Source organism: Streptosporangium sp. NPDC023825 (genome assembly GCF_040639575.1).
Lineage (GTDB): Bacteria > Actinomycetota > Actinomycetes > Streptosporangiales > Streptosporangiaceae > Streptosporangium.
Window position 1 is genome coordinate 1 of record NZ_JBFAAE010000061.1, and the last position, 55,851, is coordinate 55,851.

Below are 55,851 nucleotides of genomic sequence, written 5' to 3' on the forward strand. Positions count from 1 at the left end.
GCCCCTAACCACCCCCCCCCCGCCGGCCGGGTGTCCCCCGTCCCCGGCGCGCGACGGGGGGGGGTCACGCCGGGCCGCGGGCGGTTCGCCGCTCCCTGAGCTGTCCTCCACGGAGCCGTTCCCGGGGCCGTCCACGTTCCCGGAGCCGTCCGCGGAGCCGTTCCCTGAGCCGTCCGCGTTCCCGGAGCTGTCCGCGGAGCCGTTCCCTGAGCTGTCCGCGGCGCCGGTGGATCGTCCTTTCCGAGCCTCCCGACAAGCCCGCCCGGCACGCGGAGCCCCTCCCGAGGTGCCGGTCGTCGTTCGTGGAGCTGCGCACCCCCCTCGCGTCCGCGGCCCGGCCACGGGCCTGCTCGGCGCCGGGTTGCGAGGTTGCGGCCCCTTCCCGTTCAGGAGACGGGCGGCGTTACACCCGCTGGGTAGATCCTTTGTCCGTTCTCTGACTCCTCCGTTACGCTCCGCGCTAGCCTCGGCACGTTCCGTATCCGTCGGGTAAGGATTCGTGCCTGTGTCTGATAGTCCGTCACCTGCTCGGGTGGTATTCCTGGGCGGCCTCGGCCGCAGCGGGACCACGCTGCTCGAGCGCCTGCTGGGGGAGGTCCCCGGCATCGCGCCGCTCGGCGAGGTCGTTCACCTCTGGGCCAGGAGCGCGCTCGCGGACGAGTCCTGCGGATGCGGCGAGCCCTTCGGGTCGTGCCCCTTCTGGGAGAAGGTCGGCGAGCGCGCGTTCGGCGGCTGGTCCGAGGGCCTGGCGCACCGGATGATCGCGCTCAGGTCCCGCGTCGACCGCACCCGGCGCATCCCGACCCTGGCCAGGCTGCTGGCCGAGGAGCAGGCGGGCACCGGCAGGTGGCCGACGCCCGGCACCGCCGAGCTGGACGAGTACGCCGCGGTCCACCGTGACCTGTACAACGCGGCGGGCGAGGTCGCCGACTGCCCGGTCGTGATCGACTCCAGCAAGCACGCCTCGCTGGCCTTCTGCCTCGCGGCGGCCGGGGTCGACGTCCAGGTCGTCCACGTGGTCCGCGACCCCCGCGCGGTCGCGCACTCCTGGCGCAGGAGGGTCGCGCGTCCCGAGGACGGGCGCCCGATGACCCACTGGTCGCCCTCCCGCACCTCGCTGCACTGGCTGAGCGAGAATCTCAGCCTCGAACTCCTCGCCCGCAGGGGCGTCCCGGTCACCCGGATCCGCTACGAGGACCTGCTCGACGCCCCCGCCGACACGCTCAGGCGCGTGGTGGCCAGGATCGGCCTCCCGTGCCGCCTCGACTTCCTCTCGGGCCGCTGGGCGGAGCTCTCGACGGCGCACACGGCCTCGGGCAACCCCGTGCGCTTCACGGTCGGCCGCACGGAGCTGACCAGGGACGACAGCTGGCGTGCCGTCGCGTCGCCCCGGCAGTCGCGCCTGGTCACCGCGCTGACCTGGCCCCTCATGATCAAGTATGGCTATCACAGGAGATTCGCTTGAACACATCGGTGGGTGTCGTCATCCCCACCCGGGGACACCGGCCTGACCAGCTGCGCGCGGCCACGCTCGCCGTGCTCGGACAGGACCACCCCGGCCCCGTCGAGGTCGTCGTCGTCGTGGACGGCGGTGATCCGGCCTCGGTCGCCGACCAGGTGGCCGACCTCCTGGCCAGCCGGGCACTGGCGCCCGGCCGGCGCGAGGCGCCCCCGCGCGGCGTGCGGGTGATGGCCAACCGGCTCACCCCGGGCCTGCCCGGTGCCCGCAACACCGGCATCGCGGCGCTCGGCACCGACATGGTCGCCTTCTGCGACGACGACGACCAGTGGCTGCCCGGGAAGATCGAGGCCCAGGTCGCCGCCCTGGAGGCGGAGCCGGACGCGCGCTTCTGCAGCTGCGCCATCGAGGTCGAGTACGGATCGCGCCGCATCCCCCGGCTGGCCGGGACCAGCCGCGTCACCTACCGCCACCTGGTGCGCTCGCGGATGGTGATGGTGCACTCCTCGACCTTCCTGTTCCGGCGCGGCGGGCTCTGGGTGGACGAGAGCGCCCCCAAGGGCCAGAACGAGGACTGGGACCTGGCGCTGCGCGCCGCCGCCCAACACCCCATCGTGCACGTCGACCGGCCCCTGGTCCGGGTGCGCTGGGGTGGCTCCTCGTACGTGGCCCGTTGGGCCGACCGGATCGCCGGGCTGCAGTGGATGCTCGCCCGGCACCCTGATCTGGCCGTGGATCCGCGCGGCGCGGCGCGGGTCTACGGTCAGCTCGCCTTCCACCACGCGGCCCTCGGCCAGCGGCGGGAGGCGGGCCGCTGGGCCTGGCGGGCGTTCACCGCCCGCCACGGCGAGCCCCGCGCGCCCATCGCGCTCGCGGTGGCGGCGGGCCTGGTCCCCGCGAGGACCATGCTCAGTGTCCTGAACCACCGAGGGCACGGCATCTGATGGCACCCATCACCGAGCAGCCGCGGATGACCCTCCGACACGGTGCCTGGATGGTGTCGTCCACGACGGACCAGGCCGTCGAGCGCCCGCCGGTGCCCGTGCGCCACGGCCCGCCGGTCGCCTCGCTCCTGGCGGGACAGGCCGTCGAGCGCCCGACGGTGTTCCCCCGCCACGGTCCGATGCTCGCTCACGGCCTGGTGCTCGTTCCGTCCGCGGCGGGGCAGGCCGTCGAGCACCCGCGCGCGACCGGCCGCTACGGTCTGCCGGTCCTTCCTCCCGCGCCGGGCCGAGCCGTCGAGCCTCCGCCGGCGGTCACGCGCCACGACTCGCCGGTCATGTCGTCCGTGGTGAGGCGGGCCGCGGTCCCGGTCACCCGTGACGCCGTGACGCCGATCCCACCCCTCACCGACCACCGGTCCGCGACCACCGGTCGCGATCCGGTGCCCGGCCTGCCCGCCGTCGCAGGGCGGGCCGGAACGCCGGTTGCCAGGCGGGGGGCGGTCCCGGGCGTCCCCCGCCGGAGACCCCGGCCCGACAAGGCCACCCGCAGGCGTCTGCGCAGGCGCGTGCACGTGGCGGGGGTCGCGATCGACCCGATGACCGAGAGCGAGGTCGTCGACCACGTGGTCGACGCCCTGAAACGCGGTGAGGGCGGCCACCTCGTCACCCCGAACGTCGACATCAGCCGGACCGTCGCCCGAGACCCCCGGGCCCGCCGGTTCGTCGAGCGTGCCGACCTGGCGGTGGCCGACGGCATGCCGCTGGTGTGGGCGGCGCGACTGCTCGGCACCCCTGTCCCCGGCAGGGTCACCGGCGCAGACCTGATCTGGTCCCTGTCGGAGGCCGCCGCCTTCTACCGCCATCCCGTGTACCTGCTGGGCGGTCCCCGGGGCACGGCCGCGCAGGCGGCCCGCGAGCTGGTGAACCGCCATCCGAAGCTGATGATCGCCGGGGTCGACGCCCCGCCGTACGGATTCGAGGACGATCCCGAGAGTTACGCCCGGGTGCGCGACGCCGTGATCGCCGCAGCACCCCGGCTGGTCTTCGTCGGGCTCGGCTTCCCCCGGCAGGAGCGGCTCATCGCCTCGCTCCGCCGGGACCTGCCGGGCACCTGGTTCGTCGGCTGCGGTTCGGCGATCGCCTTCGCCGCGGGCACCGTCCGGCGGGCGCCGGCATGGATGCGCCGTGGCGGCCTGGAGTGGATCTTCCGGCTGACGCGGGAGCCGGGCAGGCTCGCCCGCCGCTACCTGGTCGACGACCTGCCGTACGCGCTCCGGCTCCTCACGGTCTCCCTCGTGCGAGGGCTCTTCTCCTGAGATCGTGAGCCGTGAGGTTTTGAAGCGCCGGCGCCGGGGCCTTCGCCGGGCTTCCCGATCGCCATCGCCCTGATCGGCCGTCAGCGTTTCGCGGAGGCCAGCTCCCTGACCCGGAGGGCCTCCTCGGGGCTCAGCCGGGCACCGGCCTCGGCGAGGGCGCGGCGCGAGTCCATCGGCCGGTAGGCCGTGCGGGACAGGCCGCTCCAGGCGAAGCCGCCGGAGCCCGTGCCCGAGGTGGCCGCGCCCGCCCTGGCCGTGCACGCGCGGCGGACGCGCTCCTCGGCGCGGGCCGACCAGGTCAGGCCCGCCCACTCGTACAGGCGGCGAAAGCCCGTCAGGGGGTCACGGGCCAGGTCCTCGTAGCGGGCAAGCATGATTCCCGGGTGCCGGTCGGCCAGGTCGGCGGCGGTGATCCCTGCCGCCCGCCACAGGGCCACGGCCTTGGCGACGCGGTCCTGGGAGCCGATCAGCGGTCGCAGCGCCTCCAGGTGCGGCTGGTCGCGCACCAGCAACGGCTGTTCGAGCAGCTCGTGGAAGTAGACCGTCCAGCCGAGCCGCTGCCAGCTGCCGACGAACGCCACCGGGTCGCGCAACAGGACGATCACCCGGCAGCCCAGCCGGTCGGCGAACCATCCGGCGGAGAACAGCGCGAACGGGTCGTCCAGCAGCGCCCGGCGCCCGCCCAGCCGCCCCAGCGTGAACGCCGTGCCGTACCGGACCATCCGCGCCAGGTCGTACGGTGACCGGTTGCGGCGCAGCTCCGCCCGGAATCCGTAGCGCAGTGCGACCGTACGGGCGAAGGCGGGCAGCCAGGCCCGCTCGTTGTCCGGGCAGATGTACTGGAAGCGGTGGCCGACCACGGCGTCGAGGACGCCGGGGGAGCGGCCCGGCGGGTGTTCGGGGTTGAGCGGCTCGTTGACGTAGACCAGCTCCCCGCTCGCCGCGAGCATCCTGCCCGTCCAGCTCGTCCCGCTCCTGGGCAGGCCGGTGACCAGCACCGGCGTCACGGCCCCCACCTCCCGTCCAGGTCCTGGAAACGGCCGGGGCGCCTGCGGGCACGGAGTCCGGGGCGGCCGGGTGGCGCGGTCACGGTGTGCGCCTGAGGTTCAGAGCGGCCGGGTGGCGCGGTCACGGTGTGCGCCCGAGGTTCAGGGCGGTCCGGCTGTGCGTGCCGAAGGGGCGCAGGCCGTACAGGCGGTGGATGCGCCACAGCGGCAGCAGGTTCTTGACCACCGTGCCCCCCGCCCAGCCGAGGGCGGCCCCGAGCGAGCCCATCGAGGGGATCAGCAGCAGGTCCAGCGTGACCGCCGTCGCGACCGCGGCGACCAGATTGGCCAGGCTGGACCCGGTGTGCCCGGCTGAGGTCAGTACCACGTCGGCCATCCCGCACGCCGTGGCGAGCATCATCGTGGCGGCCAGCACGAACGCGACCGGCGCGCCACCGGTGTAGCCGTCCCCGAAGACGGCGCCGAGCAGCCAGGGCGCGAGCGCGGCGTACCCCAGCCAGACCGGCCAGGTCAGCAGGACCAGCCAGAGGGTGGCCGACTGGTACAGCTCGCGGGCACGCGGCAGGTCGCCCCCGGCCAGGGCGCGCACCAGCCTCGGCTGCGTGGCCTGCGCCAGTCCCTGGCCGACCAGCTGACCCACGATCTTGAAACGGGTGGCGGCGGTGTAGACGGCAGCCTCGGCCGGCCCGGCCAGCAGCGCCACGATCACGACGTCCAGCCGCTGGAACACCGCCTGGATCCCGGCCGCCAGCGACCGGGGCCAGGTGTGGCGCCACAGGTCGCGCGCGGCACCCGGCGGGCAGGGGGCCCGGGGCGACCGCCGGCGCAACCAGATCGAGGCCAGCAGCAGCACCGGCAGGTACGGCAGCGCCCACGCCGCGGCGAGCAGCGGCACGGAGTCGCGGCCCGCGAGCACCACCGCCCCGACCAGGAGCAGCTGGGCCACCGGCTGCAGCACCCCGTCCAGCAGCACGGTCGGCCGCATCGAGCCGAACCCGCGGGTCGCGCCCACCACGACGCCCGAGCACGCCACCGCGGGCAGGGCCACCGCCAGCACCCGCAGCACCGGGTCGGAGGTGGTGAGGATGACCGTCGCGCCGGCCGCCAGCGAGAGCGAGGCGACCGGGACGAGCGCGGCGCGGACGTAGCCGGAGGCGCAGCGGTGACCGGAGGACCTGGACCTGGCGATGAAGTAGACGAGCCCGTTCCCGGCGTCCAGCCGCAGGACCGCGGCGACCATCAGGCACAGGGCGGTTCCGGAGAAGAAGAGACCGGCCGTCTCCTGCCCCACCTCCCTGGTGACCAGCACGACCGTCAGGAACTGCGCGGCCGCCCCCGCCCCCGCTCCCGCCAGCCCCGCCGCCCCGCCCCGCGCGACCCCCCTCAAACCCGCCAGGCGGGTGGGGGTCAGCGGCGCCACGACGGCTCCGCGCCCAGCCACGGGATCAGCAGGGTGTCCTGCTCCGCGAAGTGGGCCGTCAGCTCGCGGCGGAGTTTGCGGGACATGGGACCGGGCCTGGTCCGGGTGTTGTGCCGCTCGAACACCGGGTCGCCGAGATGCGGCAGCCCGAGGAACGCCAGCACGCGGTCGTAGACGAGGTCGGGTTCGGCGAAGAACCGGCCGCTGTCGAGGACGAGCAGACGGTCGCGGCCGACCAGCGGTTCCAGCCGGGCGAGCTGCTCGGCGTAACGGCCCCTGGCGAGGTAGGCGTGGTGGCGGTGGGCCAGGTTCGTCGAGTGCGGCGAGGCGATCAGGGCCTCCTCCGCCCCGGCCAGCCGTTCCTCCTCCAGCCGTACGGCCCTGGCGAAGGACCGCTCCGTCTCGAAGCCCCTGGCCAGCTCGTGGGCGTGCGCGGAGAAGGCCCGTTCGACGGGGTCGCGGACCAGCACGATCAGTTTCGCGCCCGGCAGGTCGCGGGCGATCCTGGGACCGGCCAGCGGGTGGAACAGGTAGTAGGGCGACGACTCGAACGCCTGGGGCCGGCAGCCGTACCTGTGGGCCAGCCGGGAGGCCGACGCCCGCAGCGGAAAGTGCGCCCGGTACCAGGACAGGCCCCGGTCGTACGCCGTGTCGAAGTAGTGCACGCCCTTGCGCAGGACGGGTTTCAGGACGAGCGGGTGCTGGGACAGGACGCGGTACAGGGAGGTGGTGCCGCAGCGCTGCGCCCCGATGATGAGGAAGGAGGGCAGCACCCGGCTTCCCGAGGTGAGGCGACCTATGGCCCCCGACGCCGCGTGGATCGAACGCTTCAACGCGGGCTTCACAGCAGGGTCTCCTGGGAGTCGGCGAGGGGGGTGAGCCAGAGCTCCGGCGGTCCCAGGGGCGCGTGGCCGTCGGCCGCGTGGCGGTCGGCGAGGGCGATCAGGTAGCGGAGCGCGGTCAGCCGGGACTCGGCGGCCGACAGCCCGAACGGTGCCAGGATCCGCAGGGCCCGCGCCACGCAGGCCCTGGCCGCTGTGGCCGGGTCGTCGCGGCGCAGCGCCCGCTGGAAGAAGTGGTGGACGGCGTCGAAGCCCAGCGGAACCCCGGTGCCGAACCGCTCCCAGTCCCAGACCAGCAGCCGCCCGTCGGGCCCTCGCGAGATGTTCCACGGCGTCAGGTCACCGTGCCAGGCGAACAACCGCTCTCCGGACGGCTCTTCGGGACCCCGGTCCGTGAGGGCGTCTCCGGGAGACGAGCCCGCTGGAGCCGGGTTTCCGGGGGCCTGCCCGGGGCCGGCGGCGTTTCCGAGGGCCTGGCCGGCACGGGCGCCTCCGGGAAGCGGGTCTCCCGGGGCCGGGTTCTCCCGTCCCGGGAGACCTCGTCCCGGGAGACCTCGTCCCGGGAGACCTCGTCCCGGGAGACCTCGTCCCGGGAGACCTCGGCCCGGGTTTCCTTCGGCAGGGCCGCCGAGGGGAGCGCGCTCCGGGACATGACCCCCGGGAATGCGGGCGATCTCGGCGATCGCGTCGGTGAGGACGTCGCCGGGTATCCGCCCCCGCCGTACCGGAAGCGGCGTCAGCGCCAGCACGGACAGGCCGCGCCAGGATCCGTGGTGCAGCACGGCGGGCGGGACGACGGTCTTCAGCGGCACCCCGGCGAGCAGGCCGAGCGTCCGCGCCTCGTGGGCGACGAGCTCCCGGGTCAGGTCGGTGTCGCCGATCTTCACGAAGGCGATCGGCCCGTCGGCGGTGCGCGCCTCCAGGATCGGCTTGCGGTTGGCCCGCCGGGCCGGCCGCACGCGCAGCGTGACGCGGACGGGAGTGCCGAACACCTCGCTCAGGTGGCTCTCGATGCCGTCCCGCCCCGACGGCACGGTGACCCTCCCGCCCGGGTGCCACCACGCGCGGGGGACCAGCCTGCGCGGGAGCAGGCGGTGCGGGAGCAGGGTGTACGGGATCGGGTCGCCGGGGCCGGGGAACAGCAGGTCGAGGGTCTGGTCCAGGTAGCGCAGACGGGCGCGGGCGTCGTTCATGCGGCCGTGCTCGCCATCGAGTTCCTCCAGAGCAGCGCGAACGAGACGAGGTACAGGCTGAGCGGGGTGACCAGCCCGTCGTAGACGAACATGTAGAGGAGGGTGAGGATCATCACGAGGACCCCCGCCAGGCCGATCGGGCTCCGGTCGCGCCAGTGGCGGCGGACGGCCCCCGCGAAGAACGCCACGTAGAGCGCGGCCCCCGTGAAACCCTGCGTGATCATCAGGTGCCAGAGCTGGCCGTCCCCGCCCAGCGGCGGGTGGCCGCAGGTGGGGCACCACCCGCTCTTGCCGGTGGTGATCGTCCGGTGGTTGCCCGTGGCGTTGCGGGTGTTGCCGTACCCGACGAGCGGCGCGGTGCCCGCGGCGGCGAGGGTCGCCGAGACGGTGAAGGCGCGGATGTCGTTGCTGTGCGGGCTGTCGAGCCGACGGGTCACCATCGCCTGCAGCGGGCTGAGGGCGAATACCAGCGCCCCGGCGGTCAGGGCCGCGCAGGTCGCGACGCGGGCCCGCGTGCCCAGGCGCAGCAGGACGTACGCGGCGGCGACTCCGAGCCCGATCCACAGGCCGCGGTTGAGCGAGTAGACGACGGGGATCGCGGCCAGCGCGACCAGGGGCACCACGGCCAGGCGCCTGCGCGGCCCGCCGTACACCCACCAGCCGACCACGAACCAGACGAGCAGCACCGAGAGGTTGCCACCCCAGGCGTTGGCCCACTCGAACGGCGCCTCGGGGCGCGGCGAGGCGTGGCCGAGGACCCGCTGCATCTGGGCGGCAGTGGGATGGATCAAGTTGTGGACGAAGGGGTTGCCGCTGATCCAGCCCGGGAGGACCATCTCCACCGGCGAGGTGAACTCGGCGCGCGGGGCGAGCACGCCCAGCAGGCCGCCCGCGACGGTCGTGAGGAACAGCGCGCCGAGCATCCGCACCAGGGTGAGCTGCGGCAGCTCCTCCTCCGTCAGGTTCCCCAGATAGAGCACCATGATCAACAGCGCGACGTAGAGGCACAGGCGCATCAGGTAGCCGATCAGCCGTCCGGCACCGAACTCGCCGTAGGTGCCGGGCGGCATCTCGCCGAGCATGAGCGCGCTGATCAGGTAACCCGCCAGGAGCAACAGCCAGAGGCCGAAGCCGCGCGGCGCCCTGATCGGCCGTCTCCGCCACAGGACCAGCGCCATCGCCGGGGCCACCACGATCACCGACAGGCCCCCGAAGCCGAGCGCCCACCATACCGGGTATCCCACCAGGAGCGCGGCGATCGGCCAGGCGGCCGGACGCGGTCCTCTCACGACCTGCGCCCCCTCCGCCCGCCCGCCGCCTGCCGGGTGGGTGGAACGTTCCCGTACGCCCGGGACGCGAGCAGCGCCTCCGACGCCTCGGCTGATCCGTGCGCCCCGTGCGCCCCGTGCGCTCCGTCGCCGCTCGCGCCGCTCGTCCCGGTCCCCCCGGTCCCGCCGATCCCGTGCGCTCCCGGTCGGGCGGGTGCCTCCGGCTTCTCGCCGGGCGGCTCGGGGGTGGCCACGCCGTCCGCCACGCCGTCCGCCACGCCGCTCGCCAGGCCGGCGAGAGGTCGCCCCGCTCTCCTCGGGAGGCTCTCGCGCTCTCGCGTCCCGCCGGACCGCGGCGGGGGCGAGACGTGCGGGGCCTGCGAGACGAGCGGATCTTGTGAGACATGCGGGGCCTGTGAGACCTGCGAGGCTTGTGAGACATGCGGGGCCTGTGAGACCTGCGAGGCCTGCGGTATGCGCGGGGCCTGCGAGCCGAGCGGGATCTGTGAGCCGGTCGGGGACTGCCGAAGGTGGGAAGCCCGCGGCGCCTGCGAGACGCCCGGAACCCGCGCGGAGGGAGACGCGGGGAACGGCGGGGCCTCGTCGCCGATGACGAACGCGCCGACCACGGGGACCCCGCGTTCGTTCAGGGCCCGTACGGCGTCCCTCACCTCGCGCGAGGAGGTGCCGGGTACGGCGACCACGAGCACCGCGCCCGCCAGGTCGTGCGTCTCCCCGCTGTTGACGGCGCCGAGGCCGGTCAGGCGCCTGACGTCGGCGGCGGTTCGCAGGGCGGTGTCGAGGCGGTCGCGGAGCCAGGCGACCCCGACCCCGCACAGCAGTCCCGCCATGAGGCCGCTGCCCAGGTAGAGGGGCGGTCGGGGAGCGGTGGGCCCGGCCGGTGCCACCGCCTGGCTGATCACGGAGCCGGGGGTGACGGCGACGGTCTTGAGGGCGTCGTACCTGGCGGTGAGGCTGTGAGCCTGGCGGGCGAGGACGTTCTGCCGCTGGAGGGCCAGGGCCCGCTCGGTGGTCCCCCTGCCGAGGCCGGGAAGCTCGGTGGCGACCTTGGTGAGACCCGCGTTGGTCTGCCGCAGCTTGAGCAGCACGGCCTTGAACTGAGCTGCGAGCATCTGGGCGGAGGACTCGCGGCGCTGGGCCAGATAGGCGAGGGCGTAGGCGTTCGCGCCCGAGGCCGCGGCCTTCGGATCGGCGGCGCTGCAGGAGATCTCCAGAACCGAGGTGTTGGGCGGCACCGAGACCTCCGCGGCACAGGGAAGGCCGCCGAACAGCCGGCGGGCCTTCGCCGCGACCACCGCTGATCGGGCCACCTGGGCCTCGGTGTCGAGGTTGAGGGGTTCGCGCTGGCGGGCGGTGACCTGGTTGGTCTGCTCCTGCGAGCCGGTCGCGGTCACCAGGACCTGCCCGGAGGCGGTGTAGGAGGCCGGGGTGAGCCACAGCAGGGCGAGACCGCAACCGGCTCCGGCCAGGAACAGGGAGAGGACGATCGGCCACCGGCGGCGGAGAAGCGACGCGTAGTCCGCCAGGTCCTCGCCTCCGCGGCGGACGGGAGCGTCCGGTGACGGGCTCATATGTCGCTGGTGCCTCTCCGGCGAACAGACGCTGGGAACCCTAGGAACTATAGGTCTGGTTTCCATTTCCCCGAACCGATACACAAGATTTTCTTCGCGTTGCTCCCGCTAATCACAGGGAGATAACAACCGTTTATCCGATATTTCCTGTCGTCCGCCCGGGGGCTACGGCACGGACCGGCAAAGTCAGGGACGAGGCACGTCCGGGCGATGGGAAGGTGTTCCCCCGTGATGGTCGAGGACCGTCCATGAATGCGTACGCGCGACATCTGTGAGGAACCGGTGCATCAGACAAATGCCGCTATAGAGGTAATTCCGCGAGTAGTAAGAATCGCCGGTTCCGGCCTCGTCCTGGCGCTGGGGCTGGGTACCCTCGCGCTGGGGATCGCCGGGCTGAGCGGGGGCGGCCGGGCCTCGAACGCCGCGGGCGCGGGGAGGGCCCCGGACGCGCCGGGAGCCGCAGGCGCGCCGGACCCGTCCGCCGGGCCGTCCCGGGCGGCCTGCGAGGTCAGCGGCAAGCTCGTCCCCTCCTGTGGCGCCTGGTGGGGCATCGCGCCGGAGATCTTCACGGGGAGGCCTCCCGGACGGGCCCTGGACAGGGCGGAGAGGCGTATGGGCCGGCCGGCCGACATCATGCACGTCTACCACCGGGGCGACGAGCTCTTCCCGACCCCCGCGGAGCGCGCGATCGCCCGCGACCCGGACGGCCGCAGGCTCCTGCTGGTCAACTGGAAGCCGTCCCTCGACCACACCTGGGAGCAGATCGCCCACGGGGCGCTGGACGCGCGGATCGACCGGCTGGCCGCCCACATCGTGAGGACCTTCCCGGAGAAGTTCTTCCTCACCGTCCACCACGAGCCGGAGGACGACGTGCGGGAGGCCCGCGGCAAGGGGATGACGGCGGCCGACTACGCCGCGATGTTCCGGCACGTGGTGACGCGCCTGCGGCACGGGGGCGTGACCAACGCGGTCACGGTGATGACCTACATGGGCGCGCCCAACTGGGCGTCCGAACCCTGGTTCGAGAAGCTCTACCCCGGTGACGACGTGGTCGACTGGGTGGCGATGGACCCCTACGTCGACCACCGGGTCCACAGCTTCGACGGGCTGGTCAACAAGACCCGTCCGGAGTTCCCCCGGTGGCACGGGTTCTACCGGTGGATGCGGGAACGCTTCCCCGACAAGCCCGTCATGCTCGCCGAATGGGGCGTCTTCGAGCGTCACGACAGGCCCGGGTTCAAGGAGTCGTTCTTCGCCTCGGTACGCCGGGAGATCGGCGACTATCCGCAGATCAAGGCCCTGATCTACTTCGACTCGCCGCGCGCCCCCCGGGGTGACACCCGGTTCGACACCACGCCCGGCGGCCGGAGGGCCTTCGGTGAGCTCGCCCGCGACGCGCGCCTCAACGCCGCCGTCCCCGCCGGCTGACCCCCGCCGGGCCCGGACCACCGGGCCCGGATCGCCGGATCCTGGCCGTCGGGCTCAGGTCACCGGATCCAGCCGCCCTGGATCAGCGGGTCGAGCACCTGGTGCACCGCCCGGTCCACGCTGATGCCGGTGGTGTCGATCTCCAGGTCGGCGTCGTCCGGCTCCTCGTACGGGTCGGAGATGCCGGTGAACCCGGGGATGAGCCCCGCGCGGGCCTTGGCGTAGAGCCCCTTGCGGTCGCGGCGCTCGCACTCCTCCAGGGGGGTGGACACGTGGACCAGCAGGAAGTCGGCGCCGACGGCCTCGACCATCTCCCGCACCTCCTCGCGGACGGCCGCGTAGGGCGCGATGGGCGCGCAGATCGCCAGCCCGCCGTGCCTGGCGGCCTCGGCGGCGACGAAGCCGATGCGGCGTATGTTGAGGTCGCGGTCCTCCTTGGAGAAGGTCAGCCCCGCCGACAGCAGGTGGCGGACCACGTCGCCGTCGAGGTAGGTCACCGTGCGGCTGCCGCGCTCCAGCAGCGCGTCGCGCAGCCCCCGGGCGACGGTCGACTTGCCGGAGCCGGACAGGCCGGTGAAGAAGACCACCAGCCCGCGGCGGTGCGGGGGGCCGGGGAGCGTCACGGGCTCGGGGCCCGCCAGGTGCTCGGTCGCGCCGTAGGCCTCGGCCACGCGCTCGCGCAGCTCCAGGTCGATGGCGGGCTCCCTGGGTGCCAGCGGCACCACCGCCACGAGCGTGTCCTCGGGCAGCCCGTCGCGGGCCTTGAGCGCGGCGCGGACCACCGCGGGCCCGCCCTCGCCGTACGCCAGGGGGAGCAACAGGATCGACGCCTCCAGCTCCTGCGCGGTCGCGATGATCTCACCGAGGTCGCCCAGCGGCCCGCGCATGGTGACGGCCAGGACCGACTTCCGCCCGCCCAGCTCCTCGCGGACCCGCGCCGGGGTACGGCGCAGCCGGGCGAACGGCCCGTGCTCGGGGGCGTCCAGGGGCTCGACGGGACCGGCGACGAAGCCGTTCTCGCGCCCGGTGACGGTCAGCACGGCGAGCGCCGCGCCCTCGGGGTCGCGCAGGGTGATCCGGTCGCCGGGGGAGGCCGGGTGGTCGTCCGGCAGGGTGAGGGTGACCGGCGCGGGCCACGGGGTGCCGTCGGCGAGCGTGCCGCGCTCGTCCACGGCGTGCGCGTCCGCCGAGCTCAGGAAGCCCGCCAGCGGTCTGAAGGCGCCGGAGAGCAGCAGCTCGAGGTCGGCCAGCTCGCGGGCGTCGGGGGTCCACTCGAAAGGCGCCGTCATCTGCTCCACCATCGTGATCGTCGGACTTTCCTGCCTCGCCCGCTCACGATGGGTCCCTGTCCGGCGAGCCTGGGATCCACCGGTCCGGTGAATCCCGGGTGCCTCGGTCCGGCGGATCTCAGATCAACCGGGCGAAATGGCTCTGGGGTTTGCGGATCACCATGGTTATCTCGTCGTGAGACGCGGGCCGGCTTCCCCTGGAGAGGGCCTCCACCACCGAGCAGGCGGCGCGGGCAAGCTTACCGAGAGGCCCGCGGAGCGCGGACCCGCTGCTGGCGGAGATGTCCTCGGTCACCATCAGCCCGCGCACCAGGCAGAAGGAATGCATCCCCTCGCGCGAGGCGATCTGTTCGTAGACGGCGGGCAACGGGCCCACGGTCCCCGCGGGGGCGAACCTGCGCCACACCGCCCGCCGCAGCCTCGCCGGCGCCAGCCGGTCGCACGCCCCGTACGCCGAAGCCCGGTCGCGCATCCTGACCAGCAGCAGCCCGCCGGGGCGCAGACCGGTCAGCAACCGGTCGAGCACCAGCTCGGAGTGCTCGATCCGCTCCAGCAGGAACGAGACGTAGACGATGTCGAACGCCCGCGGGGGCACCGGCACCGAGCGCAGGTCGCCCAGCGCCCAGGAGTCCAGATCCTTGCGGGCGGACGTGCTCCTGCGCAACGCGGGCAGGTCCTCGTCGATCCCGATGACCCTGGACTCCGTCTGCGCCAGATCGAGCGGTTCCGGCCATCCGCACCCGGCGATCAGGATGTCGAGCCGCCGGCCGAGCTGGCTGCTCCACTGCTCCCTGATCCGCTGACTCAACAAGTCGTCGCGAGCGACGACCGACCTCACCTCTGACATGTAACTGAGAGTAGTCAACTCAGCACGATTCGTCGCGCATTTACCACTCTTTGCGAGAGCGGGTGCCCGGGCAAGTAGCCTTGAGCAGGTACCCCCCGTGTCTTCCCGGCCCGGGGTTGTCGTGTTGCCGTCGTGGGGCTGTGGGCGAATCTGATGAGTCTTTCCGGACTTCTGGACCTTGTCGCCGGGGAGCCTGAGCTGGCTTCCCTTCTTCAGGACGTGCGCGGGGGCGACTCGTCCGACGTGTCGCTGGTCGCGCCGCCGGCGCTGCGCCCCTTCGCGGTGGCCGCGCTGGCCAGGGAGGGGGCCAAGGGGGCGGCCAGGACCGTTCTCGCGGTGACCGCCACCGGGCGCGAGGCCGAGGATCTCGCCTCGGCCCTCACCAGCCTCCTGGACGAGAGCACCGTCGCGGTCTTCCCCGCCTGGGAGACGCTCCCGCACGAGCGCCTGTCGCCGCGCAGCGACACCGTGGGGCAGCGGCTGGCGGTGCTGCGCAGGCTGGCGCACCCGGTCGAGGGCGACCACTCGGCGGGGCCGCTGCACGTGGTCGTCGCGCCGGTCAGGGCGCTGCTCCAGCCGATCGTCCAGGGGCTGGGCGACCTGCGGCCGGTGCGGCTGCGCGCCGGGGACGACGCCGATCTCGACACCGTCGTCCACAGCCTCGTGGAGAACGGCTACCACCGGGTCGACATGGTGGAGAAGCGCGGCGAGGTCGCGGTCAGGGGCGGCCTGCTGGACGTCTTCCCGCCCACGGAGGAGCACCCGCTGCGGCTGGAGTTCTGGGGCGACACCGTCGAGGAGATCCGCTGGTTCAAGGTCGCCGACCAGCGTTCGCTGGAGGTGGCCGAGGACGGGCTGTTCGCCGCCCCCTGCCGGGAGCTGCTGCTGACCGCCGACGTCAGGGAGCGGGCGAGGGAGCTCGCCGAGGCGCACCCCTCACTGGCCGAGATCCTGGAGCAACTGGCCGAGGGCGTGCCGATGGAGGGCATGGAGGCGTTCGCGCCGGTGCTCGCCGGGGAGATGGACCTGCTCATCGACCACCTGCCGGGACAGGCGGCGATCTTCGTGTGCGACCCGGAGCGCATCCGGGGGCGCGCCGACGAGCTGGTTCGGACCAGCCAGGAGTTCCTGGAGGCGTCCTGGATCAACGCGGCGTCCGGCGGCGAGGCGCCGATCGACCTGGGCGCGGCGGCGTTCCGCGACCTGGAGGAGGTCCGCGACCACGCGCGGGGACTCGGCCAGCCCTGGTGGTCGCTCGCACCGTTCGGCGCCGGCACCGACAACGCCGAGCCGGGCGGCGGGCAGGCGCTGGGAGCGCGCGAGGTGGAGTCCTACCGGGGCGACACCCAGCGGGCGCTGGCCGACATCAAGGGCTGGCTCGACTCCGACCGGGTCGTCGTCCTGCTGAGCGAGGGCCACGGCCCCGCCGAGCGCATGGTCGAGCTGCTCAAGGGCGTCGACCTGCCCGCGCGCCTGGAGCCGGGCCTCGACACCGTGCCCGACAGGAAGGTCGTCCACGTCACCACGGGCCTGGTCGAGCACGGGTTCGTGACCCCGGCGCTGGCCGTGCTGACCCACCTCGACCTGGTCGGCCAGAAGGCGTCGACCAAGGACATGCGGCGGCTGCCCTCCCGGCGCCGCAACATGGTCGACCCGCTGCAGCTCAAGGTCGGCGACCACGTCGTGCACGAGCAGCACGGCGTGGGCCGCTACGTCGAGATGGTGCAGCGGACCGTGCAGGGCGCCACCCGCGAGTACCTGGTGATCGAGTACGCCAAGGGCGACCGGCTCTACGTGCCGACCGACCAGCTCGACGAGGTCACCCGCTACGTCGGCGGCGAGTCGCCCACCCTCAACCGGATGGGCGGCGCCGACTGGGCCAAGGCCAAGACCAAGGCCAAGAAGGCGGTCAAGGAGATCGCCGGGGAGCTGATCCGCCTGTACTCCGCCCGGATGGCCTCGCCGGGACACGCCTTCGCGCCCGACAGCCCCTGGCAGCGGGAGATGGAGGACGCCTTCCCGTACGCCGAGACGGGCGACCAGCTCGAGGCCATCGACGAGGTCAAGCGCGACATGGAGCGCCCGATCCCGATGGACCGGCTGATCTGCGGCGACGTGGGCTACGGCAAGACGGAGATCGCGGTGCGGGCGGCGTTCAAGGCGGTGCAGGACGGCAAGCAGGTGGCCGTCCTGGTGCCGACCACGCTGCTGGTGCAGCAGCACATGTCGACCTTCGCCGAGCGGTTCTCCGGGTTCCCGCTGAACGTCAGGCCGCTGTCGCGGTTCCAGAGCGACGGCGAGGTCAAGGCGACCATGGAGGGCCTGCGCGAGGGCTCGGTCGACATCGTGATCGGCACGCACCGGCTGTTCTCGCCCGAGGTCAGGTTCAAGCAGCTCGGCCTGATCATCATCGACGAGGAGCAGCGGTTCGGCGTCGAGCACAAGGAGGCGATGAAGCACCTGCGCACCCAGGTCGACGTGCTGGCCATGTCGGCCACCCCGATCCCGCGCACGCTGGAGATGGGCCTCACCGGCATCAGGGAGATGTCCACGATCCTCACCCCGCCGGAGGAGCGGCACCCGATCCTCACCTTCGTCGGCCCGTACGACGAGAAGCAGATCGGCGCCGCGATCCGGCGCGAGCTGATGCGCGACGGCCAGGTCTTCTTCGTCCACAACCGGGTGGCCAGCATCAACAAGGTCTCCGCCATGCTGCGCGAGCTCGTGCCCGAGGCCAGGATCGCCGTCGCGCACGGCCAGATGCAGGAGCACCAGCTGGAGAAGATCATGGTGGGCTTCTGGGAGCGCGACTTCGACGTGCTCGTCTGCACCACGATCGTCGAGTCCGGCCTGGACGTGCCCAACGCCAACACCCTGATCGTCGACCGGGCCGACAACTACGGCCTGTCGCAGCTCCACCAGTTGCGCGGCCGGGTCGGCCGGGGCCGCGAGCGCGGCTACGCCTACTTCCTGTACCCGCCGGAGAAGCCGCTCACCGAGACCGCCCACGAGCGCCTGGCCACCATCTCCCAGCACACCGAGATGGGCGCGGGCATGTACGTCGCGATGAAGGACCTGGAGATCCGCGGCGCGGGCAACATCCTGGGCGCCGAGCAGTCGGGCTTCATCGCGGGCGTCGGCTTCGACCTGTACGTCCGGATGATGGCCGAGGCCGTGCAGGAGCAGAAGGCCAAGCTGGCGGGCACCTACCGGGAGGACGAGCGGCCCGACGTCAAGGTCGAGCTGCCGATCAACGCCCACATCCCGCACGACTACGTCACCTCCGAGCGATTGCGCCTGGAGGCGTACAAGCGGATCGCCGCGATCGGCTCCGACTCCGACATCGGCGCGGTGCGCGACGAGCTCGTCGACCGGTACGGACGGCCGCCCCAGCAGGTGGAGAACCTGCTGGAGGTCGCCCGCTTCCGCATCCGCGCCCGCCGCGCCGGGCTCACCGACGTCACCCTGCAGGGGCAGAACATCAAGTTCGCCCCCGTGGACCTGAAGGACTCCCAGCAGGTCAGGCTGCAAAGGCTCTACCCGAAGGCGCTGCTGAAGCAGGCGGCCGGTACGTTGCTGGTGCCGGTGCCCAAGACCAGGCCCCTCGGCGGCCAGCCGCTGCGCGATCTGGACCTGCTCAAGTGGTGCGGCGATCTCGTCGAGGCGATGTTCCTCGAAACGGTGCGGGTAGAGTAAGCGGCGTTTGTCGTGAAGGGAACGCATGTGAAGTCGACTCGAATTCGCGTCATCCTGGCGGTCGCCGCCGCCGGTGTCGCGCTGACCGCCTGCTCTCCGAACCAGGCCGGCGCCGCCGCCGTCGTGGGCGGGGAGCGCATCAGCTCCGGTGAGCTGGACAGGAACGTGCGCGAGTACGAGGCGGCACTGGCCAAGGCCAAGGTCACCCCGGCGGACCTCAAGTTCCAGGACAGCGTCCCGCAGCTCGTGCTCTTCCAGCTGGCCAACGCCAAGCAGTTCGCGAAGGTCGCGGAGAGCAAGGGCATGACGATCACCGAGGGCGAGATCGACCAGCTGATCGCCGGCCAGGGCGGCATGCAGAAGCTGGAGCAGCAGCTGCTCCAGAACGCGGTGGCCCCCTCGCAGATGCGTTCCTTCGTCCGGGCGCAGCTGCTGTTCAGCAAGCTCATCGCCAAGTACGGCGGCGGTACGGACGAGGCCGCCCTGCAGCGCGGCCAGGAGCAGGCGATCAAGGACCTGCAGGCCGTGCCGATCACCTGGAACCCCCGGTACGGCACGCCGAACAAGCAGCGGAGCGAGCAGCAGCCGAGCGTCTTCGTCGACGCCGGCCGTTTCGGCGCCCCCGCCGCTCCCGGCCCCGCCGACGCGCCGCCCGCGCCGCCTCAGCAGTAGCCTCCGGGCATGCCGCTGATCGTCGTCACCACCTCGCCCCGGGTCGCCCCGGGGCTGCTCAGCCGCCGCGCGTGGCGGGTCCTCGAGGAGGGCCCGGTGCGCACCGGGTCCGCCGACCACCCGCACCTGCCCTACCTGGCGGAGGCCGGGGTCGACGTCGAGGTGGTCGTCCCCGACCCGGCCGCGCTGGTCCGCGAGGCCGGGGCGGCGACCGTCGTGTGGCTGGAGGCCGACGAGGCGCTGATGCGCTCCATCGGCTACGCCGCCGTGGCGCTCGACGACCCGCCGGTGATCGAGGTCGTGCCGGGCTCGTACGACCTGCCGGGCGCCCGGCTGCTCGACCTGGTCTCGGTGATGGACCGCCTGCGGGTCGAGTGCCCGTGGGACGCCCGCCAGACCCACGAGTCCCTCGCCCCGTACCTCATCGAGGAGGCCTACGAGGTGCTGGAGACCATCGAGGAGGGCGACCACGCCGCGCTGCGCGAGGAGCTGGGCGACCTGCTGCTGCAGGTGGCCTTCCACGCGCGGGTCGCGAGCGACCGGCCCGACGGGTTCGACGTCGACGACGTGGCCGAGGGGATCGTCGCCAAGCTCGTCCGCCGCCACCCGCACGTCTTCGCCGACACCCGGGTGGAGGGCGCGGGCGAGGTCAGCGCCAACTGGGAGACCATCAAGGCCGCCGAGCGGGCGGCCAAGAACGGCGGCGACCCGGGCTCGGCCGTCGACGGCGTCCCGATGGGCCAGCCCGCTCTCTCCCTCGCCGCGCAGCTCCTGCGCCGCGCCGAGCGCGCCGGAGCCCCTGCGGCCCTCCCCGAGGGGGTGCCCGCCGACGGCCTGGGCGCCAGGCTCTTCGAGCTCGTACGGCAGGCGGGGGAGGCCGGGCTCGATCCGGAGGCCGAGCTGCGCGCGGTGGCCCGCGCCTACCGCGACCAGGTCCGCGCCCAGCCGCTCTGAGGCAGCTCCAGGGCCGCTCTGAAGCCGCCTTGAGGCGCTTTCCGAGGCAGCTCCAGGGTCGCTCTGAGGCTCTTTCCGAGGCCGCTCCGGGGGATCGCCGGGCCCCGGCGGACCCCGGGCGAGGCCGGGCGCTCCGCCGATCCTGAGCGGTGCGCGGCCGGGTCGTCTCCCCGCCCCGGCCGGGCGAACCCTGCCGGACTCTTTACGATCACCATTCGGAAACGTCCCGGCCGCCGTACCGGTAAGTAGGTCTCGGTAGGCTTCTGAGGCAAACTGTCCTGCGACTTTAGGAGCGCTTCGTGGCTTCCATCGAGGGCGTCACCGCCCGAGAGATCCTTGACTCCCGGGGCAACCCGACGGTCGAGGTCGACATCCTCCTGGACGACGGCAGCCAGGGGCGTGCCGCGGTTCCCAGCGGCGCGTCCACCGGCCAGTTCGAGGCCGTCGAGCTGCGCGACGGCGACGAGCGCTACGGCGGCAAGGGCGTCGAGAAGGCCGTTCTCGGCGTGACCGACGAGATCGCCGACGAGATCCTCGGGTTCGACGCCGCCGAGCAGCGCAGCATCGACCAGGTCATGATCGACCTGGACGGCACCCCCAACAAGGCCCGCCTGGGCGCCAACGCGATCCTGGGCGTCTCGCTCGCCGTGGCCAAGGCCGCCGCGGAGAGCGCGGAGCTGCCGCTCTTCCGCTACCTCGGCGGGCCGAACGCGCACGTGCTGCCGGTGCCGATGATGAACATCCTGAACGGCGGCGCGCACGCCGACAGCAACGTCGACATCCAGGAGTTCATGATCGCCCCGATCGGGGCGGAGACGTTCCGCGAGGCCGTGCGGATGGGCACCGAGGTCTACCACGCCCTCAAGTCCGTGCTGAAGGAGAAGGGCTACGCCACCGGCCTCGGCGACGAGGGCGGCTTCGCGCCCAGCCTGCCCTCCAACCGCGACGCGCTCGACCTGATCCTGGTCGCCATCGAGAAGGCCGGGTACGTCGCGGGCGAGGACATCGGGCTCGCCCTCGACGTGGCCGCCTCCGAGTTCCACTCCGACGGCGTCTACACCATCGACGGCAAGGGCCTGTCCGCCGCCGAGCTGATCGCCTTCTACGAGGACCTGGTCGCGAACTACCCGCTGGTCTCCATCGAGGACCCGCTGGACGAGAGCGACTGGGAGGGCTGGAACGCCATCACCCGTGCCCTGGGCGACAAGGTCCAGCTGGTCGGCGACGACCTGTTCGTGACGAACCCGGAGCGCCTGGGCCGCGGCATCGCCGAGGGCACCGCCAACGCGCTGCTGGTCAAGGTCAACCAGATCGGCACCCTGACCGAGACCCTCGACGCCGTGGACCTGGCCCACCGCAGCGGGTACCGCTGCATGATGAGCCACCGTTCCGGCGAGACCGAGGACACCACGATCGCCGACCTCGCCGTGGCCACCAACTGCGGCCAGATCAAGACCGGTGCCCCGGCCCGCTCCGATCGGGTGGCCAAGTACAACCAGTTGCTCCGCATCGAGGAGCTTCTGGACGACGCGGCCCGTTACGCGGGTCGCGCCGCCTTCCCGCGCTTCCGGCGGTAGTTTCGTCTGGCGGCTCGCGCCCGCCCGGGCGCGAGCCGCACCACCGGCCGCACCGTGCACGAGTGCCGGTCTCCCCGCCCCGGCCCCGGCGAGGGGCCCGTGCGCGGGGACCGGAACGAAGGATCGATACCGGATCGACGCGGGGGGATCGGTCCCCGCCGGTGTCGCGTCCACCGCGCGGGGCACGGTGGACGACGCCACGAGAGCGTGGAGACGGAGGAGGGCGCATGGCGACACGGCCGCAGCTGACGGGACGGGCCGCGGTGCTCGCGATCGTGGTGTGCGCGATCGCGATGAGCCTCGCCTACCCCATCAGGGAGTACGTCGCCCAGCGCCGCCAGATCGCCCAGCTGGAGCAGGAGAAGGCCAGGGAGATCGCCGCGATCAAGGCCCTGGACGACCGCGCCAAGCAGCTTCTCGACCCCGGCTTCATCAAGCGGCAGGGCAGGGAGCGCCTTTTCTACTGCGACCCCGGGCAGAAGTGCTACGTCGTCATGGGAGGCTCTCCCTCGCAGGGTAAGGGCACGGCCGGCGAGCGGAAGGCCGTCGCCAGGCCACCGTGGTACGAGACGCTGTGGGACTCGGTCAAGGCCGCCGACAGCGGCAGGGGGCAGAAGGCGGCCAAGGCCGCCGGGTGACGCCGATACCCTGGGTGTCGTCTTTCAGGGGGTGTCACGAATGGTTGATGATCGCGACGTGGCGGCGGTGGAGCGACAGCTCGGCCGGGCGCCGCGAGGACTGCGCGAGGTGGCGCACCGCTGCCCGTGCGGGCTCCCCGACGTCGTCGAGACCGCCCCGAGACTGCCCGACGGATCGCCCTTCCCGACCCTTTTCTACCTCACCTGCCCCCGGGCCGCCTCGGCCATCGGCACGCTGGAGACCTCGGGGCTGATGCGGGACATGCAGGCCAGGCTCGCCGACGATCCGGAGCTGGCCGAGTCGTACCGGGCCGCCCACGACGACTACGTGGCGCGCCGCGACAGGGCCGCCGCCGAGGCCGGCCTGGAGCCGCTGCCCCGCGACATGCAGAGCACCGGGGGCATGCCCACCCGGGTGAAGTGCCTGCACGCCCTGGTCGGGCACGAGCTGGCGGTTCCGGGGAGCAACCCCTTCGGCCGCGAGGCCCTCGACGCGCTCGGCGACTGGTGGTCCGCCGGGCCGTGCGTCGCCCAGGACGTAGCACCGTGTGCCCGAGCCGCGGCACCGACCACGAAGGAGACCGAGTGATCCGCGTCGCCGCGATCGACTGTGGCACCAACTCCGTCCGCCTGCTCGTCGCCGACATCGGCAGGGACAGGCTGATCGACCTGGAGCGCCGGATGGAGATCGTCCGGCTGGGCCAGGGGGTCGACGAGACCGGCAGGCTCGCGCCCGAGGCCCTGGAGCGCACGCTCGCCGCGATGCGCGGCTACGCCGGGCTCATCGACCGGCACGGGGCCTTTGCGGTCCGCGTGGTCGCCACCAGCGCGACGAGGGACGCCGCCAACCGGCAGGACTTCGTCGACGGCGTGCGCGACATCTTCGGGGTCGAGCCCGAGGTGATCACCGGCGCGGAGGAGGCGGAGCTGTCGTTCGCCGGAGCCACCCGCGACCTGGTGCGGTTCTCGCACGAGACGGGCATGCCCGCCCCCGACGGCACCCGCCCGCCGTACCTCGTGGTCGACATCGGCGGCGGCTCGACCGAGTTCGTGCTCGGTTCGACGCACGTGGAGGCCGCGCTGTCGGTCGACATCGGGTGTGTCCGGCTGACCGAGCGCCACCTGCGCGGCGCGGGCGACCCTCCGTCGGCGGAGGCGATCGAGGCGATGACCGCCGACATCGACGACGCGCTCGACCGGGTCGCGGCCGAGGTGCCCGTGGAGCGGGCGCTGACGATGGTCGGGCTCGCCGGATCCGTCACCACCGTCGCCGGAATAGCGCTCGACCTGCCGGAATACGATCCGCAGAAAATTCACCACTCGCGAATTTCCGCAGGTCACGTGCATGACATCGCCGAGCGGTTGCTTGGAATGACCGTTGAACGCCGGGCGGCGATTCCCCTCATGCATCCCGGAAGGGTCGACGTGATCGGGGCGGGCGCGCTCATCCTGGACCGGATAGTGACCCGGTACGGCTTCGGCGACGTCGTCGCCAGTGAGCACGACATCCTCGACGGTATCGCGTGGTCGCTCGCCGATTCATAACAAGACCTAGACAATTCACCTGTTTAGGGAGTATTGAGGAAAGCTTCCCGTTTATGGTTAGGTAAAGAAGCTTTAGTGAGGCTTTGCCGTGGGGCCCGGCACAGCTGTTGCCGGGGCGGCAACCGTCTCTCGAGCGATCTTGCTTCCCAACGAACGGAGCATCCCCTCATGAAGTCCGGACTAGCAGGCAAGCTAGCCGCAGCAGGAGCCAGCGTGGCCATGCTGGCAACCATGGCAGTAGGCATGCTGGCCACGCCCGCAGCGGCGGCCAGTGGATCGAGCCAGGCGGGGAAGGTGGCCTCGGCCGCCGCCAAGCCGCGGCCCGCCGTCTCTGCCGGCACCCCCAAGGCCTCCCCCGCGAAGTACGCGGGTGAGTGCCCCGTCAACGTGACCTTCTCCTCGAAGATCAAGGTGAAGGCCGTCAAGAGCAAGACCACGGTCGCCTACCGGTGGCTGCGCGGAGACGGCTCCAAGAGCAAGGTGAAGTCCTTCACCTTCCGCGGCAAGGGCGTCAAGAGCTTCACGGTCAACGAGAAGGCCACCTTCAAGGGCGACGTCAAGGGCTGGCAGGCCATCCAGGTCCTTGCCCCGCGCGGAGTGAAGTCCTCGAAGGGCTACTTCTCGGTGGCCTGTGGTTCCGGCGAGGACAAGCACGAGATCGTCACCCCCCGCGTCGGTGCCCAGGTGTGGGTCGACGAGGGCAACTGCAAGGCTGTCCTGGTCGGTCGCATCCACGCCTCCGGCGTCCGCTGGGTGCACTACCGCTGGGTCGTCAACGGCCGCGTCGTCGACCGGGACTCCGTCCGCGTCGACGGCTCGCGCAAGGTCTTCCACGTGATCAGGCCCCGTGACGACTTCAGGGGCTGGGCCTCGCTGCAGATCGTCGGCCCGGTGGAGGCCTCCTCCAACCGCGCCTACTTCAAGATCTGGTGCAAGGACACGTCGCCGAAGGTCTGGGCCTCCGTCGACGCTCCTGCCGCCTACGAGGGCACCTGCCCGACGGCCCGTACGTTCAGCGGCACGATCAGCGCGAGCGGTCGCACCACCGTGAGGTACCGCTGGATCCGTGACGGTGTGGCGGGCGACTGGAAGTACGCCCACTTCACCGGTCACGGCTCGCAGAGCCAGGTCGTGACCGACACCTGGAGCACCTCGTCGTCCGGCGAGTCCAGGCGAGCGATCGACATCGCCGGCGGCCCGACCACCGGCACCGCGGTGGCCAAGGTCGTCTGCAAGGTCGCTCCGACCCCCACGCCGACCCCCACCCCCACCCCCACTCCCACCCCGACCGCCACGGCTACCACCACCGCCTGATGGCACGTTAGGTCGAGGTAGCGTGCCCGGCGGCTGACGCCGGGCCGCGTCCCGAGTGAGACGAGAGGCGGCGCCCGCACCCAGCGGGCGCCGCCTCTCGCGTTTCCGCGCATGCCTTCCGGAAGTCCGCGTTCCGGAGCCTGCCTTCCGGAGACCGCGCGGAGCGAGCGGCCGGGTATGGACCTCGTGGTCTCCCGCGTCGGGCACCATCGAAGGATGACCCACGTTCCTCCCGGATCCGGCTGGCCCGGCGATCCCGCCCGTTTCGACACCCCGGTCGCGCACGACCCCGCCGAGGTGCGGAAACTCGCGGGGGAGAGCCGTACCCTCGCGGAGCTCACGGCGGCGCAGTCGGTCTGCCGGGCCTGCCCGCGCCTGGTGGAGTGGCGTGAGGAGGTGGCGACGGTCAAGAGGCGGGCGTTCGCCGAGGAGACCTACTGGGGCCGGCCCATCGCCGGGTGGGGCGACGAGAGGCCCGAGATCCTCATCGTCGGGCTGGCACCGGCGGCGCACGGCGGCAACAGGACCGGGAGGATCTTCACCGGCGACCGCAGCGGCGACTGGCTGTTCGCCTCGCTGTACCGGACGGGCCTGGCCGTACAGGAGACCAGCCTTCGTGCCGGGGACGGCCAGCGGCTCATCGGCGCCCGGATGGTGGCGGCGGTCCGGTGCGCTCCCCCCGCCAACAAACCCGAGCCCGCCGAGCGGTCCGCCTGCTTCCCCTGGCTGTCCCGCGAGGTCGCCCTGGTCTCGGCGCACGTACGGGTGGTCGTCGCGCTGGGAGGCTTCGCCTGGCAGGCGATCTGGCCCGCGCTGAAGGACGCCGGGTACGCCCTGCCGCGGCCGAGACCGCCCTTCGGGCACGGCGCCGAGGTGGAGATCACCTCTCCCCTGGGAAGTTCCGCGCATCTTCTCGGCTGCTATCACCCCAGCCAGCAGAACACCTTCACCGGCCGGGTGACCGCGCGGATGCTCGACGACCTCTTCACCAGGGCGAACGCGCTTCGCGATTTGTGAACTCGATCACAAAGAGAAGATCGGCGGGAATTCTGCCGAGAAGAGCAGGCGTTTCTAGCCGGTAGCGGAAATTCTGGCCAGATTGCCCATCGGGCGGCTGGCGTGAGCGGAGGCCCGAGCGTATGCTTGTGAAAGGTTTCACAAGCTATGAAACTTAAGGATGGCGTCGAAGTGAACCGCAACTCCAAGCACATCGTGGTCGTCGGTGGAGGCTACGTCGGCCTCTACACCGTGCTGCGCCTGCAGCACACCCTCCGCAAGGAACTCCGCGAAGGAAGCGTGCGCATCACCGTCCTGACCCCCGAGTCCCACATGACCTACCAGCCGTTCCTCCCCGAGGCCGCCGCGGGCAACCTCTCGCCCCGGCACGTGGTCGTCCCGCTCCGCCGCGTGCTGTCGAAGGCGACGATCCTCAACGGCAAGGTCTCCAAGGTCAACCACGCGGCCAAGTCCGTCACCTTCGCCCCCAACGTCGGCACGCCGCACGAGATCGGCTACGACATCGTGGTCATGGCCGCCGGATCGATCTCCCGTACGCTCCCCATCCCCGGCCTGGCCGACGCCGCGATCGGTTTCAAGACGGTCGGGGAGGCGATCGCGCTGCGCAACCGGGTGCTCGAGCTCCTCGACCGGGCCGAGAGCGACGAGGACGAGGCCCTGCGCAGGCGTGCCCTGACCTTCGTCGTGATCGGCGGGGGTTTCGCGGGCGTCGAGGCGCTCGCCGAGCTGGAGGACATGGCGGTCGACGCCACCCGCTACTACCGGAACATCTCCCGCGAGGACATGCGCTGGATCCTCGTCGAGGCCACCGACCGCATCCTCCCCGAGGTCGGCCCCGAGATGGGCGCGTGGACCGCCGAGCAGCTGCGCGAGCGCGGCATCGAGGTCAAGATGAACACCCGCCTCGAGTCCTGCGAGGGGGGCCTGGTCAAGCTCTCCGACGGCGAGGAGTTCGAGGCCGCCACCATCGTGTGGACCGCGGGGGTCAAGCCCAGCCCGGTCGTCAACGCCGGGGACCTGCCGCTCGACGAGCGCGGCCGGATCAAGACGACCTCCCGCCTGACCGTGGCCGGCGTCGAGGACGCCTACTCGGCCGGAGACGTGGCGGGGGTGCCCGACCTGACCAACCCCGGCCAGTACTGCGCGCCCAACGCGCAGCACGCCGTGCGGCAGGCCAAGGTCCTCGCGGACAACATCACCCGGAGCCTGCGCGGGCGGGAGCTCGCCGACTACCGGCACAGGTACGTCGGATCCGTCGCCGGTCTGGGCCTGCACAAGGGCGTCGCCAACGTCTACGGGATCAAGCTCCGCGGGCTCGCCGCGTGGTTCATGCACCGCACCTACCACCTGTCGCGGGTGCCCACCGTCAACCGCAAGGTCCGTGTGACGGCCGACTGGACCCTGGCGCTCTTCTTCAAGCGCGAGACCGTCTCCCTGGGGGAGATCGAGGAGCCGCGCACGGAGTTCCGCGCCGCGGCGACGAACTGAACTCCCGTCCGGAGGGCTGATCCGGTTCCCGAACCCGGAGGTGGGCGACGAGGCCCACCTCCGGGTTCGCCGTTCCCCGCGGTGTGCTATTCCTTGACCGGGCCCCTCCGAAGCCGAGCTGATCCACGGGTTTCCAATGGAAGTGATGCGACGGTTGCCTTGAGCAGTTACGCATGAGTGGTCCGTTACGTATGATTACGGCGCCCCCGTAGCCCAATGGCAGAGGCAAACCCCTTAAAAGGGTTCGAGTGAGGGTTCGAGTCCCTCCGGGGGCACTCATGGCGATCTGCCGAACAAGGCCCGTGACCAGTGAAAACTCGGTCGTGGGCCTTTCCTCGTTATCCGGCCGTCCACGACCGGCGCCGAACGGCCACGGCGGTCCATCCCAAATGCGCCCGCAAAACTTTTACGGTTACCTAAATGTGATCAGATTTCCCGGGCGCGTTCGGGATTCGCCACCGGGCCCGGTGCCCCTGCTTCTCGGTGCCCTTCGCGGGGAGGGATGTGAACCGGCCGGGGCCGCGGCGCCGCCGCGGCCCGCCCGCTCGGTGACCTCGGCGGCGGGCGCACCGGCGAGAGCCGGACACCTCACCGCGTTTCACCTCCTGATGGGTCTGACCGTAACTTGGAAATATGGACGGTAAGAATCTCCTCGGGGAATTTCTCCGTGCTCGGCGCGAGGTCACGACCGTTGACCAGGTAGGGCTGCCGCGGACTCGCCGCCGGACACCCGGACTGCGCCGGGACGAGGTCGCGATGCTGGCCGACGTGAGCACCGACTACTACATCCGGCTGGAACAGGGGCGGGAGCGCAATCCGTCGGACCAGGTGCTCGCAGCCCTGGCGCGGGTCTTCCAGCTCGGCCCCGAGGCGACCGAACACCTTCACGATCTGGCGCACCGCCGGAGACCCGCCCACGGGCCGGTCGTCTCCGCCGATCTGCTGCGTCCGGCCGTGCGGCGGTTCATAGAGGGTTGCGATCACGCGGTCGCGTTGGCGCTGAACCGCAGGCTCGACGTCCTCGCCATGAATCCACTGGCCACGGCTCTTTTCCAGGGGTTGAACGAATGCGACAACGCGTTGCGGCTGACCTTCCTCAATCCCGCCGCACGCGATTTCTACCTGAACTGGGAGCAGCAGGCCCGTGGTCTGGTGGCCCACTTCCGCTCCATCGGGGGAAGGTGTCTCGCGGACCCGTTCATGCTGGAACTGGTCGAGGAGCTCTCGTTCGGAAGCGAGGACTTCCGGTCGATGTGGGCCCGCCATGATGTCCGGGCCAGGACGTACAGGTCCGTTTCGTATCGTCACGGCGAAGTCGGCGAGATGACCCTTCACAACGAGACGTTCCGCATCGGCGGTCCCGCGGGCCAGCAACTCGTCGTCGGCCAGCCCACGCCGCACGCCCCGTCCGAACGCGCTTTCGACGCGCTAAGAAGGCTCGCCGGAGCCGGGGGGACCCGCCCGCCCGGCGACGAACGGTGAGCGGGACGGAGGGCGATCCGCCTTCCGTGAAAAGGCGCGACCCGCCCTCCGTGAAAAGGCACGCGTCCCGGTGCGGGCACCGCGTCGCCCGCTCGAAGCTCGGCCGGTGATCGGTGCGGAGGCGGTCACGGTTCGATGTGCCGCACGGCCTGGGATTCGGAAGGGCCCCAGGTATAAAATAGTAACCATGAGGGACGAGGCGAACCTGGAGCCCGTGCTCCGGGCCAACGGGATCGCCCGTCAGGTGATCGGTCACATCGGGGACAAGTGGTCCCTGCTGGTGATCGCGGCGCTGGGGCACGGAGCCCAGCGGTTCTCCCGGCTCAAGACGCGGATCGAGGGGATCAACCAGCGCATGCTGACCCGGACGCTGCGGGCACTGGAGCGCGACGGCATCGTCGAGCGCAACGTCTACCCGACCTCACCGCCCACGGTGGAATACGTGCTCACCCGGATGGGGCGGGACCTGTCGGTGGCCGTGACCGGCATCTGCGAGTGGGCGCGCCGCAACCTCGACGAGGTCGAGGCGTCGCAGCGGCTTTTCGACGAGCGATCGGCGAAACAGATGTGAAGCCCGGGAACCGGGCGCGCTACCCGTTCGTTGACAACATCGGCGGTAGCCGTACGGCCACTTGGACAACATAGATATCGGCACGATACGGCCGTGTGACAACCGATCTAATACGCTGATCGCGTAGGTCGCAGCGTGGAGGCAGCGATGGAGAGCAAGAACCCCGTATTCAGCCGGCAGGCCAAGAACCAGCAGCAAGGCTGGGGCACGCCGCCCCCCACCCCTGAGCAGCTTCAGGGCATGTACGACACGCCGTCATACGCGCCGCCCGCACAGCGGACGATGACGATCGACGACGTGGTCGTGCGTGGTTTCATCACGCTTGGCACGCTCGTCGTCTCGGCGGCGGTCGCCTGGGCGCTCAACCTCGGCATAATCGCGGCGATCGTCGGTGCCATCGTCGGCCTGATCCTCGCCCTGGTCATCTCGTTCAAGTCCAGCACCAACCCCGTGCTGATCCTCGGTTACTCGGTCGCCTACGGCGTCGCGGTCGGTGTGATCAGTCACATGTACAACGACCGGATGAGCGGCATCGTCTTCCAGGCGGTGGTCGGTACGGCTCTGGCGTTCGCCGCCATGCTCACCGTCTACTCGCTGCGCATCATCCGCGTGACGCCGAAGTTCACCAAGTTCGTCGTGGCCGCGGGGCTGGGCCTGATGGGTCTCATGCTCGTCAACCTGGTCGCCGGCTACTTCATCCCGGACGGCATCGGCATCCGGTCGGGCGGCGCGCTGGCCTACGTGTTCAGCATCGCCACGATCCTCATCGGCTGCTTCTTCCTGCTCCTCGACTTCGACGAGGTCGAGCGCGGGGTGAAGAACGGCGCCCCGGAGAAGTACTCCTGGCTGATGGCCTTCGGCCTCACCATGACCCTGGTCTGGATCTACCTGGAGATCCTGCGCCTGCTGAGCTACTTCTCGAGCAGCGACTGACGAAAAGCGCCGGGAGGCCCCGCCGGACACGTTCCGGCAGGGCCTCCCGTTTTTCTGGGCGGACATGTGAGTGAACGGAAGGCAACGGGGGATAGACGAACCGCGACGGAAGAGAGCATCTCAGGGCTTGCTATCTGGGCTTTCGTGATGCACTGTCGAGCAAAGGAGCCTATCCGTGGAGGTGCCCATGTCGTTGAACCACTCACTGGAGACGCAGAGCAAGCTGATCGCAAGGGTCCCGGACATCACGGGACGCGCACTCCCAGAGTGGTTCCAAGCAATCGACAACGGCCCGTCGTTCCTTCGCTGTGATGAGCGAGCCACCTGGCTCGCCGATGAGCACGGGCTGACCCACGGCTACGCCGCCGCCATTGTGCACGAGCACGAGCGGCACCGCCGTACCCGTTACCTGTAAGTCGCCTATCGTCGCGAAGCCCGCGCCACTTCCGGTGGTGCGGGCTTTGATGTGCGCGATGATGAGCCCATGGATCATGACAAGGCACGTGGGTTCATCCGCGCGAACCACCGCGCGGTCATGCTGACCTCGCACGCCGACGGGCGCCCGCAACTCTCCCCGGTCACCGTGGGGCTCGACGCGGAGGGGAACGCGATCGTCAGCACCCGGGAGACCGCGGCGAAGGTGCGCAACCTCCGCAGGAACCCGCAGGTGTCGCTCTGCGTGACGACCGACGAATTCTTCGGCGAGTGGATTCAGATCGACGGCGTGGCGGAGATCGTCTCCCTGCCCGAGGCGATGGATCTCCTGGTCGGCTACTACCGCGACATCTCCGGCGAACACCCCGACTGGGACGACTACCGGGCGGCCATGGAGCGGGAGCGGCGGGTGATCCTGAAGATCGCGATCACCCGCGCCGGCCCCGACGTGCACGGCTGACCCGTCGCTCTCGGTCACGGCCGGCCGGTCGTCCCCGGCACGGGGACACCGCGGCCGGGCATCGGGGTCTCCGATCGCCCGGCCGGGTCCGGCTGTCTCAGCTGAGGCGTTCCAGAACCATCGCCATGCCCTGGCCGCCGCCGACGCACATGGTCTCCAGGCCGATCGACCTGTCGTGGAAGGCGAGGCTGTTGATCAGCGTGGAGGTGATGCGGGCACCGGTCATCCCGAAGGGGTGGCCGACCGCGATGGCCCCGCCGTTGACGTTGAGCCGGTCGATGTCGATCCCGAGGTCCTGGTAGGACGGGATGACCTGGGCGGCGAACGCCTCGTTGATCTCGACGAGGTCCACGTCGCCGATGGCCATGCCCGCCCTGGCCAGGGCCTGCTTCGAGGCCTCGACCGGGCCCAGGCCCATGATCTCGGGGGACAGGCCGGTCACCCCGGTGGAGACGATCCGGGCGAGCGGGGTGATGCCGAGCTCGGCGGCTTTGGTGTCGCTCATCACGATCACGGCGGCGGCGCCGTCGTTCAGCGGGCAGCAGTTGCCCGCGGTGACCGTACCGTCCGGCCGGAAGACCGGCTTGAGCTGTGAGACCGCCTCGTAGGTGGTCCCCGCGCGGGGACCGTCGTCCTTGCTCACCACGGTCCCGTCGGGCAGGGTCACCGGGGTGATGTCCTTCTCCCAGAAGCCGTTGGCGATGGCCTTCTCCGCCAGGTTCTGCGAGCGGACGCCGAACTCGTCCTGCTCCTGCCGGGAGACGCCCCTCAGCCCGGCGAGGTTCTCCGCCGTCTGGCCCATCGCCACGTAGACGTCGGGCACCTGGCCGTCCTCGCGCGGGTCGTGCCAGACCCCCTTGCCGCCCTCGGCGGCACTGGCCGAGCGGGCGCGGGCGTCGCCGAACAGCGGGTTCATCGTGTCGGACCCCTGGTCGGAGCTGCCGTTCTTGAGGCGGGAGACGCACTCCACGCCCGCGGAGACGAAGACGTCGCCCTCGCCGGCCCTGATCGCGTGCAGGGCCATCCGGGTGGTCTGCAGCGAGGACGAGCAGTAGCGGGTCACGGTGGTGCCCGGCACGTTGTCCAGGCCGAGCAGGGTGGCGACCACCCGGCCCATGTTGAAGCCCTGCTCGCCGCCCGGCAGGCCGCAGCCCAGCATGAGGTCGTCGATCGTGGTCGGGTCGAGCTGAGGGACCTTGGCAAGCGCGGCCTGGATGATCTGTACGGTCAGGTCGTCGGGGCGGATGTCCTTGAGGGACCCCTTGAAGGCGCGTCCGATGGGCGAGCGCGCGGTCGCGACGATGACTGCCTCGGGCATGTGGCTCTCCTGGGTTCGTGTCTGCTCCTCCAGCGGAGCGTACCGCGCGGTATGCCCGAAGCCACGCCCAGGGGGCGGTGTAACAGAACTTTGTACGGGAAGCACAAGGCCCCCTCCCGCCCAGGGGGAAGGGGGCCCGGCCGCGAATCAGCCGTACATGCCCGGGGAGGTGCCGTCGCCGTCCTTGATCCCGTGGAGGCCGCCCTTCTCGTCGCGCCACATCCGCCAGCCGTTCTGGCTGCCGGTGAACCACAGGGGCGGGGCGCCCGAGCCGGACACCCGCGTGCCGTCGGCGAGCCTGAACTGGCACAGCGAGGCCACCGAGTAGAAGCCGGAGTTCTGGCCCTTGAGCGCGAGCGGCTTGGGATCGGTCACGCAGAAGGACCAGGCCCGCTCGTCCTTGACGTCGGCGTTGCGGCCGGTGGGCAGGTCGAAGACGTTGCCCGGCTTGCCGTGCCGCAGGAAGCCGACCTTCTCCATCCGGGTCGGGAAGGCCAGCCACCAGCCCGACTCGGGAACCTGCTCGGCGGAGATCTGGCCGAGGACCCGGCCGCTGTCGGCCTCCAGCCGGGCGAACCCGCCGTAGCGGCCCTCCTGGTCGACAGGGCGGACCACCGGCGCGAAGCCGGGGCTGCCACTGGGGTAGACGCGGACCACCGACGGGCGCATCCAGTTGACCGTGCCGTCGGCGAGCTTGACGGAGAACAGGCCGAAGGCGGAGACCTTGCTCGTCTTCGGATTGGTGTAGGGGGCGACGTATCCGACGAGGTTTCCCGCTGTCGCGCCGAACGACCAGCCTCCCGACAGGTCCACCCCGGCGCCGAGGGGCTGCTCGACGGGGACCCGCCAGACGGCCTTGCCCGTCTTCAGGTCGCGCGCCTCCAGGACGGGGTGGCGGGCCAGGCGGAGGAACACCACGCGCGAGGCGTCGGACCACTCGGCCTCGGCGATGCCGGGGATCTTCCACATGACCTTGCCGGTCATCGGATCGAGGACGACGACGCGGGCGCTCGCGAGCGCGGTGTTCTCGGGCACGCACACGAACGCCCCGCACCGCTGCGGGCCGAAGGTGGAGTGCACCGGGCGGCTCCACCTGCGCGTACCGGTCCTGCCGTCGAGGCCGACGAGCGTGGCCTTCCAGCGGCCCCGCCTGGCGGGGTCGATCGTCACCGCGACGGCCTGTCCCGCGGAGGTCTCGACGATCGCGGGGGCGGGCACCCCCATCCCCGGCAGGCGGCCAGCCATGGTCGAGGGATGGGCCCACAGCTTCCTGCCGGTGGCCAGGTCGAGGGCCACCGTCTCCAGCGTGCCGTCGGGCTTCATGGAGGTCGTCGTGGCGACGCCACCGGCGGTGGTGGTGCGGCTGACCGCGTTCATCTCGGTGTTGTGCCAGGTGGGATGGTCCGGGGTGGCCGCTTCTGTGCCGGAGCAGCCGCCCAGGGCCAGAGCTCCGGCGAGCACCAGGGCCGGTTTCGCGAGGGGCCGGATCACGGGTATTCCACTCCAATGCGGGCGAGGCGTTACGGCTTCGCAGCGGAGGGTGACCGTGTTCAGGCGTCGTTGGGCCGCATCCCCGGCCTGCGGCCGAGCATGGTCACCCACCGTCCGTGAGGTCCGGTCGCTCGTCCGGCGACACGGGTCGCGGAGACCTCGGCGCCGGGCTCCTCCGCGGCCTTGGCCGCCGCGAGGTAGATCGACTCAGCGCGCCGGGCCCGGGGCTCGGGCCACAGTTCCAACGCACTGCATACGGAAGGTAGCACCGCGTAAGCAATCTGGAGATAACCTTGAGCAGATGGGTGATAACGATCAAGGCCGAACATCTCAGCGGGGTTGGTGTCGAACTCCTGTCCCAGCAGGTCGGCGAAGGCCACCGTCCGCCCGCCCGCCTCGACCACGGCGACGGTCTGCGCGGCGGCCAGCTGGCGGCTCCACCGCCGTGTCACCCAGCGGAGCGGCTGCGCGATCGGCCGGACCGTGCCGAGGTCGGGGCAGGTGCCCACGACCACCTCCGCCCCCGCCTTTCGCAGCCGCCTGACCGCCTTCTGCAGATGCCGTACGGCGTGGGCGGGCCTGCTCTGCGAGGTGACGTCGTTGGCCCCGATGAAGATGACCGCGATCTCGGGGCGGGCCTTCAGCGCCGTGTCCACCTGCTCGCCCAGCTCCGCGGAGGTCGCCCCCGACCTGCCCGCCACGGTCAGCCGCACCGGCCGCTCGGCGATCACGGCCAGTCCGTGGGCGATCAGCACGGCGGGCGTCTCCGCCGGGTCGGAGGTGCCCAGGCCGACGGAGATGGAATCGCCGAGCATGACCATCCTGAGCGGCTCGCCGCCGAACGCCCCGTACAGGCCGTCCGACGGCGGTCCCTCCATGCCGTGCGGGCGGCCGACGGCGCGGCGGGCCACCAGTGCCTCGGCCAGCAGCAGGCCGTAGGTCGCCGCGCCGAGCGCGGTGAGGCCCCCTCCGCCCAGCGCGGCCGCCGCGGCGATGCGGCGGGCGGTCCTCGCCACTCCCGGTGTCCAGATCACGTGGCGTCGCTCCCTCCGTACAGGGCGGTAGCGTTGCCCTTGGCAACACAGCCGAGTCCCCGCCACCCCCATGGGATCACGGCGACCACAACAACAAGCTGACCAAGCTTTGGTATTTCGAGGTGATATCCCGGTGCGCGTACATGACTCGCTCGTCGAGCTGATGGGCAACACCCCTCTCGTCCGGCTGAACAAGGTGACGGAGGGCATCTCCGCCCAGGTGCTCGCGAAGGTGGAGTACTTCAACCCCGGCGGATCGGTGAAGGACCGCATCGCGGTCCGGATGATCGACGCCGCCGAGCGTTCGGGGGAGCTGCGCCCGGGGGGCACGATCGTGGAGCCCACCTCGGGCAACACCGGGATCGGCCTCGCCATCGTGGCCCAGCAGCGGGGATACCGCTGCCTGTTCGTGGTGCCGGACAAGGTGGCCCAGGACAAGATCTCGGTGCTGCGCGCCTACGGCGCCGAGGTCGTGGTCTGCCCGACGGCGGTGGCTCCCGATCACCCCGACTCCTACTACTCGGTCTCCGACCGGCTGGCCAGGGAGACGCCGAACGCCTGGAAGCCGGACCAGTACTCCAACCCGCACAACACCGAGAGCCACTACCACTCCACGGGCCCGGAGGTCTGGGAGCAGACCGAGGGCAGGATCACCCACTTCGTGGCGGGCGTCGGCACCGGCGGCACGATCAGCGGCACCGGCCGCTACCTCAAGGAGGTCTCCGGCGGCCGGGTCAAGGTCATCGGAGCCGACCCGGAGGGCTCGGTCTACTCCGGGGGCACCGGGCGCCCGTACCTGGTGGAGGGGGTCGGCGAGGACATCTGGCCGGCCAACTACGACACCACGATCTGCGACGAGGTCATCGCGATCTCCGACAGGGACTCCTTCAACATGACCCGCCGCCTGGCCCGCGAGGAGGCGCTGCTGGTGGGCGGCTCCTGCGGCATGGCGACGGTCGCGGCGCTGCGCGTGGCCGAGCGGGCCGGGCCGGACGACGTGATCGTGGTGCTGCTGCCCGACGGCGGCCGGGGCTACCTGTCGAAGATCTTCAACGACGAGTGGATGGCCGACTACGGCTTCCTGACCACCTCCAGCGAGGAGGGCCTGGTCAAGGACGTGCTGACCCAGAAGAGCTCCGGCATGCCGGAGTTCGTGCACACCCACCCGCACGAGTCGGTCGACACGGCCATCTCGATCATGCGCGAGTACGGCGTGTCGCAGCTTCCGGTGATGAAGGAGGAGCCGCCGGTCATGGCCGCCGAGGTGGTCGGCTCGATCCTGGAGCGCGACCTGCTCGACGCCCTCTACCGGGGCCGGGTGCGGCCGACCGACCCGCTGGCCGCCCACATGTCGCAGCCGCTGCCGACGATCGGCGCGGGGGAGCCGGTCTCCATCGCCGTCGAGGCGCTGGAGAAGGCCGACGCCGCGGTCGTCCTCGACGACGGCAAGCCCGTCGGCCTGATCACCCGCCAGGACCTGCTGGCCTTCCTCGCCAACCACTAGCCGTGCTCGCGGCCGGGTCTCCCGGCCCTCGGGGACGCGGGGATCTCCCGGCTCCGCGCCGGGAGACCTGCCCCGGGGATCCGAGGGGTTTTCCGGGGCAGGTCTCCCCGGGCGAGGCCTCCGGCGTCAGAGGGGGAACTCCGCCATCACCTCCCAGGCCCCGGAGGGGGTGGGCCCGGCCATGAGGCGGCCGCCGAGCGCCTCGACGCGCTCGGCCATGCCCACCAGGCCGAAGCCGCCGCCGAGGCGGGAGATCCTGGCGTCGGCCGTCGAGCCGTAGTTGCGCACCCGCAGCCGTACGGCGCCCCCGGTCGCCGAGGCGCCGCCCACGCCCGCGCCGGTCGAGGCGCCCGCGGAGGCGTAGGCGGCACGCCGGCTTCGCGGGTCCTGGCCGTTCCTCGTCCTGGCGCGCACGTTCTCGGCCCACGCGCGCAGGTCGGATCCGTCGGTGAGCTTCAGGTCCGCCTCGACCCAGCCGGTGCCCGGGGCGTGCCTGCGGACGTTGGTCAGCGACTCCTGGAGGACCCGGTGGAGGGTGGTCATGACCTCCTGGGCCACGGTGCCGTCGGTGATGCCCTGGCCGATGTCGAAGGTGACCTGGGGGCCCGCGGCGGAGAAGCGCTCGACCATCGTGCGCATGTCCATGAGGGTGCTGCCCGGTGAGCGGGCGGCCTGGTCCTCCGCGCGCAGCACGCTGACCAGGCGGCGCATCGAGGTCAGCGCGTCGGCCCCGGCGTTGGCGATCGCCTCCAGGGAGGGGACCACGGCCTCCGGCTTCCGCTCGGCGACGACCTTGGCGGCCTGCGCCTGCACCACGATCCCGGTGATGTGGTGGGCGACCAGGTCGTGCAGCTCCCTGGCCAGTTCCAGGCGCTCGGACCGCCGTACCGTGTCGACGGCCTCCCTGCGGCGCTCCAGCTGGAAGCGGAGGTAGGCGCCGATACCTGCGGCGAAGGACCAGCAGACGAAGAGCAGGAAGCCGACGGCTATCGCCGGTTCCGGGCCCACGGAGTTCAGGCGGGCGGTGGAGGCCTCGAGCACGACCATCGCCGCGAGGGAGAGCAGGGCGGCCCGCCGTACCGGCTCGATCGCGCGCAGCCCGCCGACGGTGAGGACCAGCAGCGACCCGATCTCGGCCACTCCGGGACTGCCGTCGCCGTTGGTGATCCCGATGAGCAGGGAGGACAGGAACGACACCGTCAGCAGGGTGACGAGCCCGCCGACCCGCCAGCGGCGCCGTCGCACCACCGCCGTGACGCCCACCAGGCCGCACACGGGACTCAGCAGTATCGCCGGGTTCGGGCCGCTCGTCGCCGCGACCACGTCGATCAGCAGGAGCAGGACGAGCCAGCCGATCAACGCTATCTCGCTGAGGCGTTTGATCCAGTAGACCAGCCGGCTCGTTTCTCCCACGATCCCCGAGCCTAGGCCCCGGGGAGGAGATGTCATATCGGCCGTTCGGCCGAACCGCCCCCGCAGGGACCGGCTCTTCAGCGGAGGCGGCGCCGGGAGCCCGTGACCGATCCTTGAGAGGTCGAAGGGGGAAAGAGATGACCATCATCGGGATCGTGCTGCTGGTCGCGGGACTCGTGGTCGGCGCGGCCCTGACGCTCGCCGACCCGCTCCTGCTCTCGCGGATCAGCGGGGAGCGCGCCGAGTAGGCGGCGGAGGGCCGCCGGGTAGGGAGGGCCGCCCAGTAGGCGGCGGAGGGCCGTGGGCGGCGGCTCCCACGGCTCTGGGGCCCCCGTTGCTGCGAGTAGCGTTGACCCCATGAACCATGGATTCGAGACGCTGGCCATCCACGCAGGTCAGGAGCCCGACCCCTACACCGGGGCCGTGGTGCCGCCGATCTACGCGGTGTCCACCTACAAGCAGGACGGCGTGGGCGGGTTGCGCGCCGGATATGAGTACAGCCGTTCGGCCAACCCGACCAGGTCCGCGCTGGAGGAGGCCATGGCCGCCGTCGAGGGCGGCAGCCGTGGCCTGGCCTTCGCCTCGGGCCTGGCGGCCGAGGACACGGTGCTCCGTACGATCTGCAGGCCGGGTGACCACGTGATCATCCCGAACGACGCGTACGGCGGCACCTACCGCCTGTTCGCGAAGGTCCACGAGCGCTGGGGGCTGCACTACGACCCGGTGCCGCTGGGCGACCTGGCGGCGGTGGCGGCCGCCGTGACCCAGAAGACCAAGATCATTTGGGTGGAGACGCCCACCAACCCGCTGCTCGGCGTCGCGGACATCGCGGCCCTGGCCCAGCTCGCGACCGAGTGCGGCGCGCTGCTGGTGGTGGACAACACCTTCGCCTCCCCGTACCTGCAGCAGCCGCTGGCGCTGGGCGCGGACGTCGTGGTGCACTCGACCACCAAGTACGTGGGCGGCCACTCCGACGTGGTCGGCGGCGCGCTCGTCGCGCGGGACGCCGGGCTGGGCGAGGAGCTCGCCTACCACCAGAACGCGATGGGCGCGGTGGCCGGGCCGTTCGACGCCTGGCTGACGCTGCGCGGCCTCAAGACGCTCGGTGTGAGGATGGACCGTCACTGCGACAACGCCGAGCGGGTGGTGGACCTGCTGCTCGCCCATCCGCGGGTGACCTCGGTGCTCTACCCGGGCCTGGCCGACCACCCCGGCCACGAGGTGGCGGCCAAGCAGATGAAGCGTTTCGGCGGCATGGTCTCCTTCCGCGTCGCCGGGGGCGAGGCCGAGGCGGTCGAGCTGTGCGACCGGACCAAGCTGTTCACCCTGGGCGAGTCGCTCGGCGGCGTGGAGTCGCTGATCGAGCACCCGGGCCGGATGACCCACGCCTCCGTGGCGGGCTCGCCGCTGGAGGTTCCCGGCGACCTGGTACGCCTGTCGGTCGGCATCGAGTCGATCGACGACCTGCTGGCCGACCTCACCCAGGCGCTGGGGTAGGAGCGGCCGCGGGACGGCTCAGACCGGGTCGCCCCAGACCATCAGCACCAGGATGACCATCCAGATCAGCACGATCACACCGGAGAGCGCGGCGATCCGGCCCACCTGCACCTTGGCGTCGTCGTCCGGGTTCTCGCTGGCGAGGACCCGGATGGCGGTGCTCTGGTCCCGGTCCACCATGATCAGCAGTACCGCGGCGACGATGAAAAGCGTCATGGACACCGACAGGTAAGGCTTTCCGAGAAATTCGCGGCCCAGCAGCAGCCCGAACAGGAAGACCCCGACGGACGCGAAACCGTAGACGCGCGTGGTCTTGTGCAGATAACGCAGGACGCCGACGTTCTTGGCGCGGATGAATCTGGGAGTGGACATCGTGGCGGCGGTGATCGGCCCCAGGGCGAAGATCGCAAAACCGATGTGCAGCCAGAGCAGCAGGTCTGTCATGCGCCAGACACTAGTATCCGGCGATCTCGTCTGGGTACGCCTCGCGAGGCGTCACCGCCCGGAGCGGCCCTCCTTTCCGGACGGGACCGGGTCACTCACCTTCGACGGCGTCGTTTTTGTCGCGCGTGGGCGGGACCATGCACAACTCGAAACAGACGCAGACGACGAGCATCAGCGCCACGAGAATTCCCGCGAGCATCGGACTCACTTCCTCCCCTTTCGAGAACCGTGTTTTTCCGTTACCGGGTAGACGGCGTTTGTTTCGAGATGGTTGTTACGGAAGGGTCACGGTTGGGGGGCGACGCCCGGCGTACGAGAATGTCGATCTTCGCATTCCGCTCGGAGCACGTCCGCGGGGTTAGTAGGATCGTGGGCGAGCTCGTTCCGTGTGATGAGACCGGCGGCGGTGAAGCCGTGGTCGTGCCGGGCGGGCGTTCCATCGGACAGAGTAAGACGGCACAAGGGAGTGCCCGCCGTGGGTGTCAAACATGTCGAGCCGTACACCGAGGAATGGCGGGAGCAGCCGTCCCGCTACGCCGGCCTCGTCGTCGAGGCGCTGGGCGACCAGGTCGAGAGCTGGTGGCAGGGGCCCTGCGACCCGCGGACCGTCACCATCCGCCTGATCGGCGGCGACGCGCTGGTCTGGGACGAGGAGAGCGGCTGGCGCCGTGGCCGCTACGCGAGCGGCGGCCCCGCGACCCCCACGGTCCTCACCGACGACCGTTATCTCGGCGGCGGCCTCCTGCTCTCCCCCGAGCGGGTCCCCGCCGCGATCGCCGACGCCCGCGCGGGCGTCGGCAACAGCACGGCGTGGCGGCCCTGCTACCGCTCCCACCGCCACCACCGCGACGGCTTCGATCTGGCGCTCGACGGCTACGCCGCCTACGTCAACGCCTGACCCCCGTAGGGCTCAGCGGGTGCGGCGGGACCGCAGGAAGTCGCTGACGACGTACTCTCCCAGGCGGTCGGCGCCGGGGGAGAAGACCCGGCCGCCGTTGCGGCGCCCGACCTCGTTCACGAACTCCTTCAGGCGCTCGTCGTCGGCGAGCATGAAGACGTTGAGCGTCGCCCTGCGGCGGGTCATCTTGTCGACCTCGGCGAGGGTCAGCTCCAGCGTCTCCTGGGTGGGCGGCCACTCGAAGGCCGCCGAGCCGTTGCGCCGCAGGTGGGCGGTGGGCTCACCGTCGGTGACCACGAGCACGACCGGCTCGAAGTCGGGGTGGCGGTCCAGGTGGCGTCCGGCGATCAGCAGGGCGTGGTGCAGGTTCGTCCCCTGCACCATGTCCCACTCCAGCCCCGCCAGCTCGTCGGGCTGCAGCACCCGGGCGTAGTTGGAGAAGCCGATGATCTGCACCGAGTCCTGGGGGAACTTCGAGGCCACCAGCGCCTGCAGCGCCATCGCCGTCTGCTTGGCGGCCGCCCAGGTCCCGCGCAGCGCCATCGAGTAGGACAGGTCGACCAGCAGGCACACCGCGGCCGCCGTGCGCCGCTCGGTCTCGGCCACCTCGAAGTCGTCGACCGACAGGGTCACCGTGCCGCCGCTCCCGCCGCGCCGGACACCGTTGATCACCGTGCGGACCACGTCGATCGGCTGCTCGTCGCCGAACCGCCAGGGCCGGGTGGAGCCGGTGAGCTCGCCGGCCGAGCCCGCGTCCACCTGGTCGTGGTCGCCGCGGCGCCCGCTCTCCAGGGAGGCGAAGACGCGGCGCAGCGCGGTCTCTCCCAGCCGCCGTACGGCCTTGGGGGTGAGCTCCAGCTTGCCGCGCCGGCGCAGGAGGTAGCCCTGCTGCTCCAGCTCGCGCTCGATCTGCTTGAGCGCCTCCAGGTCGTCGACCGCCGACCGGCCCAGGGCGCGCCGGATCGCCGCCTCGTCGATGTCGTCCATGCGGGCGCCGGGGTAGTCCTGGCGGAGCGCGGCCTCCAGCTGGGTCAGGTCGGCGAGCTCGTCCAGCGCGCCCACGGCGTCGGACATCCCCATCGGCTCGTTGCCGCTCAGCCGCTCCGGGGTGTTCCAGGCCAGGTCGGGACGGCGGGCGTAGAGGGATTCGCCCAGGCGGCGCATCTGCTCGTCCAGCCCGGCCTGCTGGAGGGTCTGCTCGATCAGCTGGTCGAGCTCCTGGCGCTGGGCCGGGGTCAGGGAGGCCAGCAGGCGCTGGGTGGCCGCGGCCCGCCGGGCCAGGGCGTCGACCAGCTCCTCCAGGTTCCGCGGCGACTCCGGGAACATGTCCCCATATTTCGACATGAACCGCTCGAAGTCGGCCTGGGTGTGCTCACCCCGGGAGTCCCGGTCAAGCATGTCGTTCAAATCGGACATCATCTCCCTGACCCGCTCCATGGCGGCCGGGTCGGGGTTGGCCAGAGACTGCCGCATGCCGCGGAACTGGCTGTCGAGCACCTCCCTGCGCAGCAGGTCGCGCAGCTCCTCGAAGGTCCGCTGGGCGGCGGCCGAGCGCCACCGGTAGGTGCCCAGCTCCCGGATGGCGCTCGCCGTGTCGTCGGGGAGGGCCGCCAGCTCCGCCTCGCGCAGCCGGGCCTCGTCGGAGGGGTCGGGGAACAGCTCGGCCCGCTCCTGGCCGATCGCCTTGTCCAGCAGCGCCCTGGCCCGCTCCAGCGTGCCGTCGAGACGGCCGTGCTCGCGCAGCTCGCGGCGGCGCCGCCGCACCTCGCGGAGAAGATCCTCAAGGCCACGACGGTCCTGCGCGCCCGGCAGGCCCTCCTTGAGCAGGTCGCGCAGGGCGTGCGCGGGATTGGAACCGGACAGGATCGCGTCGCCCATCCGGTCCAGCGCCGAACGGACGTCGTACGGCGGGGCGAGCGGGTCGGGCCCGTCACGGTACTCGCCATAGCGATAGCTCATGCAGACACCTCAGGTGCGGTAAACCGTCGTGCCGTCCACCTCGTCCTTGGACAGCCGGCGCAGGAGGTAAAGACCCTCCATGGCGAATTCCAGCGCGGCGGCGGCGTGCCCGGGGGACTCGTCGCCGATGCCGAGCTGGGACATGATCCTTGCCAGACCCGGGACCGGGCCGATCCTGCGCAGCAGCTCGGCCGCGGGAACCGTCACCCCCGACTCCACCTGGATGCCCTCGGAGAACTTCTCCAGCAGCGGGTTCAGGTCCGTGCCGCCGAGCGTGCCGCGGAACGTCTCGGCCACCGCCCTGCGCAGCAGGTGCGAGAGCACCTCGGTCTCCCGGCCCTCCTCGCTGACCTCGAACTCCACCTTGCCGCGCAGCGTGTGCACGATCCCCGGCAGGTCGGCGACCCTGGCCACCGCGTGGTCCTCGCCGGTCAGCGCGGCACGCCGTACGGCGGAGGCCGCGGCGGTCTCGGCGGCGGCGATGGAGAAGCGGGCCGAGACCCCCGAGCGGGCGTCCACCGCGGTGGACTCGCGGACCAGCCGGGTGAACCGGGCGATCACCTCGATCAGGTGGTCGGGCAGGTCGGCACCCACCTGGCCGAGCGCGGCCTCCTGGCGGATCAGGACCAGCTCGGTCTCGATCGACAGCGGGTAGTGGGTGCGGATCTCGGCGCCGAAGCGGTCCTTCAGCGGGGTGATGATCCGGCCGCGGTTGGTGTAGTCCTCGGGGTTGGCGCTCGCGATCAGCAGGATGTCCAGGGGCAGGCGCAGGTTGTAGCCCCTGACCTGGATGTCGCGCTCCTCCAGCACGTTGAGCAGCGACACCTGGATGCGCTCGGCCAGGTCGGGCAGCTCGTTGACGGAGAACACCCCGCGGTTGCTCCTGGGGACCAGGCCGTAGTGGACGGTCTCCGGGTCGCCGAGCGTGCGTCCTTCGGCGATCTTGATCGGGTCGATGTCGCCGATCAGGTCGCCGACGGAGGTGTCGGGGGTGGCGAGCTTCTCGCCGTACCGCTCGTCCCGGTGCTTCCAGGAGATCGGCAGCTCCTCGCCCGCCTCGCCGGCCAGGCGGCGGCAGCGGACGCAGGAGGGTTCGTAGGGGTGGTCGTTGATCTCACAGCCCTCGACGACGGGGGTCCATTCGTCGAGGAGCCCGGTCACGGTGCGGATCAGCCGGGTCTTGCCCTGACCCCGCTCACCGAGCAGGACCAGGTCGTGCCCGGCGAGCAGCGCTCGCTCCAGGTATGGCAGGACGGTGTCGTCGAAGCCCACGATGCCGGGGAACCGCGGCTCTCCTGCCCGCAGGCGGGTCAGGAGATTCTCACGGATCTCGGCCTTTACCGTACGGTGTATATGGCCGCTCGCGCGCAGCTCGCGCAGAGTTCGTGGCTCTGGGATGTGAGGCACGGGATCGAGCCTACGTCCACAACGCCCGATCCGGCACTCTCATCCCTCTTTCGGATCTTGACGATTGCGTGGCGGTCAACGTGAGTGCTTGTCTCGGCAGTGGGGAGAATCGCTCCAAGACAAGGCATCGGACGGCTCCCCGGCCGGGGAGCCGGGACGACCTTGGAAGGGGCCGCCACGTGGGATCTCCGGAGTTCCCGGTGTTCCGGCACTGAGGGGCTTCACGGCTTCACGACAGGCTCCGCGGCAGCATTCACGGCAGGATTCAAGGCTCAGGGCTTCAGGACGAGCTTCCGGTGAGATCCGGGCACTCCCCGGGGAGTGCCCGGACAAGGGATCAAGAAGGAGAGGCGAGACGAGTGGCGCTGATGACGAGCCGTTTCGCCGACGGCCTCGCGGTGGGGTCCGATCTGGTCTCCGCGGCCGAGACCGCGGTGCGCCAAGCCCTGTCCGGCCTGTCCGGACCGGCCGACCTGCTCTGCTTCTTCATCTGCGGGGACGACCCCGACGACGTCTCCCGCGCCGGGCTGCGCGCGATGAGCCTGGCACCCGGCGCCGCCGTCCTCGGGTGCAGTGCCACCGGGGTCATCGGTGACGGGCAGGGGGTCGAGGTCACCCCCGCGGTGAGCGCCTGGGCCGCCTCCCTGGGCGGGGCCCGGCTGACGACCTTCGCGCTCGACACGCTGAGGACCGACGACCGGTTCGTCGTGGTCGGCCTGCCCGACCGCGCCCCCGACGACCACGCCGCCATCCTGCTCGCCGACCCCTACAGCTTCCCCACCGACGGCTTCGTCGAGCGTTCCGAGGAGGTCATGGGCAACCTCCCCCTGATCGGCGGCCTGGCCAACGCCATCCAGGGCCGCGGCGCGGTCCGGCTGTTCGCCAACGGGGAGATCCACACCGAGGGGGCCGTCGGGGTGCTGCTCAGCGGCGCCCTCAACGTCAGCACCGTCGTCAGCCAGGGCTGCCGCCCGATCGGCCCGACGATGGCCGTCACCTCCGCCGAGGACAACCTCCTGCTCGAACTCGCCGGACAGCCCGCCCTGGCGCGGCTGGAGGAGATCGTCAGCGCCCTGGACGAGGACGACCGCGACCTGGTCGCCTCGGGGCTGCAGATCGGCATCGCCATGGACGAGTACGCCGAGAAGCACGAGCACGGCGACTTCCTGATCCGGGGGGTGCTGGGCATCGACCCCGAGCGGGAGGCCGTGGCCATCGGCGACGTCGTCGAGATCGGCCGTACCGTCCGCTTCCAGGTCCGCGACGCCGCCACCGCCGACGAGGACCTGTACGAGCTGCTGGACGCCCACCGCGAGGAGTTCGGCCGGGTGGACGGCGCCCTGCTGTTCTCCTGCAACGGCCGGGGCTCGGCCATGTTCGGCAGCGCCGACCACGACGCCGTCGCCGTCCGCGACACCCTGGGCCCCATCGGGGTGGCCGGTTTCTTCGCCGCCGGAGAGGTGGGCCCCGTGGGGGGCCACAACCACGTCCACGGCTTCACCGCCTCGGTCCTGGTCTTCTCCTCCCACCAGCCGGCCGAGAGCTCGTGACGCCCTCCAGGAGCAGTGCGTTCAGCCGCGAAGAGCTTCGGTGAGCGCGGTTCTCACCCGTCTCAGGCAGTCATCCGGATCAGGCAGGGCCGCCAGCTGATGAGCGAGATCAACCTCCCATGAGTTCGTCGTGCCGGAAGGAACAGAGGAGAACATACGGGGTGACGGGGCCCATCCGATGACACGCCGCGCCAGCGCGATCGCTTCGGCATCGATCATTCCCCGGTTCGCCAGCTCCGCGAGATCGGCGAGGTCACGTGGCGCGAACCGATTCAGGTAAGCGGACATTTTCATCGCCGCGAAGGCCGTTGCTGTGGGAACGGTCATGGATATGGGTGACAGGTCTTTGTAGCGCATGAGAATCGAACGCTTTTCGGTGGGCCACAAACCACGGTCGTAGTCGAGCTCGGCGACCTGAATCTTGAGCTGGAGGGCGCCTTCGGTGTGAAGTAGCGCGGCAGCGGGTTCTTTTGCCTCGCAAGGGGAGACAGTCCAGGTGACCGTGCCGAACTCGCGTCGCAGAGCACGGAGCAGACGAGTCTCGATGACTTGATTCCACCGGTTTCGAGGACGTGCCAGCAGATCGACGTCCTCCGAAAGCCTGAATGTGTCGAGATGTGTCCGGGCGAGCGCGGTACCGCCGTAGAAGACCAGCCCTGGTTCTTCTATGTGCGCCAGATGTGAGAGAACGTGACTGATCAAGTGATCGCGTCGAATCTGCTCGTCGGTGGCGTCGAAAACCTTGCTCCAGTGGCGGAGCTCGACACTAGAGATCATCGAGGGTGACTCCTAACCGGTCCGCGTCCTCGACCGGACCGGTGAGGCCGGCTGACGAAACGGGCCTGGCGTAACGCCACTCCGCTGGGACGGGATCCATGACCTGGGAGGCTAGCCAGCGAGCGCGGATGTAGGCGGAGTGTTTACGTTGTTCGCGGGCCAGATCGAGGACGGCATCCCAGTCGGCTCGCACAATCAGCGACAAAATCGCCTCGCTGATCTGCCGGGGTGTCGTACCTCCCAACTCAGGTCGATCCGCCAGATCCACGAGGGTCTGCTCAACGGTGGTGACGTATCCGTCGGCCAGTTCGGTTCGAGTGCGTTGTACGTCCAGCGTCGCGACTCGCCTGCGGACGAATTCGATGTGTCCGAAAGCCGTGTTCAATGACGGCCGCTGTCTGGGAACCGCTACGACGCAGGCACCGAGCGCACGTGGAATCGCCCCTAGAACACGGGCCGCCGAGATGCCCGCCAGAGCGGTTTCCTCGGTCCCGTAGTCGATGACTGCGACGGCCATGCCCACCGCCTCGACGCTCGGGCGCCAGTGCTCGTCGGTGATGCGCGAGGGAGGAGCCACGACGTAGTAGCCGTGACTGAGCGGACGGAGCGCGCCGAGGCCTGCCAGTCGCCTCGCCTCCTTGGCGGGCTGCGAGTACCGGTCGGCGAGGTCGCGCGGCCGGATGACTCCGATTCCCCGCTCGTAGAGCTCAGGAGGAATCGTCACCGATTGCTTCACGACTATTACAGTAATACCCTGGCAGGTAATTTTCGTAATACTGATGTCTGACTTCGTTCTCGATACGCACCTCAGTGAGACGCTGGCTCCGGCGCTCGTCTCGCAGGTGCCGGACCTCCGCCTCGAACCGCTCCGGCCCACCGGCTGTCTCGATCGCCCGCTCCAGGTGGCCGCTCTCACACCACCCGCGATGGCTGCTCATCGGGTCGTCTCCTTCTGTCGGATCTCGGTACGGCCGGTTCCGCGGGACCGGGGACGGGTTAAGGGTGAACGATCTTCGCTGTCAAGGGGAGGCCGAAGGCCAGGCGAGCCTCGTCTCCGGTTCCCTCCGGCAGATCGGGGGAGCCGTAACCACTGAGCTCGTGTGCCCTGGGTGCGCCTTCGGGGGAGAACATCGCGCGGATGGAGGGCAGGTTCATAGAGCCGTCTCCGGTCTCCTCGACGTGCCGGACCTCGAAGCGGCCTTTGGCGGCCTCCAGAGTGACGAGCAGCGGACTTCTGAAACCGGTCCCCGACAGGAGCGTGTCGCCGGAGCGGGCGAACTCCTCGCACGTGGCCACGACGCCGACCAGGTAGGCGTTCGCGCTCTTCCTGCGGATCTCGATGAGATCTTCGTGGCAGAACGTCCGCGGGCCGAGCTCGGGTTTCTCATCGGTCAGGAAGGTGTCCCCGACCCGCTCGGGAGCCGTCTGCAGGTGGTCGTCGACCACCTGCAGGAAGGTCGCCCGCGTGGAGGCGTCGAGGGTGAGAATCTCCTCGCGCGCCAGTCCCGTCCGGTCCGACTCTCGCGACTCCAGGGCCCACAAGCCCGCCGCTCCCAGAACGATCAGAAGGCAGATCGCCGCCGCCGTCACAACGAGCCGTTTCATGAAGGGATCATCGCCCGGGCCACCAAGGGACTTCCACCGCTTCCGTACGGAACCCGAGCGTTCTCACATCTCGACCTGTTTGTCGGATGGGATCGGGCGGGAAACGGTGGACGACTGGCCCCAGGCGGCACGGCCGAGGGCCTGGGTGCCCCGATAGCCGAATCGGGAGGCGACGACGGCGACGGTCGCCAGTCCCCGGCCGCTCACCCGCTACTCACGATCGGCGCGAAGCGCATCACCTTTCGCGAACGACGCCTCCCGCGCAGGGCAGGGTGGTGGATGGATACTCTCGGCATCCACATCGATCACGTGATCGAGCGCGTCACCTCGCGGGCCGCGCGTCCCGAGGAGGCCGAGCGACTGCGACTCACCCAGCCCTCTCAGGTCATGGTCGTCGGCCGCACGCACCACGCGGGAGACCGCCCGGTCGAGACCTGCGACATCGTCGTGCCCGGTGATCGCTACGAGCTGTCGTACCGAATCGATGTCCGCTGACGCCCGGTTCGGTTGAGTGGCGGGACCGCTCGGGCGACGAACGGAAGACTCGTCACAGCAACCTGTCCTTTACCCCGAACTCCCGGTCGACCTGCTCCCTGATCTCTCGCAACCTGGGGTTGTAGCGGGCGTAGAAGTCCCGGCCACACTCCAGGTCCTCGATCGCCGCGCTGATCTCCCTCTCCAGGTAGGGCTTGGCCTGATCGGGGGTCAGCTGGGGGACGAAGGAGCCGGTGCCCGGGGCGTCCGGGTTCTGCGCGGCACCCAGTTTCGCCGCCTCGGCCTCGAACCTGAGGCGGCCGTTCTGGGAGATCTGAGTGGGGGTGAACGAGGGGATTTCGTGGCCTCTGGTGCTGAGACATTCACCGAAGGAGCGCGCGAGCTCGACGAGCCGGGCGTCCCCGTCGAGGGCATCGTTCTTGAGCTGCTCGGACCTCTTGCTGATCTGGGTGAAGGCGTCGGACGGCGAGGTCACCTTCCTGCCGGTGAGCGTCGAGAACGCCGTCCCGTAACAGGCCGCGTCCGCCGCGTGCCACGCCGCTCGCTGGGTCCGCGACAGGGACCTGAAAATCGGCCCGTTGGGAGTGTCGAACCCGTGCTCGTCGTAGAGCCGGGGATAGAGGTAGCGCGCGAACACCCCGAAGCCGTATTTATGGCGGTAAAGCTTTATCTTCTGATACTCGCCGGTCTCCTCCTGAATTTTTTCCGGTACGGGCACCCTGGGCACGGGCACGTCCGCCGTGTACCTGAAGCCTTCGCGCTTCATGCAGTCGACACGCATCGCCTCCATCAGGCGGCGCCTGTCCTGCGGCTCGGAGGTCAGGTCCGCGGACCCGGCGGCGAGCGCGCCGCCGGTCGGAACCTCACCGCATCCGGTCAGTACGGCCAGGGTGAGAACGAGCACCGGCACGCCCGTGACGGCTCGTGGCATGGTCGGGATCCTTTTCCGTGAACGGGGACGCGGCCGGGGAGCGGTGGAGGTCCTCACAGGAGTTCCCCGCTCACGCCCAGTTCGCGCCGCACCTTCTCCGAGACCTCGTTGTCCTTGGGGCGGTGGGCGGCGTAGAAGTCCTTGCCGCACTCCAGGTCCTCGATCGCGGCCTTCACCTCCCTCGCGAGGTAGGGTGCGGCCTCCTGCGCGGAGAAGGCGGGGGTGTAGACACCGCCCTTGACGCCGTCCTTGCGCTGGGCGACGGCTCCGAGCCCGGCCTCGAAGTGCGACTGGGCGCTCATCTCGATCTCGGTCGGCTTGAGGGAAGTGACCCGGACGCCCCTGCCCCGCAGGCAGTCGCCGTAGTCGCGGGCGAGCCGGACGAGCTCGGGGTCGCCGTCGATCTCGGCGGACCTGAGCCGCCTGGAGATCTCGCCCATCTGCCGCCACAGGTCCTGCTCGCCGGTGACCGTCCTGCCGGTGAGCTCCTTGATCGCGTCCGAGTAGCAGGTATCGTTCGCGGCCACCCACTGCGCGCGCTGGGTCTCGGACATCGACCTCTGGAGCCTCAGGTCCGCCTGCACGCGTGGGCTGGACACCAGCTCGCCTGTGCTTCCGGCCCGCACCTCGGGATCGTCGGGATGGACGTAGCTGGCGAACCTTCCGAAGCCGTACTTCTCGCGATATTTCAGCATCGCTTGGTAGTCCCCTGCCGATCTCAGCTCCTCGTCGGCGGAGGTTTTCCGGGGTTCGGGGATGTTCTGGACGTATTTGAAGCCCTTGCGCTCCATGCAGTCGGTGCGCATCGCCTCCATCAGGCGGCGCTTGTCCTGCGGGCCGCCCGAGGGCGCGGGCTGTGCGCTCTGCGCTCCCGCCGCGGCGCAGCCGGAGAGCAGCAGCAGGAGGAGACCGGCCGCGGGCATGGTCGTGAGAGCTCGTGTCATCGTTGGCCTCGTTTCGGCGTGCGGGGATGGCCGCGGGGCGGTGGCGCCCGCGGAAAAGAAGGGAAGGGTACGGAGTCCTCTCAGACGGATGACTCCGTCAAAGGTGATCATTCTCATCCAGGCCGGATGGCCCGGTCAGAGTGGGGCGTACCGTCTCGCGTGGCGGGGCGCGGCGGTGGCGAGGCCGGTCAGCAGGATGAGCAGTGCGAGGTGCGCCAGGTCCTTCTCCCCGTGCGCGCCCAGGTTCTCGGCGTAGACGGCGCACACCGGGATCAGGTAGATCGCGCAGGCCACGGCCCAGCGCGGGTCGCGGGCCACGTGGCCGGCCCGGACGGCGAGCAGGAGGACTCCGATCTCCAGCCCGATCCTGACCGCGGTGTGCGGACCGGCGCCCTCGGAGAGGTCGAGCCCCGCCGGGTCCGCCCCGGCGAGCAGCGGGGCCGCCGCGAGCCAGAGCCAGGAGCGCCTGCCGACCTGAGGCACGCGGGTGGCCAGCACCAGCAGGCTCAGCACGACCAGGGCGTAGCCCACCACCGGGGCCACCGGGCCGCCGCCCCCGTACAGCGCCCCGCCGCCCCAGAACGGGTCCGGATCGACCGGCAACACCGTCAGGTCCAGCCAGGTGCGGCCCAGCGTGATCGAGCAGACCTTGACCGCGACCAGCGTCACCACCGGCAGGGCGGCCCGCACCCGGCCGAGCGTGATCAGGAGCACGGCGAGTGCCGATAGGCCAACCCACACCGGGATGGTCGCCGCGTACGGCACCAGCATGGCCAGCTGGGCGACGGAGACCGCCAGAACCCCCAGGTGGAGCCCGTCGGTCCAGCCGGGCCGCTCCGTGGTGCCGATCATCCGCGCCCGCAGCCCGCCGCGGACCAGGGCGAGGGACTCGCGGGCCGAGGGCAGGGTCCGCCCCGGCTCGGCGGTGGCGAGCAGGATCGCGACGAGCTCGCCGCCGTGCCCTTCCCGGTAGGCGCGGGGGTAGGCCCGCAGCAGCCGGAGGTACCGCCGCTCCAGGATTCCCGCACGGGTGCGGCGGTCCGCGGCGGCGACGGTCACGAGAACGCCGATCCCGGACGGAGGATCCGCGCCGTGACCACCGAGGCGGCCTGCTGCATCCGCAGGGCCTCGGCGCCGACCAGGGTGCGGCCCCGGTCGGTGAGGACGAAGTATCTCCTCGGCCGTCCCTCGACGACCTCCTCCCGGTCGACCGCGATCAGCCCGTTGGCGGCGAGCCGGTCGAGCGCGCCGTAGAGCGTGCCGACCGGCAGCCTCACCCGGTTCTCCGACAGCTCCAGGGTCTGTTTGATGATGGCGTGCCCGTGCAGCGGGCCGTCGAGCAGCGAGGCGAGGATGAAATAGGTGGGCTCGCTGACCGTGGTGGATCCTTTGGCCATGCGGAGAACCATACTTCGTCTCACGAAGTATGGTCAACAGGCGACGTCCGCGAAGCCCGCGCCTCGCCGGGCCTCCGTGCTCCCTGGCCCGGTCCGCGGGCGCGCACGCCGTACGATGATCCGCATGTCAGACCCTCAGGTGACCTATGACGACGTGGTCGCCGCGCGTGAGCTGCTGGCCGACGTCGCCCTGCGCACTCCGCTGCTCCACTCCCACGTGCTCTCCGAGATCATCGGCGGGCCCGTGCACCTCAAGTGCGAGAACCTGCAGCGCTCGGGTTCGTTCAAGATCCGGGGCGCGTACGTCAGGATCGCCGGGCTGACCGGGGAGGAGCGGCGGCGCGGAGTGGTCGCGGCCAGCGCGGGCAACCACGCGCAGGGGGTCGCGCTCGCGTCGGGCCTGGTCGGCGCCGGGGCGACGGTCTACATGCCGCAGGGGGCACCGCTGCCCAAGGTGGCCGCGACCCGGTCGTACGGCGCCGAGGTGCTCTTCGCGGGTGACACCGTGGACGTCGCGCTGGAGCGGGCGAGGGAGCACGCGAACCGGACCGGGGCCGTGTTCATCCACCCCTTCGACCATCCCGACGTCGTCGCCGGGCAGGGCACGATCGGGCTGGAGATCGTGGACCAGCTGCCCGAGGTCGGCACGATCGTGATGTCGCTGGGCGGGGGCGGGCTGGCGGCCGGGGTGGCGCTCGCGGTCAAGTCGCTGCGGCCGGGCGTGCGGATCGTCGGGGTCCAGGCGGAGAGGGCCGCCGCCTACCCGGCGTCGCTGGCCGTCGGGCACCCGGTCGAGGTCAGGCCCGCCTCGACGATGGCCGACGGCATCGCGGTGGGCCGCCCGGGTGAGCTGCCCTTCGAGCTGATCCACTATCTGGTCGACAGTGTCGTCACCGTCACCGAGAGTCAGATCTCCCAGGCGCTGGTGCTCTGCCTCGAACGCGCCAAGCAGGTCGTCGAGCCCGCGGGCGTCGCCGGGGTCGCCGCGATCCTGGCCCACCCGCACGTCTTCGAGCCCCCCGTGGTGGCCGTGCTCTCCGGCGGCAACATCGACCCGCTGCTGCTGGCCAAGGTCCTCCGGCACGGCCTGGCCGCCGCCGGGCGCTATCTCACCCTGCGGGTCCCGCTCTCCGACCGGCCGGGCGCGCTGGCGGCGCTGCTGTCGCAGCTGGCGGAACTCGGCGCGAACGTGCTCGACATCGTGCACGAGCGGCTGGGCATGCACCTGGGGGAGGTCGAGGTCCAGCTCCAGCTGGAGACCAAGGGGCCGGTGCACTCCGAGGAGGTGCTGGGCTCCCTGCGCGTCGAGGGATACAAGATCATCGTCACGTGAGCCGCCCGGCCGGCCCGCAGGGGCTCCTCGCCGGGTTCACCAGGTGGTCGGCTTCTTCGCGGTGAACAGCCAGGCGTCGAAGAGGGGGCCGAGCTTCTTGCCGGAGATCTTCTCGGCCATCGCGACGAATTCCGGGGTCGTGACGCTCCCGTACCGGTGCGCGGCGCTCCACTCCTTCAGGAGCTTGAAGAACGCAGGGTCGCCGATCCGCTGCCTGAGCGCGTGCAGCGTCATGCCGCCCCGGGTGTAGACGGAGTTGTTGAAAAGGTCGTCCGGCCTGGCCTGGCCGGGGGCGTACTTCCAGATCGGGTCGTCGGCCCCCGCGCCGTAGTGCCTGCGGAAGAGCTGCTCGGCGGTGGCCTGGCCCTCGTGCTCCGACCAGAGCCACTCGGCGTAGGTCGCGAAGCCCTCGTTGAGCCACAGGTCCTTCCAGCGGGTGATGCTGAGGCTGTCGCCGAACCACTGGTGGGCCAGCTCGTGGGCGATGATGGCGTCGTCGGGGGCGAATCCGCCGTACATGGGCTTGGTCTGGTTCTCCAGCGCGTAGCCGGCGGGGAAGTCGTCGACCACGCCTCCGGTGGAGGAGAAGGGGTAGGGGCCGAAGACGGTGCTCCAGTAGTCGGTGACCCGTCCCGACACGTCGTACAGCTTGCGCAGCGAGCCGCGGAACCTCGGGTCGACGGCCGCGACGTTCTTCAGGCCCCCGGGGGTCGTGCCCTGCAGCATCTCGAACTTGCCCAGCGTCATGGTGGCGAGGTAACTGGCCATCGGGTGGCTCTCCCGCCACCGGAACGTCGTCCTGCCCCCGGCGGTCTTCGGCGCGCCGACGAGCTCGCCGTTGGCCAGCGCGGTCAGCCCGGCGGGCACGGTGACCTCGAAGTCGTAACTCGCCTTGTCCGAGGGGTGGTCGTTGCCGGGGAACCAGGTCTTGGCGCCGTTGGGCTGGCAGGTGACGAACGCGCCGTCCTTGGTCGGGATGAAGCCGTACGTGCCCAGGTTGGAGGAGCCCCGGACCGGTTTGGGCTCACCGGCGTACGCGACCTCGACCGTGAACGCCGCGGCGTTCGGGATGGACGCGGCCGGGGTGACGCTCAGCTCGGTCCCGGCCCTGTCGAACCTCGCGGGCCTGCCGTCCACGGTGATCCGGCTGACGGTGAAACCGGAGAGGTCGAGGTTGAAGCTCGCCAGGTTCTGGGTGGCCCGCGCCGAGATCCGGGCCACTCCCGACAGGTGCTTGGACGCCGGGTCGTAGCCCAGCTCGAGCCCGTAGTGGCCGACGTCGTAGCCGCCGTTGCCGTCGGTGGGGAAGTCGGAGTCGCCGATTCCCGGGGCGCCGGGGGCGGCCTCGTGAGCGGCGGCGATGTCGGAGGCGGAGGCGACCGGCCTCAGGGGGCTCACGGCGGAGGCGTTCGATCTGGTGGGGCTCGCCGGGGGGACGGTCGCCCCGTTCGAGGCCGAGCAGGCGACCGTGCCGATGGTCCCGAGCGTGCTGAGAAGAGCGGCGGTCGCCGTGGTGGCCAGCCGTTTGGACGCCATACGTTAAAGCCCCTTTCCCGGCCGGACGGCCGAGCCCGTGGAATGGCACACTACGCGACTGACCTGCGCCGATCAGGCGTCTATGACAAGCGTCCTGGCCGCGATGTCGTGTACGGCCTGCTTGCGCGACTGGAAAAGGATGAAAGCCACATCTATCCAGCCCAGGCAGCAGGTGGAGTACATCAGCCAGGAGACCAGTTCACGGAGCGCGACCTGCCCGACACCGGCCTTGTGTCCGCTGGTGTCCGCCACGCGCAGCCGGAAGATCTTCTTGCCGAGCGTCTGACCGTTCCAGAAGGCGGTCAGCAGCCAGTAGTAGAGGAAGCCGATCACCGCCACCAGGAGAGTCTCCGCGTAGGGTACCTGCACCGACAGACCACTCTCCGCGCCCGTGACGGTGGTGACGGTCCGGTAGGTAAAGGGCGAGGAGAGGAATCCGACGACGAGAACGTCGAGGATTCCCGCGAACAGGCGGCGCCAGCGTCCGCCCAGCCTGATGGCGCCCGGCCAGGGAAAACCGCCGGAGGATTCCCCCGCGGGCGGGTAACCGAAGACGGGATCGGGGCCTCCCAGCCCGCGGCCGGGAAAGGGACCGGGGCCGGGGACGTGGGAGGAGCCCGGCCGGTGACCTGGGGAGCCGGGAGAGGGGCCGGGGCCGGGTTCGTGGCCGGCGCCGGGGCCCGGGTCCTCGTGACCCGGGCCGGGGGGCGCGGGATCGGACCAGGGGTCCGATCCCCGGTCGTCCGGCGGTGGCGGTGCTGATCCCATCCACGGGTGATCACCACAAGAGCGCCACGGCAAAGCCAAGGGCGGTTACGGGTTGCGCCCGGGCCGTGACCCCCGGCGACCCCGGGGGGGCGGGGGCCGCGCGGGACGCGCCCCGGCGCGGGGAGGCGGCGGTCACACCCGGTGGTTGGAACACGGGGCCATC

The 55,851-nt window shown here is 71.1% G+C and carries 49 protein-coding genes and 1 tRNA gene; 26 read left to right on the forward strand and 24 right to left on the reverse strand.

What is annotated here, in order from left to right; genetic code table 11:
- The first annotated feature begins 532 nt into the window (after positions 1–532).
- The 3 genes from AB0G15_RS35085 to AB0G15_RS35095 are packed head-to-tail and all read left to right on the forward strand — an operon-like array spanning position 533 to position 3,719.
- Positions 533–1,465 carry a sulfotransferase gene (locus AB0G15_RS35085; protein ID WP_362848406.1) on the forward strand — a complete coding sequence of 311 codons (933 nt, stop codon included), beginning with the start codon at positions 533–535 and terminating at the stop codon, positions 1,463–1,465.
- The gene (locus tag AB0G15_RS35090; protein WP_362848409.1) at positions 1,462–2,403 is read left to right on the forward strand and encodes a glycosyltransferase; all 942 of its coding nucleotides are present in this window, start codon (positions 1,462–1,464) and stop codon (positions 2,401–2,403) included. The genes AB0G15_RS35085 and AB0G15_RS35090 overlap by 4 nt, the downstream gene beginning before the upstream one ends.
- A gap of 50 nt (positions 2,404–2,453) precedes the next feature.
- Positions 2,454–3,719 (forward strand): WecB/TagA/CpsF family glycosyltransferase, encoded by a 1,266-nt coding sequence (locus AB0G15_RS35095; RefSeq protein ID WP_362848412.1) that lies wholly within the window; start codon positions 2,454–2,456, stop codon positions 3,717–3,719.
- Between the two features lie 80 nt (positions 3,720–3,799).
- On the opposite strand, the gene AB0G15_RS35100 is transcribed toward AB0G15_RS35095, so the two are convergent.
- The 6 genes from AB0G15_RS35100 to AB0G15_RS35125 all read right to left on the reverse strand — a co-directional run bounded on the left by AB0G15_RS35100 (position 3,800) and on the right by AB0G15_RS35125 (position 11,041).
- Entirely contained in the window at positions 3,800–4,726 is a 927-nt protein-coding gene (locus AB0G15_RS35100) for a sulfotransferase (RefSeq protein WP_362848415.1), read from the reverse strand.
- A gap of 121 nt (positions 4,727–4,847) precedes the next feature.
- Positions 4,848–6,167, reverse strand: a complete 1,320-nt coding sequence (locus AB0G15_RS35105; protein ID WP_362848418.1) for an oligosaccharide flippase family protein — start codon at positions 6,165–6,167, stop codon at positions 4,848–4,850.
- Complete coding sequence (locus tag AB0G15_RS35110) at positions 6,134–6,991, reverse strand: sulfotransferase (protein WP_362848421.1); 858 nt, start codon at positions 6,989–6,991, stop codon at positions 6,134–6,136. Before AB0G15_RS35110 ends, AB0G15_RS35105 begins: the two co-directional genes overlap by 34 nt.
- The gene (locus AB0G15_RS35115) at positions 6,988–8,181 is read right to left on the reverse strand and encodes a hypothetical protein (protein ID WP_362848424.1); all 1,194 of its coding nucleotides are present in this window, start codon (positions 8,179–8,181) and stop codon (positions 6,988–6,990) included. The genes AB0G15_RS35110 and AB0G15_RS35115 overlap by 4 nt, the downstream gene beginning before the upstream one ends.
- Positions 8,178–9,470 carry a hypothetical protein gene (locus AB0G15_RS35120; RefSeq protein WP_362848427.1) on the reverse strand — a complete coding sequence of 431 codons (1,293 nt, stop codon included), beginning with the start codon at positions 9,468–9,470 and terminating at the stop codon, positions 8,178–8,180. The genes AB0G15_RS35115 and AB0G15_RS35120 overlap by 4 nt, the downstream gene beginning before the upstream one ends.
- Positions 9,467–11,041 carry a hypothetical protein gene (locus tag AB0G15_RS35125; protein ID WP_362848429.1) on the reverse strand — a complete coding sequence of 525 codons (1,575 nt, stop codon included), beginning with the start codon at positions 11,039–11,041 and terminating at the stop codon, positions 9,467–9,469. The genes AB0G15_RS35120 and AB0G15_RS35125 overlap by 4 nt, the downstream gene beginning before the upstream one ends.
- A gap of 282 nt (positions 11,042–11,323) precedes the next feature.
- Here AB0G15_RS35125 and AB0G15_RS35130 point away from each other — a divergent pair, with 282 nt between their 5' ends.
- Positions 11,324–12,469, forward strand: a complete 1,146-nt coding sequence (locus AB0G15_RS35130) for a hypothetical protein (RefSeq protein ID WP_362848432.1) — start codon at positions 11,324–11,326, stop codon at positions 12,467–12,469.
- A 59-nt stretch (positions 12,470–12,528) separates the two neighbouring features.
- On the opposite strand, the gene cysC is transcribed toward AB0G15_RS35130, so the two are convergent.
- Both cysC and AB0G15_RS35140 read right to left on the reverse strand, forming a co-directional pair.
- Positions 12,529–13,758: an adenylyl-sulfate kinase gene (gene cysC / locus AB0G15_RS35135; protein ID WP_362848434.1), complete on the reverse strand. Its 1,230-nt coding sequence runs from the start codon at positions 13,756–13,758 to the stop codon at positions 12,529–12,531.
- A 118-nt stretch (positions 13,759–13,876) separates the two neighbouring features.
- A complete protein-coding gene (locus AB0G15_RS35140; protein WP_362848437.1) occupies positions 13,877–14,605 on the reverse strand; it encodes a class I SAM-dependent methyltransferase in 729 nt (242 codons plus the stop codon).
- A gap of 153 nt (positions 14,606–14,758) precedes the next feature.
- On the opposite strand from AB0G15_RS35140, the gene mfd reads away from it, so the two are divergent.
- From mfd to AB0G15_RS35220, 16 genes are all read left to right on the forward strand, one after another.
- Complete coding sequence (mfd, locus tag AB0G15_RS35145; protein WP_362848439.1) at positions 14,759–18,301, forward strand: transcription-repair coupling factor; 3,543 nt, start codon at positions 14,759–14,761, stop codon at positions 18,299–18,301.
- A gap of 27 nt (positions 18,302–18,328) precedes the next feature.
- A complete protein-coding gene (locus AB0G15_RS35150) occupies positions 18,329–18,973 on the forward strand; it encodes a SurA N-terminal domain-containing protein (protein ID WP_362848442.1) in 645 nt (214 codons plus the stop codon).
- A gap of 9 nt (positions 18,974–18,982) precedes the next feature.
- Positions 18,983–19,927, forward strand: coding sequence for a MazG family protein (locus AB0G15_RS35155; RefSeq protein ID WP_362848445.1), 945 nt, complete (start codon positions 18,983–18,985; stop codon positions 19,925–19,927).
- A gap of 299 nt (positions 19,928–20,226) precedes the next feature.
- Positions 20,227–21,504, forward strand: a complete 1,278-nt coding sequence (eno, locus tag AB0G15_RS35160) for a phosphopyruvate hydratase (protein ID WP_350971782.1) — start codon at positions 20,227–20,229, stop codon at positions 21,502–21,504.
- A gap of 227 nt (positions 21,505–21,731) precedes the next feature.
- Complete coding sequence (locus AB0G15_RS35165) at positions 21,732–22,142, forward strand: septum formation initiator family protein (RefSeq protein WP_362848448.1); 411 nt, start codon at positions 21,732–21,734, stop codon at positions 22,140–22,142.
- Positions 22,143–22,182: 40 nt separating this feature from the next.
- On the forward strand, positions 22,183–22,731 hold the full coding sequence (locus AB0G15_RS35170; RefSeq protein ID WP_362684922.1) for a DUF501 domain-containing protein: 549 nt from the start codon (positions 22,183–22,185) through the stop codon (positions 22,729–22,731).
- On the forward strand, positions 22,728–23,687 hold the full coding sequence (locus tag AB0G15_RS35175) for a Ppx/GppA phosphatase family protein (RefSeq protein WP_362848451.1): 960 nt from the start codon (positions 22,728–22,730) through the stop codon (positions 23,685–23,687). Before AB0G15_RS35170 ends, AB0G15_RS35175 begins: the two co-directional genes overlap by 4 nt.
- 213 nt (positions 23,688–23,900) lie before the next feature.
- Positions 23,901–25,001 (forward strand): hypothetical protein, encoded by a 1,101-nt coding sequence (locus tag AB0G15_RS35180; protein ID WP_362848454.1) that lies wholly within the window; start codon positions 23,901–23,903, stop codon positions 24,999–25,001.
- A 216-nt stretch (positions 25,002–25,217) separates the two neighbouring features.
- The gene (locus tag AB0G15_RS35185) at positions 25,218–26,018 is read left to right on the forward strand and encodes a uracil-DNA glycosylase (protein ID WP_362848457.1); all 801 of its coding nucleotides are present in this window, start codon (positions 25,218–25,220) and stop codon (positions 26,016–26,018) included.
- 147 nt (positions 26,019–26,165) lie between these two features.
- Positions 26,166–27,506 carry an NAD(P)/FAD-dependent oxidoreductase gene (locus AB0G15_RS35190; RefSeq protein ID WP_362848459.1) on the forward strand — a complete coding sequence of 447 codons (1,341 nt, stop codon included), beginning with the start codon at positions 26,166–26,168 and terminating at the stop codon, positions 27,504–27,506.
- A 202-nt stretch (positions 27,507–27,708) separates the two neighbouring features.
- Positions 27,709–27,781 (forward strand) — tRNA-Leu (locus AB0G15_RS35195).
- Positions 27,782–28,139: 358 nt separating this feature from the next.
- Entirely contained in the window at positions 28,140–28,988 is an 849-nt protein-coding gene (locus AB0G15_RS35200; protein ID WP_362848462.1) for a helix-turn-helix transcriptional regulator, read from the forward strand.
- Positions 28,989–29,175: 187 nt separating this feature from the next.
- Complete coding sequence (locus AB0G15_RS35205) at positions 29,176–29,559, forward strand: helix-turn-helix domain-containing protein (RefSeq protein WP_362848465.1); 384 nt, start codon at positions 29,176–29,178, stop codon at positions 29,557–29,559.
- Between the two features lie 147 nt (positions 29,560–29,706).
- Entirely contained in the window at positions 29,707–30,492 is a 786-nt protein-coding gene (locus AB0G15_RS35210) for a Bax inhibitor-1/YccA family protein (protein WP_362848468.1), read from the forward strand.
- Between the two features lie 187 nt (positions 30,493–30,679).
- The gene (locus AB0G15_RS35215) at positions 30,680–30,907 is read left to right on the forward strand and encodes a DUF4287 domain-containing protein (protein ID WP_329093696.1); all 228 of its coding nucleotides are present in this window, start codon (positions 30,680–30,682) and stop codon (positions 30,905–30,907) included.
- Between the two features lie 69 nt (positions 30,908–30,976).
- Positions 30,977–31,387, forward strand: coding sequence for a PPOX class F420-dependent oxidoreductase (locus AB0G15_RS35220; RefSeq protein ID WP_362848471.1), 411 nt, complete (start codon positions 30,977–30,979; stop codon positions 31,385–31,387).
- A gap of 97 nt (positions 31,388–31,484) precedes the next feature.
- On the opposite strand, the gene AB0G15_RS35225 is transcribed toward AB0G15_RS35220, so the two are convergent.
- The 3 genes from AB0G15_RS35225 to AB0G15_RS35235 all read right to left on the reverse strand — a co-directional run bounded on the left by AB0G15_RS35225 (position 31,485) and on the right by AB0G15_RS35235 (position 35,230).
- Positions 31,485–32,705, reverse strand: a complete 1,221-nt coding sequence (locus tag AB0G15_RS35225) for an acetyl-CoA C-acetyltransferase (protein WP_362848474.1) — start codon at positions 32,703–32,705, stop codon at positions 31,485–31,487.
- Positions 32,706–32,852: 147 nt separating this feature from the next.
- Complete coding sequence (locus AB0G15_RS35230) at positions 32,853–34,196, reverse strand: PQQ-binding-like beta-propeller repeat protein (protein WP_362848477.1); 1,344 nt, start codon at positions 34,194–34,196, stop codon at positions 32,853–32,855.
- Positions 34,197–34,255: 59 nt separating this feature from the next.
- Positions 34,256–35,230, reverse strand: a complete 975-nt coding sequence (locus AB0G15_RS35235; RefSeq protein ID WP_362684955.1) for an SGNH/GDSL hydrolase family protein — start codon at positions 35,228–35,230, stop codon at positions 34,256–34,258.
- A gap of 133 nt (positions 35,231–35,363) precedes the next feature.
- Here AB0G15_RS35235 and AB0G15_RS35240 point away from each other — a divergent pair, with 133 nt between their 5' ends.
- The gene (locus AB0G15_RS35240; RefSeq protein WP_362848480.1) at positions 35,364–36,734 is read left to right on the forward strand and encodes a cystathionine beta-synthase; all 1,371 of its coding nucleotides are present in this window, start codon (positions 35,364–35,366) and stop codon (positions 36,732–36,734) included.
- Positions 36,735–36,860: 126 nt separating this feature from the next.
- On the opposite strand, the gene AB0G15_RS35245 is transcribed toward AB0G15_RS35240, so the two are convergent.
- The gene (locus AB0G15_RS35245) at positions 36,861–38,147 is read right to left on the reverse strand and encodes a histidine kinase (RefSeq protein ID WP_362848483.1); all 1,287 of its coding nucleotides are present in this window, start codon (positions 38,145–38,147) and stop codon (positions 36,861–36,863) included.
- A 357-nt stretch (positions 38,148–38,504) separates the two neighbouring features.
- On the opposite strand from AB0G15_RS35245, the gene AB0G15_RS35250 reads away from it, so the two are divergent.
- On the forward strand, positions 38,505–39,644 hold the full coding sequence (locus tag AB0G15_RS35250; protein WP_362848486.1) for a cystathionine gamma-synthase: 1,140 nt from the start codon (positions 38,505–38,507) through the stop codon (positions 39,642–39,644).
- 18 nt (positions 39,645–39,662) lie between these two features.
- On the opposite strand, the gene AB0G15_RS35255 is transcribed toward AB0G15_RS35250, so the two are convergent.
- The gene (locus AB0G15_RS35255) at positions 39,663–40,088 is read right to left on the reverse strand and encodes a hypothetical protein (RefSeq protein WP_362848488.1); all 426 of its coding nucleotides are present in this window, start codon (positions 40,086–40,088) and stop codon (positions 39,663–39,665) included.
- Between the two features lie 475 nt (positions 40,089–40,563).
- On the opposite strand from AB0G15_RS35255, the gene AB0G15_RS35260 reads away from it, so the two are divergent.
- A complete protein-coding gene (locus tag AB0G15_RS35260; protein ID WP_362848491.1) occupies positions 40,564–40,986 on the forward strand; it encodes a DUF6292 family protein in 423 nt (140 codons plus the stop codon).
- Positions 40,987–40,998: 12 nt separating this feature from the next.
- Here AB0G15_RS35260 and AB0G15_RS35265 read toward each other — a convergent pair whose 3' ends face one another.
- Together AB0G15_RS35265 and AB0G15_RS35270 are read right to left on the reverse strand one after the other, a co-directional pair.
- Positions 40,999–42,945 carry a hypothetical protein gene (locus AB0G15_RS35265; protein ID WP_362848494.1) on the reverse strand — a complete coding sequence of 649 codons (1,947 nt, stop codon included), beginning with the start codon at positions 42,943–42,945 and terminating at the stop codon, positions 40,999–41,001.
- Positions 42,946–42,954: 9 nt separating this feature from the next.
- Positions 42,955–44,352, reverse strand: coding sequence for a sigma 54-interacting transcriptional regulator (locus AB0G15_RS35270; RefSeq protein WP_362848497.1), 1,398 nt, complete (start codon positions 44,350–44,352; stop codon positions 42,955–42,957).
- A 368-nt stretch (positions 44,353–44,720) separates the two neighbouring features.
- Here AB0G15_RS35270 and AB0G15_RS35275 point away from each other — a divergent pair, with 368 nt between their 5' ends.
- Entirely contained in the window at positions 44,721–45,902 is a 1,182-nt protein-coding gene (locus AB0G15_RS35275; protein WP_362848532.1) for an FIST N-terminal domain-containing protein, read from the forward strand.
- 21 nt (positions 45,903–45,923) lie between these two features.
- Here AB0G15_RS35275 and AB0G15_RS35280 read toward each other — a convergent pair whose 3' ends face one another.
- The 3 genes from AB0G15_RS35280 to AB0G15_RS35290 form a co-directional block, all read right to left on the reverse strand.
- On the reverse strand, positions 45,924–46,679 hold the full coding sequence (locus AB0G15_RS35280) for a nucleotidyl transferase AbiEii/AbiGii toxin family protein (RefSeq protein WP_362848500.1): 756 nt from the start codon (positions 46,677–46,679) through the stop codon (positions 45,924–45,926).
- Positions 46,669–47,415, reverse strand: a complete 747-nt coding sequence (locus AB0G15_RS35285) for a type IV toxin-antitoxin system AbiEi family antitoxin (protein ID WP_362848503.1) — start codon at positions 47,413–47,415, stop codon at positions 46,669–46,671. Before AB0G15_RS35285 ends, AB0G15_RS35280 begins: the two co-directional genes overlap by 11 nt.
- A 260-nt stretch (positions 47,416–47,675) precedes the next feature.
- The gene (locus tag AB0G15_RS35290) at positions 47,676–48,284 is read right to left on the reverse strand and encodes a hypothetical protein (protein WP_362848506.1); all 609 of its coding nucleotides are present in this window, start codon (positions 48,282–48,284) and stop codon (positions 47,676–47,678) included.
- A gap of 279 nt (positions 48,285–48,563) precedes the next feature.
- Here AB0G15_RS35290 and AB0G15_RS35295 point away from each other — a divergent pair, with 279 nt between their 5' ends.
- Complete coding sequence (locus AB0G15_RS35295; RefSeq protein WP_362848509.1) at positions 48,564–48,779, forward strand: UTRA domain-containing protein; 216 nt, start codon at positions 48,564–48,566, stop codon at positions 48,777–48,779.
- Between the two features lie 52 nt (positions 48,780–48,831).
- Here AB0G15_RS35295 and AB0G15_RS35300 read toward each other — a convergent pair whose 3' ends face one another.
- The 4 genes from AB0G15_RS35300 to AB0G15_RS35315 all read right to left on the reverse strand — a co-directional run bounded on the left by AB0G15_RS35300 (position 48,832) and on the right by AB0G15_RS35315 (position 52,051).
- Positions 48,832–49,710: a hypothetical protein gene (locus tag AB0G15_RS35300; RefSeq protein WP_362848512.1), complete on the reverse strand. Its 879-nt coding sequence runs from the start codon at positions 49,708–49,710 to the stop codon at positions 48,832–48,834.
- A gap of 53 nt (positions 49,711–49,763) precedes the next feature.
- The gene (locus tag AB0G15_RS35305; RefSeq protein WP_362848515.1) at positions 49,764–50,654 is read right to left on the reverse strand and encodes a hypothetical protein; all 891 of its coding nucleotides are present in this window, start codon (positions 50,652–50,654) and stop codon (positions 49,764–49,766) included.
- A 135-nt stretch (positions 50,655–50,789) separates the two neighbouring features.
- A complete protein-coding gene (locus tag AB0G15_RS35310; RefSeq protein WP_362848517.1) occupies positions 50,790–51,713 on the reverse strand; it encodes a hypothetical protein in 924 nt (307 codons plus the stop codon).
- Positions 51,710–52,051, reverse strand: a complete 342-nt coding sequence (locus AB0G15_RS35315) for a PadR family transcriptional regulator (protein ID WP_362848520.1) — start codon at positions 52,049–52,051, stop codon at positions 51,710–51,712. Before AB0G15_RS35315 ends, AB0G15_RS35310 begins: the two co-directional genes overlap by 4 nt.
- A gap of 124 nt (positions 52,052–52,175) precedes the next feature.
- On the opposite strand from AB0G15_RS35315, the gene ilvA reads away from it, so the two are divergent.
- Positions 52,176–53,384, forward strand: coding sequence for a threonine ammonia-lyase (ilvA, locus tag AB0G15_RS35320; RefSeq protein ID WP_362848523.1), 1,209 nt, complete (start codon positions 52,176–52,178; stop codon positions 53,382–53,384).
- A 36-nt stretch (positions 53,385–53,420) separates the two neighbouring features.
- On the opposite strand, the gene AB0G15_RS35325 is transcribed toward ilvA, so the two are convergent.
- Together AB0G15_RS35325 and AB0G15_RS35330 are read right to left on the reverse strand one after the other, a co-directional pair.
- On the reverse strand, positions 53,421–54,920 hold the full coding sequence (locus AB0G15_RS35325; protein ID WP_362848526.1) for a M1 family metallopeptidase: 1,500 nt from the start codon (positions 54,918–54,920) through the stop codon (positions 53,421–53,423).
- 72 nt (positions 54,921–54,992) lie between these two features.
- On the reverse strand, positions 54,993–55,688 hold the full coding sequence (locus tag AB0G15_RS35330; RefSeq protein WP_362848529.1) for an RDD family protein: 696 nt from the start codon (positions 55,686–55,688) through the stop codon (positions 54,993–54,995).
- Positions 55,689–55,851 lie beyond the last annotated feature (163 nt).

Excerpts from the sequence above, each read along its gene's own strand:
- AB0G15_RS35095 (WP_362848412.1), top strand. The coding sequence starts at position 2,454 with ATGGTGTCGTCCACGACGGACCAGGCCGTCGAGCGCCCGCCGGTGCCC.
- AB0G15_RS35115 (WP_362848424.1), bottom strand. The coding sequence starts at position 8,181 with ATGAACGACGCCCGCGCCCGTCTGCGCTACCTGGACCAGACCCTCGAC.
- AB0G15_RS35125 (WP_362848429.1), bottom strand. The coding sequence starts at position 11,041 with ATGAGCCCGTCACCGGACGCTCCCGTCCGCCGCGGAGGCGAGGACCTG.
- cysC (WP_362848434.1), bottom strand. The coding sequence starts at position 13,758 with ATGACGGCGCCTTTCGAGTGGACCCCCGACGCCCGCGAGCTGGCCGAC.
- AB0G15_RS35140 (WP_362848437.1), bottom strand. The coding sequence starts at position 14,605 with ATGTCAGAGGTGAGGTCGGTCGTCGCTCGCGACGACTTGTTGAGTCAG.
- mfd (WP_362848439.1), top strand. The coding sequence starts at position 14,759 with ATGAGTCTTTCCGGACTTCTGGACCTTGTCGCCGGGGAGCCTGAGCTG.
- AB0G15_RS35155 (WP_362848445.1), top strand. The coding sequence starts at position 18,983 with ATGCCGCTGATCGTCGTCACCACCTCGCCCCGGGTCGCCCCGGGGCTG.
- AB0G15_RS35165 (WP_362848448.1), top strand. The coding sequence starts at position 21,732 with ATGGCGACACGGCCGCAGCTGACGGGACGGGCCGCGGTGCTCGCGATC.
- AB0G15_RS35170 (WP_362684922.1), top strand. The coding sequence starts at position 22,183 with ATGGTTGATGATCGCGACGTGGCGGCGGTGGAGCGACAGCTCGGCCGG.
- AB0G15_RS35185 (WP_362848457.1), top strand. The coding sequence starts at position 25,218 with ATGACCCACGTTCCTCCCGGATCCGGCTGGCCCGGCGATCCCGCCCGT.
- AB0G15_RS35190 (WP_362848459.1), top strand. The coding sequence starts at position 26,166 with ATGAAACTTAAGGATGGCGTCGAAGTGAACCGCAACTCCAAGCACATC.
- AB0G15_RS35200 (WP_362848462.1), top strand. The coding sequence starts at position 28,140 with ATGGACGGTAAGAATCTCCTCGGGGAATTTCTCCGTGCTCGGCGCGAG.
- AB0G15_RS35205 (WP_362848465.1), top strand. The coding sequence starts at position 29,176 with ATGAGGGACGAGGCGAACCTGGAGCCCGTGCTCCGGGCCAACGGGATC.
- AB0G15_RS35210 (WP_362848468.1), top strand. The coding sequence starts at position 29,707 with ATGGAGAGCAAGAACCCCGTATTCAGCCGGCAGGCCAAGAACCAGCAG.
- AB0G15_RS35215 (WP_329093696.1), top strand. The coding sequence starts at position 30,680 with ATGTCGTTGAACCACTCACTGGAGACGCAGAGCAAGCTGATCGCAAGG.
- AB0G15_RS35220 (WP_362848471.1), top strand. The coding sequence starts at position 30,977 with ATGGATCATGACAAGGCACGTGGGTTCATCCGCGCGAACCACCGCGCG.
- AB0G15_RS35225 (WP_362848474.1), bottom strand. The coding sequence starts at position 32,705 with ATGCCCGAGGCAGTCATCGTCGCGACCGCGCGCTCGCCCATCGGACGC.
- AB0G15_RS35250 (WP_362848486.1), top strand. The coding sequence starts at position 38,505 with ATGAACCATGGATTCGAGACGCTGGCCATCCACGCAGGTCAGGAGCCC.
- AB0G15_RS35255 (WP_362848488.1), bottom strand. The coding sequence starts at position 40,088 with ATGACAGACCTGCTGCTCTGGCTGCACATCGGTTTTGCGATCTTCGCC.
- AB0G15_RS35265 (WP_362848494.1), bottom strand. The coding sequence starts at position 42,945 with ATGAGCTATCGCTATGGCGAGTACCGTGACGGGCCCGACCCGCTCGCC.
- AB0G15_RS35275 (WP_362848532.1), top strand. The coding sequence starts at position 44,721 with ATGACGAGCCGTTTCGCCGACGGCCTCGCGGTGGGGTCCGATCTGGTC.
- AB0G15_RS35280 (WP_362848500.1), bottom strand. The coding sequence starts at position 46,679 with ATGATCTCTAGTGTCGAGCTCCGCCACTGGAGCAAGGTTTTCGACGCC.
- AB0G15_RS35290 (WP_362848506.1), bottom strand. The coding sequence starts at position 48,284 with ATGAAACGGCTCGTTGTGACGGCGGCGGCGATCTGCCTTCTGATCGTT.
- AB0G15_RS35295 (WP_362848509.1), top strand. The coding sequence starts at position 48,564 with ATGGATACTCTCGGCATCCACATCGATCACGTGATCGAGCGCGTCACC.
- AB0G15_RS35300 (WP_362848512.1), bottom strand. The coding sequence starts at position 49,710 with ATGCCACGAGCCGTCACGGGCGTGCCGGTGCTCGTTCTCACCCTGGCC.
- AB0G15_RS35305 (WP_362848515.1), bottom strand. The coding sequence starts at position 50,654 with ATGACACGAGCTCTCACGACCATGCCCGCGGCCGGTCTCCTCCTGCTG.
- AB0G15_RS35315 (WP_362848520.1), bottom strand. The coding sequence starts at position 52,051 with ATGGCCAAAGGATCCACCACGGTCAGCGAGCCCACCTATTTCATCCTC.
- ilvA (WP_362848523.1), top strand. The coding sequence starts at position 52,176 with ATGTCAGACCCTCAGGTGACCTATGACGACGTGGTCGCCGCGCGTGAG.
- AB0G15_RS35325 (WP_362848526.1), bottom strand. The coding sequence starts at position 54,920 with ATGGCGTCCAAACGGCTGGCCACCACGGCGACCGCCGCTCTTCTCAGC.
- AB0G15_RS35330 (WP_362848529.1), bottom strand. The coding sequence starts at position 55,688 with ATGGGATCAGCACCGCCACCGCCGGACGACCGGGGATCGGACCCCTGG.